At 60.1% G+C, this 57,671-nt stretch carries 47 protein-coding genes and 2 pseudogenes (1 of these 49 running past the window's edge); 10 read left to right on the forward strand and 39 right to left on the reverse strand.

Annotated elements, in window-relative coordinates:
- Nucleotides 1-224: 224 nt before the first annotated feature.
- Nucleotides 225-593, reverse strand: a complete 369-nt coding sequence (locus tag ACIPIN_RS17815) for a DUF6124 family protein (protein ID WP_401120586.1) — start codon at nt 591-593, stop codon at nt 225-227.
- Between the two features lie 163 nt (nt 594-756).
- Nucleotides 757-1,896 (reverse strand): sensor histidine kinase, encoded by a 1,140-nt coding sequence (locus ACIPIN_RS17820; protein WP_401120588.1) that lies wholly within the window; start codon nt 1,894-1,896, stop codon nt 757-759.
- 249 nt (nt 1,897-2,145) lie between these two features.
- On the opposite strand from ACIPIN_RS17820, the gene ACIPIN_RS17825 reads away from it, so the two are divergent.
- Complete coding sequence (locus ACIPIN_RS17825; protein ID WP_401120589.1) at nt 2,146-7,428, forward strand: NEL-type E3 ubiquitin ligase domain-containing protein; 5,283 nt, start codon at nt 2,146-2,148, stop codon at nt 7,426-7,428.
- A 543-nt stretch (nt 7,429-7,971) separates the two neighbouring features.
- Here ACIPIN_RS17825 and ureC read toward each other — a convergent pair.
- From ureC to cbiE, 23 genes and pseudogenes are all read right to left on the reverse strand, one after another.
- The gene (ureC, locus tag ACIPIN_RS17830; RefSeq protein ID WP_401120590.1) at nt 7,972-9,672 is read right to left on the reverse strand and encodes an urease subunit alpha; all 1,701 of its coding nucleotides are present in this window, start codon (nt 9,670-9,672) and stop codon (nt 7,972-7,974) included.
- Nucleotides 9,673-9,828: 156 nt separating this feature from the next.
- Entirely contained in the window at nt 9,829-10,137 is a 309-nt protein-coding gene (locus ACIPIN_RS17835; RefSeq protein WP_401120591.1) for an urease subunit beta, read from the reverse strand.
- Nucleotides 10,134-10,667, reverse strand: a complete 534-nt coding sequence (locus ACIPIN_RS17840) for a GNAT family N-acetyltransferase (protein WP_401120593.1) — start codon at nt 10,665-10,667, stop codon at nt 10,134-10,136. The genes ACIPIN_RS17835 and ACIPIN_RS17840 overlap by 4 nt, the downstream gene beginning before the upstream one ends.
- 6 nt (nt 10,668-10,673) lie before the next feature.
- Nucleotides 10,674-11,207: a GNAT family N-acetyltransferase gene (locus ACIPIN_RS17845; RefSeq protein ID WP_401120595.1), complete on the reverse strand. Its 534-nt coding sequence runs from the start codon at nt 11,205-11,207 to the stop codon at nt 10,674-10,676.
- Between the two features lie 9 nt (nt 11,208-11,216).
- On the reverse strand, nt 11,217-11,519 hold the full coding sequence (ureA, locus tag ACIPIN_RS17850) for an urease subunit gamma (protein ID WP_401120596.1): 303 nt from the start codon (nt 11,517-11,519) through the stop codon (nt 11,217-11,219).
- Between the two features lie 204 nt (nt 11,520-11,723).
- Nucleotides 11,724-12,563 carry an urease accessory protein UreD gene (locus tag ACIPIN_RS17855; RefSeq protein WP_401120598.1) on the reverse strand — a complete coding sequence of 280 codons (840 nt, stop codon included), beginning with the start codon at nt 12,561-12,563 and terminating at the stop codon, nt 11,724-11,726.
- Nucleotides 12,564-12,593: 30 nt separating this feature from the next.
- Nucleotides 12,594-13,292 carry an urea ABC transporter ATP-binding subunit UrtE gene (urtE, locus tag ACIPIN_RS17860; RefSeq protein WP_401120599.1) on the reverse strand — a complete coding sequence of 233 codons (699 nt, stop codon included), beginning with the start codon at nt 13,290-13,292 and terminating at the stop codon, nt 12,594-12,596.
- Between the two features lie 133 nt (nt 13,293-13,425).
- Entirely contained in the window at nt 13,426-14,298 is an 873-nt protein-coding gene (gene urtD, locus ACIPIN_RS17865; RefSeq protein WP_401120600.1) for an urea ABC transporter ATP-binding protein UrtD, read from the reverse strand.
- The gene (gene urtC / locus ACIPIN_RS17870) at nt 14,295-15,374 is read right to left on the reverse strand and encodes an urea ABC transporter permease subunit UrtC (RefSeq protein ID WP_401120602.1); all 1,080 of its coding nucleotides are present in this window, start codon (nt 15,372-15,374) and stop codon (nt 14,295-14,297) included. Before urtC ends, urtD begins: the two co-directional genes overlap by 4 nt.
- Entirely contained in the window at nt 15,374-16,876 is a 1,503-nt protein-coding gene (gene urtB, locus ACIPIN_RS17875) for an urea ABC transporter permease subunit UrtB (protein WP_401120603.1), read from the reverse strand. The genes urtC and urtB overlap by 1 nt, the downstream gene beginning before the upstream one ends.
- Nucleotides 16,877-17,038: 162 nt before the next feature.
- Nucleotides 17,039-18,304, reverse strand: a complete 1,266-nt coding sequence (gene urtA / locus ACIPIN_RS17880; RefSeq protein ID WP_401120605.1) for an urea ABC transporter substrate-binding protein — start codon at nt 18,302-18,304, stop codon at nt 17,039-17,041.
- Nucleotides 18,305-18,632: 328 nt separating this feature from the next.
- Nucleotides 18,633-19,643, reverse strand: coding sequence for a FecCD family ABC transporter permease (locus ACIPIN_RS17885; RefSeq protein WP_401120606.1), 1,011 nt, complete (start codon nt 19,641-19,643; stop codon nt 18,633-18,635).
- A complete protein-coding gene (locus tag ACIPIN_RS17890) occupies nt 19,640-20,599 on the reverse strand; it encodes an ABC transporter substrate-binding protein (RefSeq protein ID WP_401120608.1) in 960 nt (319 codons plus the stop codon). The genes ACIPIN_RS17885 and ACIPIN_RS17890 overlap by 4 nt, the downstream gene beginning before the upstream one ends.
- 1 nt (nt 20,600) lies before the next feature.
- Nucleotides 20,601-21,383, reverse strand: a pseudogene (locus tag ACIPIN_RS17895) (ABC transporter ATP-binding protein); the annotation flags it as partial.
- Between the two features lie 78 nt (nt 21,384-21,461).
- Nucleotides 21,462-22,844: a PepSY-associated TM helix domain-containing protein gene (locus ACIPIN_RS17900; protein WP_401120609.1), complete on the reverse strand. Its 1,383-nt coding sequence runs from the start codon at nt 22,842-22,844 to the stop codon at nt 21,462-21,464.
- Nucleotides 22,845-23,055: 211 nt separating this feature from the next.
- A complete protein-coding gene (locus ACIPIN_RS17905) occupies nt 23,056-25,185 on the reverse strand; it encodes a TonB-dependent copper receptor (RefSeq protein WP_401120611.1) in 2,130 nt (709 codons plus the stop codon).
- 91 nt (nt 25,186-25,276) lie between these two features.
- Complete coding sequence (locus tag ACIPIN_RS17910) at nt 25,277-25,696, reverse strand: DUF2946 domain-containing protein (RefSeq protein ID WP_401120613.1); 420 nt, start codon at nt 25,694-25,696, stop codon at nt 25,277-25,279.
- A 54-nt stretch (nt 25,697-25,750) separates the two neighbouring features.
- A complete protein-coding gene (locus tag ACIPIN_RS17915; RefSeq protein ID WP_401120614.1) occupies nt 25,751-26,230 on the reverse strand; it encodes a copper chaperone PCu(A)C in 480 nt (159 codons plus the stop codon).
- Between the two features lie 47 nt (nt 26,231-26,277).
- Nucleotides 26,278-26,679 carry a DUF2946 domain-containing protein gene (locus ACIPIN_RS17920; RefSeq protein ID WP_401120616.1) on the reverse strand — a complete coding sequence of 134 codons (402 nt, stop codon included), beginning with the start codon at nt 26,677-26,679 and terminating at the stop codon, nt 26,278-26,280.
- Nucleotides 26,680-26,717: 38 nt separating this feature from the next.
- The gene (locus tag ACIPIN_RS17925) at nt 26,718-27,131 is read right to left on the reverse strand and encodes a DNA-binding protein (protein WP_401120618.1); all 414 of its coding nucleotides are present in this window, start codon (nt 27,129-27,131) and stop codon (nt 26,718-26,720) included.
- Between the two features lie 94 nt (nt 27,132-27,225).
- Nucleotides 27,226-27,948, reverse strand: a complete 723-nt coding sequence (locus tag ACIPIN_RS17930; protein WP_401120619.1) for a cobalt-precorrin-6A reductase — start codon at nt 27,946-27,948, stop codon at nt 27,226-27,228.
- On the reverse strand, nt 27,945-29,042 hold the full coding sequence (locus tag ACIPIN_RS17935) for a cobalt-precorrin-5B (C(1))-methyltransferase (RefSeq protein ID WP_401120620.1): 1,098 nt from the start codon (nt 29,040-29,042) through the stop codon (nt 27,945-27,947). Before ACIPIN_RS17935 ends, ACIPIN_RS17930 begins: the two co-directional genes overlap by 4 nt.
- Complete coding sequence (gene cbiE / locus ACIPIN_RS17940; RefSeq protein ID WP_401120621.1) at nt 29,035-30,246, reverse strand: precorrin-6y C5,15-methyltransferase (decarboxylating) subunit CbiE; 1,212 nt, start codon at nt 30,244-30,246, stop codon at nt 29,035-29,037. The genes ACIPIN_RS17935 and cbiE overlap by 8 nt, the downstream gene beginning before the upstream one ends.
- Nucleotides 30,247-30,377: 131 nt before the next feature.
- Here cbiE and cobG point away from each other — a divergent pair, with 131 nt between their 5' ends.
- The 6 genes from cobG to ACIPIN_RS17970 all read left to right on the forward strand — a co-directional run bounded on the left by cobG (nt 30,378) and on the right by ACIPIN_RS17970 (nt 36,489).
- Entirely contained in the window at nt 30,378-31,679 is a 1,302-nt protein-coding gene (cobG, locus tag ACIPIN_RS17945) for a precorrin-3B synthase (protein ID WP_401120622.1), read from the forward strand.
- Nucleotides 31,679-32,305: a precorrin-8X methylmutase gene (locus tag ACIPIN_RS17950; protein ID WP_401120624.1), complete on the forward strand. Its 627-nt coding sequence runs from the start codon at nt 31,679-31,681 to the stop codon at nt 32,303-32,305. Before cobG ends, ACIPIN_RS17950 begins: the two co-directional genes overlap by 1 nt.
- On the forward strand, nt 32,305-33,036 hold the full coding sequence (locus tag ACIPIN_RS17955; protein WP_054598226.1) for a precorrin-2 C(20)-methyltransferase: 732 nt from the start codon (nt 32,305-32,307) through the stop codon (nt 33,034-33,036). Before ACIPIN_RS17950 ends, ACIPIN_RS17955 begins: the two co-directional genes overlap by 1 nt.
- Nucleotides 33,036-34,736, forward strand: a complete 1,701-nt coding sequence (cobJ, locus tag ACIPIN_RS17960) for a precorrin-3B C(17)-methyltransferase (protein WP_401120626.1) — start codon at nt 33,036-33,038, stop codon at nt 34,734-34,736. Before ACIPIN_RS17955 ends, cobJ begins: the two co-directional genes overlap by 1 nt.
- A gap of 234 nt (nt 34,737-34,970) precedes the next feature.
- On the forward strand, nt 34,971-35,783 hold the full coding sequence (locus tag ACIPIN_RS17965) for a hypothetical protein (RefSeq protein WP_401120627.1): 813 nt from the start codon (nt 34,971-34,973) through the stop codon (nt 35,781-35,783).
- A gap of 61 nt (nt 35,784-35,844) precedes the next feature.
- The gene (locus ACIPIN_RS17970; protein ID WP_401120629.1) at nt 35,845-36,489 is read left to right on the forward strand and encodes a hypothetical protein; all 645 of its coding nucleotides are present in this window, start codon (nt 35,845-35,847) and stop codon (nt 36,487-36,489) included.
- Nucleotides 36,490-36,589: 100 nt separating this feature from the next.
- Here ACIPIN_RS17970 and ACIPIN_RS17975 read toward each other — a convergent pair whose 3' ends face one another.
- The 14 genes from ACIPIN_RS17975 to gcbA all read right to left on the reverse strand — a co-directional run bounded on the left by ACIPIN_RS17975 (nt 36,590) and on the right by gcbA (nt 55,310).
- Entirely contained in the window at nt 36,590-37,186 is a 597-nt protein-coding gene (locus ACIPIN_RS17975; protein ID WP_123423697.1) for a MarC family protein, read from the reverse strand.
- 64 nt (nt 37,187-37,250) lie between these two features.
- A complete protein-coding gene (locus ACIPIN_RS17980; RefSeq protein WP_401120631.1) occupies nt 37,251-40,028 on the reverse strand; it encodes a response regulator in 2,778 nt (925 codons plus the stop codon).
- Between the two features lie 99 nt (nt 40,029-40,127).
- Nucleotides 40,128-41,423 (reverse strand): phosphoribosylamine--glycine ligase, encoded by a 1,296-nt coding sequence (gene purD, locus ACIPIN_RS17985; RefSeq protein WP_401120633.1) that lies wholly within the window; start codon nt 41,421-41,423, stop codon nt 40,128-40,130.
- 171 nt (nt 41,424-41,594) lie between these two features.
- Nucleotides 41,595-43,202: a bifunctional phosphoribosylaminoimidazolecarboxamide formyltransferase/IMP cyclohydrolase gene (gene purH / locus ACIPIN_RS17990; protein ID WP_401120635.1), complete on the reverse strand. Its 1,608-nt coding sequence runs from the start codon at nt 43,200-43,202 to the stop codon at nt 41,595-41,597.
- Nucleotides 43,203-43,283: 81 nt separating this feature from the next.
- The gene (gene fis, locus ACIPIN_RS17995; RefSeq protein WP_401120680.1) at nt 43,284-43,598 is read right to left on the reverse strand and encodes a DNA-binding transcriptional regulator Fis; all 315 of its coding nucleotides are present in this window, start codon (nt 43,596-43,598) and stop codon (nt 43,284-43,286) included.
- 2 nt (nt 43,599-43,600) lie between these two features.
- A complete protein-coding gene (gene dusB, locus ACIPIN_RS18000) occupies nt 43,601-44,611 on the reverse strand; it encodes a tRNA dihydrouridine synthase DusB (protein ID WP_401120637.1) in 1,011 nt (336 codons plus the stop codon).
- 197 nt (nt 44,612-44,808) lie between these two features.
- Nucleotides 44,809-46,068, reverse strand: coding sequence for a DUF3426 domain-containing protein (locus ACIPIN_RS18005; RefSeq protein ID WP_401120639.1), 1,260 nt, complete (start codon nt 46,066-46,068; stop codon nt 44,809-44,811).
- A 30-nt stretch (nt 46,069-46,098) separates the two neighbouring features.
- Nucleotides 46,099-46,977, reverse strand: a complete 879-nt coding sequence (gene prmA / locus ACIPIN_RS18010) for a 50S ribosomal protein L11 methyltransferase (protein WP_401120641.1) — start codon at nt 46,975-46,977, stop codon at nt 46,099-46,101.
- 245 nt (nt 46,978-47,222) lie between these two features.
- The gene (accC, locus tag ACIPIN_RS18015; protein ID WP_401120643.1) at nt 47,223-48,584 is read right to left on the reverse strand and encodes an acetyl-CoA carboxylase biotin carboxylase subunit; all 1,362 of its coding nucleotides are present in this window, start codon (nt 48,582-48,584) and stop codon (nt 47,223-47,225) included.
- Nucleotides 48,585-48,601: 17 nt separating this feature from the next.
- Nucleotides 48,602-49,066: an acetyl-CoA carboxylase biotin carboxyl carrier protein gene (gene accB / locus ACIPIN_RS18020; RefSeq protein WP_401120645.1), complete on the reverse strand. Its 465-nt coding sequence runs from the start codon at nt 49,064-49,066 to the stop codon at nt 48,602-48,604.
- Between the two features lie 24 nt (nt 49,067-49,090).
- A complete protein-coding gene (gene aroQ, locus ACIPIN_RS18025) occupies nt 49,091-49,546 on the reverse strand; it encodes a type II 3-dehydroquinate dehydratase (RefSeq protein WP_401120647.1) in 456 nt (151 codons plus the stop codon).
- Between the two features lie 131 nt (nt 49,547-49,677).
- Nucleotides 49,678-51,441 carry a protein-disulfide reductase DsbD gene (locus ACIPIN_RS18030; protein ID WP_401120649.1) on the reverse strand — a complete coding sequence of 588 codons (1,764 nt, stop codon included), beginning with the start codon at nt 51,439-51,441 and terminating at the stop codon, nt 49,678-49,680.
- Between the two features lie 184 nt (nt 51,442-51,625).
- Nucleotides 51,626-53,587 carry a methyl-accepting chemotaxis protein gene (locus ACIPIN_RS18035; protein WP_401120651.1) on the reverse strand — a complete coding sequence of 654 codons (1,962 nt, stop codon included), beginning with the start codon at nt 53,585-53,587 and terminating at the stop codon, nt 51,626-51,628.
- 52 nt (nt 53,588-53,639) lie between these two features.
- Nucleotides 53,640-55,310: a diguanylate cyclase GcbA gene (gene gcbA / locus ACIPIN_RS18040; RefSeq protein ID WP_401120653.1), complete on the reverse strand. Its 1,671-nt coding sequence runs from the start codon at nt 55,308-55,310 to the stop codon at nt 53,640-53,642.
- Between the two features lie 325 nt (nt 55,311-55,635).
- On the opposite strand from gcbA, the pseudogene ACIPIN_RS18045 reads away from it, so the two are divergent.
- The 3 genes and pseudogenes from ACIPIN_RS18045 to ACIPIN_RS18055 all read left to right on the forward strand — a co-directional run.
- A pseudogene (locus ACIPIN_RS18045) lies at nt 55,636-56,788 on the forward strand (DUF2515 family protein).
- Nucleotides 56,785-57,411 (forward strand): hypothetical protein, encoded by a 627-nt coding sequence (locus ACIPIN_RS18050; protein ID WP_401120655.1) that lies wholly within the window; start codon nt 56,785-56,787, stop codon nt 57,409-57,411. The pseudogene ACIPIN_RS18045 and the gene ACIPIN_RS18050 overlap by 4 nt, the downstream one beginning before the upstream one ends.
- Before the next feature lie 7 nt (nt 57,412-57,418).
- A protein-coding gene (locus tag ACIPIN_RS18055; RefSeq protein ID WP_401120682.1) for a hypothetical protein crosses the window boundary here: on the forward strand, nt 57,419-57,671 show its 5' end (the start). 431 nt of this gene lie beyond the right edge of the window; the window shows 253 of its 684 coding nt (coding positions 1-253); it begins with the start codon at nt 57,419-57,421; its stop codon lies beyond the right edge, outside the window.

Genomic DNA, 57,671 nt, shown 5'->3' on the forward strand with positions numbered 1-57,671 from the left:
GGGTGGATCAAGATCAACAGCGGCAGGCGAGCTAACGCTCGGCCTGTTGAGTGGTGAAGGAGCGCCGCTGGTGATGATCTTCGTAGGAGCTGCCGAAGGCTGCGATCTTTTGATCCTGGCGGCCTGACAGCCGGCCTGAGTGCTGGGGCGTGTGCGGCTTTGGAGGCTGATGTACATCAATTAAAACTGTGGGCCGGGCCGGGCGGCCCTCCCACAGTCCAGTGTTACGGCGCCTCTGGCTGATCGAAACTATCCAGCGCTCGATTCACCAGCAGTTCCCCCAACGAGATCATCTGCTGAATCGCCAGCGCCACATGCCGGCGTGTGCCTTCGAGTTCGAACGCCAGGTCGCTGGCCATCACATTGACTGCCGCCAGGGTTTCCGAGGCGTGAGCCAACAGGGTTTCGTTGTCCAGGTCGGGGAGCACCGTAAAAATGTTGGACGGACGTTTGTCGGGCAGGTTGGCTTGGGGGAAGGCGGGTCGCAGGTAATGATCCAGCGCCCGTTCGGCGGCGTCGTGGAGTTTTTTTGAGTCAGTGGTGGCGTAGGGAGAGGTGCTTGGGGTTTCAGGGGGATTGGTGACTTTGTGCATAGTGACGCTCCATTTGCGCCGTTTACTCATCGGGTTTCCAAGCCCGGCCGCTGCATGGGCAGCGACCCTTGGAGGTTAGTGATCGGCCTTCCCACCCGCAACCGTCAAAACGCGTCGGACAATTCCCGGCTGGCGCTCAACCTTTAAACATCGCCGACCGTCGCTATGAAACCACCCGCGACACCCTCGGCAACACCACGCTGAACGTCGTGCCCTCGGCCTCGCTGGAGCTGACTTCGATCGTGCCCTGATGCGCATCCACCACTTGTTTGACGATGAACAAGCCCAACCCAAGGCTGGTGGAATGACCGGCAAGTTCTTCGCTGGCGCTGCGCACCAGCGGGTCGAAAATCGTCGGCAGTGCGTCGGCGGGAATCGGGTCGCCATGGTTGTGCATGGTCAGCGTCACCTGATCGATTTCTCCCATGATGCTCAGGGTCACCGGACGGTGATTGGCACCGTGCTGCAGGGCGTTGCCGATAAGGTTTTGCAGCAGTTGGTCGAGGCGCGTGCGGTCCCAGACGCCGTGGGTGTCGCCCTCGACAATCAACTGTGAATGACAGTCCGGCTGCCCGGCGCCGGCCTCGTTCAACGCGGCTTTTGCGGCGCTGGCCAGGTCCATCGGTGCGGGCTCGATCGGCAGGCTATTGCCCAATCGGCTGCGCACCAGTTCCAGCAAGTCGTTCACCATCGCCGCCATGTGCCGGGCGCTGCTTTTGATGCTCGTCACGTAGCGTTCGGCTTCGGCGTCCAGCTTGGCCTTGCGCATCAGCATCTCGGTGGACATGTTCACCGCTTGCAAAGGTGCGCGCAGGTCATGACCCAGAATGGCCAGGAAGATGTCTCGTGAGCGATTGACTTGCTCGGCGTAGGCCGCGGTGGATTCAGCCAGGGCTTCGTCGATGGCTTCGTTGAAGCGGATCATGTCCTGCAGGTACGCCATGTTCGGCGACTCCAGGCTGTTGACCCACAGGCGAATCACGCTGGCGCGCAAATGGCGGAACTCAGAGGTCATCTGTACCAGATCAAACCCCACGTTGTGGCGAAGCTCGCCATGGCTGGCCGCGGCCTTGTCCAGGCTTGGGGTTTTTTCCGGGCCTTCGCCCCTGGCCTTGGCCGCTTGTTCACGGGCGGTCTGGATGGTCTGCATGTCACGGGAAGCGGCCAGCAGGATCGACTTGGCGTGGTCACGCAAGAGTGCCCGGTCCATGGATTCAGGCTCAGGGGCGATGGATTGGGCGAACTGTTCCCATTCATCGACGATGCGATCGACGTGTTGCACGATGAATTCAGCTAAACGCATGGTCGAGGATCTCGGGCAGTGAGCACTGGAAGTGCTTGCATCATAACGCCATGGTGCAGGGCTAAAACAGCGTGTAACGAGCACATAAGACCAACGGAAAACAGTGGTGTTATATATATAGTTTCGGCCCTTTAATGTTCGAACTATCAGCCTGTTTTTATGGGCTGTGCCGAGCAGGTTTTTAGTCTTTTATTTTATCAGGCGCGGCTTAAGCTGAAGATTCTTATGGCTCTCTTTGGTTGTTACATAATGTCTGAATTAAATCGGTTGGAAGTTGTGGCGGGGAGAACTATTACTCTGCCGGAAGATAAAGGTGTTCATTATGAGCGTGTTGTTCAAGCGCTGCCGACAGCCATAAAAGAAGTACTGTCGGCCCGGCTGTCATTACTGGTCGGGTCCAGCGTGACCACACTGCCGGATTGGTATCTGAAGGCTTCCGAGAGTCAGCAGCGGTACCTCAAGGAACTCATTGAGGATCGCTGGCGATTACAGGGGCACGTGGACGGCCCACTGGAAAACCTGCAGCAGGACATCAAGGCGTTCGCCAAGCGTTTGTTCTCATCGTTGATCAAGTCGAATTTCAATACCGATGAGGACGTCAGCACACTGACACTGAAACTGTATGTCCGGGACACCATCATCTTCGGCATCGACCGCGGCGCCAGCCGCCTGCGCGAGTCGACGCTATTGGACGCGGCGCTGCATAACTTTGAAGAACCCGAAACCGCCGCCGATTATTTTGCCAGCGGCTCAGGCGTGTACCGCACTGACGTCAGAGGGGAACTGGGCCTTATACCGGCAATGACCGTCAGTAAAATAGCCACGTTGTGCCGTCAGCTGGACGTTGGCGCGCAGTATCAGACCCATATCAAAAGCATACTGTTGCCAGCAGACCCGAGCGCAAGGCTCGCACTGGAACAGGCGGCAGTCGCCAGCGAAAAAGCGGCTTTCAAGCTGGACGCACTGATTGCTTACTTGAAAGAAGACATCAGTTCATATACGTACGGAAAACTCCGGGACGTACGCGATAACAAACGGGATATCGTGTTTCATGATCGGCCGTTGCACTGGCACCGGTTGTCGCTGATGGGGTTCAGGCTGCACGGCATCGTGTTGTTCAGCGCGTTGAGCGAGCCTTCAAAAATCGAGGAGGCGGTTAACGAGTTGACACCGGACACGCTCAAATTCTGGCTCGATTGGTCGCAACGCGTACCGGCGTTGTCGGGTGATCTGTACGAGCGCTTCAAACTGCTGCAATCGTTTTTTGCCAATGGCCCGAGCGGTGTCAGTGAAGAGATGCTGCGCCGGGATGATATCTATCAGCAAAGTCATTTGAGTGGCCCGGTGATTGCCTACGTCCCGGAGGATCCGTTGCACCCGCTCAAAGAGTACGACTCCCTGGCGGACTTCATGAAGGAACTGATCAGCCAGTTGCGACAGTCGGACTATCAGGAATTCTTCAGCCGTTTTGTGGCGCAAAAAGACAAGGGCAGATTCTTCGCCCGGGTCAACGAGCGTCTGACGCAGATCACCTGGCAGCAGCGCGAGCCGCTGGATATGGGGCCGTGGTGGCGGGAAAGCGCGGTCGAGAATCCCAATGCAGAGCCCATCACCAACCTGATGGAGGGGGATCTGTGGCAAAGCCTTTACCGCGACAAGCGCGACAAGGCCATTAGCGACGCGCGAGCCATTGCGGTGCCGACCGGTGATGAAAATGCCACGACGCGCTGGAAGCGCCTGACCAGTTATCTGGATATTGGCTGGAACATTTTCAACTTTGGCGCGATGTTGGTGCCGGGTCTGGGCGAAGCGATGCTGGGCCTGATGGTGGCGCAGATGGCCGCCGAGCTGCTGGAGGGCATCGAGGACTGGAGCAAGGGCGACAAGGAGGAGGCTTCGGCGCACTTGACCGGCGTCATGATCAATTTTGCCCAGCTGGCCTTGATGGGCGCCGGGCATGTATTGCCGGGCGGTGCAGCGCTCGCCGTCAAGCCGAGTCCGCTGATCGACAGCCTCAAACCGGTGGAGCTTGCCAACGGCAAAACCCGGCTCTGGAAGTCGGACCTTGGGCCGTATGAACATCCGGTCACCCTGCCTGCCGACACCAAGGCCAACCGCCTGGGCCTCTATCAGCACAACAACCAGCAGTGGCTGCGGCTGGAGGACAAGCACTATCAAGTGCGCCAGGACCCGGTCACCGGGCAGCATCGTCTCCAGCACCCGCAACGGCCCACGGCCTACCAACCGCGCGTGGAACACAACGGTGCCGGAGCCTGGAAGACAGAAATCGAGCAGCCCATGACGTGGGATGCAAACCGGGTCACGCGGCGCCTGGGCCACTCGCTGGACAAGGCTTCCGATGCAACCCTGGCCAAGTTCCGCCGAGTGAGCGGGGTTGACGAAAACCTGCTCCGTCGACTGCACGTCGAACACGAAACCCCGCCCGCGCTGGTGATGGATGCCGTGACGCGTTTCGATGCCTATGCCGATGCGGAAAGACTCCCTGAGCACATCCTGGATAACCGGGTTCCAGAAGAGATGATCGGCTATCTGCCGGCAACCATGGTCGAAGTGCCTCGTTGGCCAGAATCCAGAGCCCTGGAAGTGTTCGACGGCGACGATTATGCGGGAGCTTCTTTCAAGCACGGCAACGTCATGGCCGCTGAGCCGATGACCCTCAAGATCACTCGCGCCGAGCTCGTGGCCGGGAAACTGCCTGAGCGGGTGATTGAATCCCTGAGCCCGAGCGAAATTCGCGAGATGCTCGGCGAACAGGTTGGCAGTGACACACCCTCGCGCGTCGATGCGTTGCGCAGTCGATTGGCCATGCAGGCGCGAAAGCAAAAAAAGCGCTTGTTCGAATCCCTGTATAAAACCCGCGATGTTTCCACCAACCCTAACGTGCACTTGCTGAAGACTGACTACTCAGAATTGCCGAGCAACGTTGCGCAGGAGCTGCTGGACAACGCCGAGCCAGGCGACTTGCAACACTTGGCCGAAAAAAAACGCATTCCCCTGCGTTTGCGCCAACAGGCGCGCCGGCTGCAAGCACGGGTGCAACTGAACCGCGCTTACGAAGGCCTGTATTTTGAGGAGCTTGCTACCGCTGACACCCGCAGGCTTGAGCTGGGTACATTGGCCGCGTTGCCAGGATGGTCCGCGGACGTGCGGATGGAAATTCGCCTGTTTGGTTTTGAAGGGGATTTGCAAGCCAGCGTGGGACCCGTGAATGCCCCCATCCGCAAAGTGCTGGTGCTGGATGAGGAGGGCCGTTTCAATGCGCGGGACGCCGATAATCAGGATCTGCACGGGGCCGACGATTTATACGCTTCGGTACTTCATGCCTTGCCGGACACCGAACGCAACGCCTTGGGTTACAACATTTACGAAGGCGCGCGCCTCAAAGACGCCGTGCTGCGTTCCCCCTTGAGCCATGACCAGCTTGAACCGATCCTGCTGGAGAACCCGGTTCGCAAACCGTTCCACGACCCGACGACAGCTAAATTGCTCGGGGGCATGGACGGCTATCGCTACGCGCCCGGAGAGCCAAACGCGCGATATCGTGCCCGCAGTCTGTATCCCAACTTCACCGAGACCGAACTGGATGAGCTGGTGCAGCGTTTCTCCCAGAGCGGGCTATCGTTCGGGGTGCAGATCGATGCGCTTGAACTCGAGTTCGATCAGTTGTGCAGGAGTTTGACCCGCTGGGTGAATTCGCCGACCCAAGACTTCCGTTTCGGCCTCAGCGGTGTCGGAGAGTGGAATGCCAGAAATCAATTGGCTAAAAAAATCAGGCAATGCTGGCAGCGCTCGGGTCCGAGGCACCTGGACGGCTACGGTAAGGTGATCGGGCAGGCACTGGACCTGACTGACTTCCCGCTCAACCTGCACTTCGCAGGGATGCCAACGCTTGAGGCGAACTTTGACCATGTCACGCACCTGAGGTTACGCAACACCGGTTTGTCCAATGCCGAACAAGCGTTTCTTCAGCCGTTTCGCAAAGCGCGAGCCCTGGATCTTGCACATAACCGGATGACGAGGTTGCCGCCGATCATCGCCGAGATGCCGAACCTCAATTACCTTGACCTAGAGAGAAACGGGTTGGTGTTGAGGCCCGCGGACGTCGAACTGCTGAAGAATCGCACGTTGATGCAATCCCTGAACCTGAGCCGTAACCCGCTGGGATTGCTGCCGGACATCAGTCGTATGCGGGGCCTGCTGACGCTTATTCTCAATGAGACAGGCGTCAGCACTTGGCCACCGGGATTATTTGCTGTGCTGCGACCCCGGCATATTTACCTGGACCTGCAACGCAATGTGCTGACCCAGATACCGCTAGTCCAGCCGGGGCTCTCAAGTGCCGAGTTGTTGGCGCGTACGTTACTGAGTCGCGAGCCTCAATGGATGTCGGCTGAAAACCTGGAACTGCTCAAGGAATACATTCGGTCGGTGGGCATGGACCCTGATCGCCCGTACCCGCCACGGGGCCCGCGTGACAGCATTGAATGGGAAGAAGGGCTGACTCGTGATCAGTGGGCGGCGAAGCAAAACACCTGGTACGCCGTTGAAGATGAGCTGAACTCATTCGCGTTTTTCAATGAACTAAGAGTGCTCACCCAGTCGGCTGATTTCAAGGCGACCACGGCCTATCGCGCCGATTTGACGGCCAAGGTGTGGCGCATGCTCGACGCCATGGCCGAGAACGCTGAGCTGCGTACTCGATTCTTTGCCGAAGCCGTCGCGCGGACCCGATGTGTCGATGGCGCGACTCAGCTGTTCAACCTGTTGGGGGTCGAGGTACTCGTTCACGAGGCGTACGAGTTGGGTAATGTCGGTCTTATCGAAGCCGAACTGGTGGAACTGGCCAAGGGCAAAACGCGGCTGGATGAGCTGGAGCGAATCGCTCGCGGTCACATCAGTGCCCGTGAGGCGACCGGAGAGGAATTTCTGCATGTTGACGCGGCGGGCGATCTCACAGGCAGCATTGATGAAGTCGAAGTTCACCTGGCGTTCATGACAGACCTGGCGCAACGACTCGACCTGCCTTGGCAGGCACGGGGCATGCAATTTCGCCAGATAGCGGGTGTCACCAGCGAAATGATCGAGGAGGCCTACCAGAGAATTCTGAAGCTGGAGGAGGGCGACCTGCTGCGCGATGCGATCGCCGAGCAGCCTTTCTGGCAATTCTATGTCGAGCGTTACAACCGGGTGCGGCTCAGGGCGCTGGATCGCGAGGTCGAGGCGATCACCGAGTTCAAGGACGTGCTGGAAGATCGCACTGATGTCGCGCAGTTGACGCTGGCGCAAAGAGAGCGTTTGAAGGAGCAGGTCAAGGTATTGGCCGCCGAACTCGGCAAGTCGGAAAGCGACTTTGTGCCGGGCCAGGTCATGACCGATGAGGCATACGCGGTGGAACTGGCTCGGATAAAAATCGAGCGAGACACCTTGCTCAAGCAATTGACCCAGGAAGCGATGGACCGGGCAAAACTGCAGAGGGTTGAAATCCCGTTTACGGTCGAAGCCAATCGCTGACCGATTGAACAATCGCCCCTCGATGCTGGCTTGATCCTTGGCATCGAGGGGCACTGAATTTTTTCTGCATCATCAAGGAACTACCCCATGACCGCGTTGCAAGGAAGCAACGATACCGATCGCTTGAGTCAAACAACGGCTGAAGAACACGATCAAAACGGAAATCATCAAAGACGCCATTGCGCAGTGGCTGATCGATGCGTGGCCGGCCAGACGTACAGCCTTTCGCGGCGCGTCTACGTCCCTACCGGACTGGTACAAAAACGCCTTCACCGAGCAGCGTAAACACCGGTGTGGTTCTGGGAGCCGGTTGTCCTGGGCAGTGTATTAACTGGGTACATGGCGTTCGTCACCATCGAAGCCCATAGAGCCGACGTAAAAGAAGTCATCCTTTTCAGATTGAAGAGGCCACATTGGTCGAATCGCTGACCCGTGCGGAGTTGGCCGAATTTCCGCTCTGAGCGGTACGCCGATGAACAAAGCCCCGTTGCTGCGAGTGGTTGCTCGCGCCCACGGGGCTTTTTTGTTTTGCAGGCCCTGGCTTCAGAACAGGAAATAACGCTGTGCCATCGGCAGCACGTCAGCCGGCTCACACCACAGCAACACACCGTCGGCCTTGACCTGATAGGTCTGCGGATCGACATCGATATTCGGCAGGTAATCGTTGTGGATCAGGTCGGTTTTCTGCACCTCGCGGCAACCTTTGACCACGGCGATTTTCTTTTTCAGCCCCAGTGCTTCGGGTAGGCCCGCCTTCTGCGCCGCCTGGCTGATGAAGGTCAGGCTGGTGGCGTGCAGCGAGCCACCGTAACTGGCGAACATCGGACGGTAATGCACCGGTTGCGGTGTCGGGATCGACGCGTTGGCGTCACCCATCAGGCTGGCGGCAATCGCGCCGCCCTTGAGGATCAGCGTCGGTTTCACGCCGAAAAATGCCGGGCGCCAGAGCACCAGATCGGCCCATTTACCCACTTCGATCGAGCCCACTTCATGGCTGATGCCATGGGTGATCGCCGGATTGATGGTGTATTTGGCGATGTAGCGTTTGGCGCGGAAGTTGTCGTTGCCCTCGCCATCACCTGCCAGTGGGCCGCGCTGTTTTTTCATCTTGTCGGCGGTCTGCCAGGTGCGCGTAATGACTTCACCGACGCGGCCCATGGCCTGGCTGTCGGAGCTGATCATCGAGAATGCGCCGAGGTCGTGAAGGATGTCTTCGGCGGCAATGGTTTCGCGGCGGATGCGGCTTTCGGCGAAGGCGACGTCTTCGGCGATGCTCGGGTCCAGGTGGTGGCAGACCATCAGCATGTCGAGGTGTTCGTCGATGGTGTTGCGGGTGAATGGTCGGGTCGGGTTGGTCGAGCTCGGCAGCACGTTGGCGAAACCGCAGGCCTTGATGATGTCCGGCGCGTGACCGCCACCGGCACCTTCGGTGTGGTAGGTGTGGATGGTCCGCCCCTTGAAGGCGGCGAGGGTGGTTTCGACGAAGCCCGATTCGTTGAGGGTGTCGGTGTGAATCGCCACTTGCACGTCGAACTGGTCGGCCACGTTCAGGCAGTTGTCGATGCTCGCGGGCGTGGTGCCCCAGTCTTCGTGCAACTTGAGGCCGATGGCGCCGGCCTTGACCTGTTCGATCAACGGCTCCGGCAGGCTGGCGTTGCCCTTGCCGGTGAGGCCGATGTTCATCGGGAAGGCGTCTGCCGCCTGAAGCATCCGCGCCAGGTGCCAAGGGCCGGAGGTGCAGGTGGTGGCGTTGGTGCCTGTCGCCGGTCCTGTGCCGCCGCCGATCATGGTGGTGACGCCGCTCATCAGCGCTTCTTCGATCTGCTGCGGGCAGATGAAGTGGATATGTGTGTCGATGCCGCCTGCGGTGAGGATCATGCCTTCGCCGGCGATCACTTCAGTGCTGGCGCCGACCGCGATGGTCACGTTCGGCTGGATGTCCGGGTTGCCGGCTTTGCCGATAGCCGCAATACGCCCATCCTTGAGGCCGACGTCGGCTTTGACGATGCCCCAATGATCGATGATCAGCGCGTTGGTGATTAGCGTGTCGACAACTTCGGCAGCCAGCAATTGGCTTTGGCCCTGGCCGTCGCGGATGACTTTGCCGCCGCCGAATTTCACTTCTTCGCCGTAGGTGGTGAAATCCTTTTCGACTTCGATCCACAGCTCGGTGTCGGCCAGGCGGACCTTGTCACCGACGGTGGGGCCGAACATGTCGACGTAGGCTTGTCTTGAGATTTTCATGGGCATGCCTTGAGATTCAATTGTATGTGGGACCGCTCGCGTAGCTCGCTATCGCAGCCTGCGGCAGCTCCTATGGGGTGTTCACACGAGATTACGGTTGCCCGCGGCTGTTGTAGGAGCTGCCGCAGGCTGCGATCTTTTGGGGCACCACCGGTTTCAATCGAGGTCGCCCATGATCCTGCCGGCAAACCCGAACACCCGGCGATGTCCGGCCAGGTCCACCAGCTCGACTTCGCGGCGCTGTCCCGGTTCGAAGCGCACGGCGGTGCCGGCCGGGATGTTCAGGCGCATGCCACGGCTGGCGGCACGGTCGAAGGTCAGGGCGTCGTTGGTTTCGAAAAAGTGGTAATGCGAGCCCACCTGAATCGGCCGGTCGCCGCTGTTGGCCACGGTCAGGCTCAGGGTGCGACGGCCGGTGTTGAGCTCGATATCGCCGGGCTGGATATGATATTCGCCAGGAATCATTCGGGTTGTCCCAGAGTCTTGAAGTAAATGGCGGTCGGGGTGTAACGGCCGTCCGGGCTTTGGCAGTAGTTGGGCAGCTCACCGACGCGGGTGTAGCCCAAGGACTGATAGAACACTTCGGCCGCTGAGCCGGCTTCGGTGTCGAGGTACAGCAGGCCGCGTTGTTTCTGGCGTGCGGTCTGCTCCAGAGCCTCCATCAGCTGTTGGCCGAGGCCCCTTCGCCGCGCCTCATGGAGCACCTGCAGCTTTTGCACTTCGGCACGATTGCGACCGTTGGCTTTCTGGCACAGGCCCAGTTGCACGCTGGCCAGTACCTTTTCATCTTGAACCACCACCCACAGCAACAGGCTGCCGTCCTCAAGGCCGGCCTGCACACTGTTGATGTAGGCGCGGGCCTGGTCCTCATCAATGTCGGCCATGAAGCCGATTGATGCGCCATGCTTCACGGCGTCGAACAGCAGATCGATCAACCCCAGACGGTAGTGCGCAAAGCTCTCGGCGTTCACGCGTCGCAGTTGGGCAGTGTTCATGGTGTATCACTCCTTGTTGGCGACAGGCGGCTCCGCGCCCGGGTTTAGGGTCAGCTGCATGAAGGTCAGGTCGAGCCAGCGACCGAACTTGGTGCCCACTTGCGGCATTTGCCCGGTGGTGATGAAACCGACCCGTTCGTGCAAGCGAATCGAGGCGGAGTTACCGCTTTCGATGGCGGCGACCATCACGTGTTTATTGCAGCCCTTGGCGCGCTCGATCAGCGCGTCCATCAGCTGTGGGCCAAGGCCATTGCCGCGTTGATCGCTGCGCACGTACACCGAATGTTCGACGGTGTGGCGGAAACCGTCGAACGGCCGCCAGTCGCCAAACGAAGCGTAGCCGAGCACATTGTTGTCGGCGTCGACGATCACCAGAACAGGATAGCCCTGGGATTGCCGCGCGCTGAACCAGGCCTGGCGGTTACCGAGGTCCACGGCCTGTTCGTTCCAGATCGCCGTCGTGTTGAGGACGGCGTCGTTGTAGATGTCGCGGATCGCCGGCAGGTCGGCATGCACGGCATCACGGATGTGATAAGTCATGGCGCGGCCTCAGACGATGGGTTGATGGACGGTGACCAGTTTGGTGCCGTCGGGAAAGGTCGCTTCAACCTGGATCTCCGGGATCATTTCCGGGATGCCTTCCATCACTTGTTCGCGTCTCAGCAGGGTGGTGCCGTAGTGCATCAGTTCGGCCACGGTCTGGCCGTCACGCGCACCTTCGAGCAGTGCAGCGGAAATGTAGGCCATGGCTTCCGGGTAGTTGAGTTTCACGCCGCGCGCCAAACGCCGCTCGGCCACGAGGCCGGCGGTGAAGATCAGCAGCTTGTCTTTTTCGCGTGGGGTCAGGTCCATCGTTTGAAATCCGTGTTGGGCAGTTTAAAAAAGAATGAGCGACTCGGTTCCTGTAGCAGCTGGCGCAGCCTGCGTTCGGCTGCGCAGCAGTCGTGATCTGCCTGACGCGGTATGCCTGACAAAACGCATTGGCAGGTTTTACGACTGCTTCGCAGCCGAACGCAGGCTGCGCCAGCTGCTACGGTGATCGTGTGCGCAGTCATGTCAGGTGCTCCAGATTCGGGGCGGGACAGCTTCGCGCCCCAGCAGTGCCGGGCGCAGCAGTTTCCACAAATCGATCAACCAACCGCGGGCCAGCAACGCCTCGCTGGCCAGGCAGCGGGCCACCAGCAGACCCGGTAACTGAGTCAGGTCACCACGCACCGGGTTGGGTAACGAACGGCAGATTTCCAGCAATTCGCTGTCGATTTCTCCGGTCACCAGTAACGTCGCAAACACCGGCTGCCCATCCAACCCGATCGGCGAATCAAGCAAACCGTCATCCCCGACAATGCGCTGGCGTTCGTGCCAGAGCAACTGGCCGTCACGGCGGATTTCCAGTTGTGATTGAAAATACCCGCGCTCGAAACGTTCGCCACTGGCCGGACGACCCAGCGCTACGACGTCCCAATAGAACAGTCGAGCATCGCCTTCAAGGTCGATCAAGGTAAGGAGTTCAGCCTGGGCGGCGCTGAAGACGATGGTTTCTTGCGGCAGCCACTCCAGCGTGGCGCCGGCCGCGACGTTCAAATCGAGCTGCTGGTAGGCTGGCCCGGCGGCGCGATACCACTTGGCAGCGCCGGGGCTGGTCAGCTGTGCCCAGGCGCCAGCACCGACACTGGTGCTGATGTCCAGCCGATCACCACCGGCAATTCCGCCGGGCGGGTGGACGATGATGTGCTGGCACACCTCGGGGCCTTCGGCGTAAAGGTGTTTTTGCACCCGCAGCGGGCCCTTGTGGCGGCGCTGGACCGGGCGCGTGCTGTCGCCGAATCGGGCGTAGCCGAGTTCCAGCTCGGCGTGCCAGCTGGGGGTAAACAGGGCAGTGAAGACAGGTAAATTCATAGTTTCTAATTATCGTCAGGACGCTTCAGACTAGATCGTAACCAGCCCGCGCACACCCTCGGCTTCCATATTTTCTCCGCAGCCTTGCTGAACGATCTCGCCCCGGGACATCACCAGGTACTGATCGGCCAGTTCGGCGGCGAAATCGTAGAACTGCTCGACCAACAGGATCGCCATGTCGCCACGGGCCGCGAGCTTTTTGATCACCGCGCCAATCTCCTTGATCACCGACGGCTGAATGCCTTCGGTAGGCTCATCGAGAATCAACAAACGTGGTCGACTGGCCAGCGCTCGGCCGATGGCCAACTGTTGTTGCTGGCCGCCCGACAAGTCGCCACCGCGACGCTGCTTCATTTGCAGCAGCACCGGGAACAGCTCGTAGATGAACGCCGGGACTTCCCTGGCCTCTTTGGCGCCAAAACGAGAAAGCCCCATCAGCAGGTTTTCTTCCACCGTCAGCCGACCGAAAATCTCCCGGCCTTGCGGCACGTAAGCAATGCCGGCGTGAACCCGTTGATGCGGTTTGAGCGAGGTGATTGGTTTGCCTTCCCAGTTCACCACGCCTTCTTTAGCGGGCAGCAGGCCCATCAGGCATTTGAGCAGGGTGGTCTTGCCGACGCCGTTTCGCCCGAGCAGGCAGGTGACTTCACCGACCTTCACCTCAAAGCTCAGGCCCCGCAGAATGTGGCTACCGCCGTAGTATTGGTGCAGTTTGTCGACTTGCAGCATCTTCAAATTCCTTCTCAGTCCCCTGTGGGAGCGGGCTTGCTCGCGAAAGCGGACTCGCATTCAACATCTGAGTCGCCTGACACACCGTATTCGCGAGCAAGCCCGCTCCCACATAAAGCAGATCCCACGGAACTCAGCGGCCGAGATACACCTCGATAACCCGCTCGTTATCCTGCACCTGTGCAAGCGACCCTTCGGCCAGCACGCTGCCCTGGTGCAACACCGTGACATGGTCGGCAATCGAGCCGACGAAGCCCATGTCGTGTTCCACCACCATCAGCGAATGCTTGCCGGCCAGGCTCTTGAACAGCTCGGCGGTGAATTCGGTTTCGGCGTCGGTCATGCCCGCCACCGGTTCATCGAGCAGCAGCAGTTGCGGGTCTTGCATCAGTAACATGCCGATTTCCAGAAACTGCTTCTGCCCGTGCGACAGAAGGCCAGCCGGGCGATTGACCGAGCTGGTCAGGCGAATGGTCTCCAGCACCTCGCTGATGCGGTCTCTTTGTTCGCCATTGAGTTTCGCCCGCAGGCTGGCCCACACCGACTTGTCGGTTTTCTGCGCCAGCTCAAGGTTTTCGAACACGCTCAAGGCTTCGAATACCGTCGGCTTCTGGAACTTGCGGCCGATCCCGGCCTGGGCGATCTGCACTTCACTCATCTGCGTCAAGTCCAGGGTTTCACCGAACCAGGCCTTGCCGTGGCTGGGCCGGGTCTTGCCGGTAATCACGTCCATCAGCGTGGTTTTGCCCGCGCCGTTGGGGCCGATGATGCAGCGCAGTTCGCCGACACCGATGTACAGATTCAGCGCGTTGAGTGCCTTGAAACCATCGAAACTGACGCTGATGTCCTCAAGCGTAAGGATGGTGCCGTGGCGGGTGTTCAGGCCTGGACCGGCCCTCTGCCCAAGGCCGATGGCATCGCGGCTGCTGCCGGCATCCTTGTTGGGCTCCAATGGCGGAAAAAAGACCGGTTCGAGCATGAATTCGGCCGTCGCAGTGGTTCTCATTGCTCACCTCTTTTCTTCAGCAAACCGATCACGCCTTTGGGCAGGTACAGGGTCACGACGATGAACAGCGCGCCGAGGAAGAACAGCCAGTATTCGGGAAAGGCCACGGTGAACCAGCTCTTCATGCCATTCACTACGCCCGCGCCGAGCAGCGGCCCGATCAATGTGCCGCGCCCGCCGAGTGCGACCCACACGGCGGCTTCGATGGAGTTGGTCGGCGACATTTCGCTGGGGTTGATGATTCCGACTTGAGGCACGTAAAGCGCACCGGCCAGACCGCACAACACCGCGCTCAAGACCCAGACAAACAGCTTGAAACCGCGTGGGTCGTAGCCGCAGAACATCAGCCGGTTTTCCGCGTCACGCAGGGCGGTCAATACCCGGCCGAACTTGCTTTGCGCCAGGCGCCAGCCGATGAACAGGCTGGTCACCAGCAACAGCACGGTGGCGACGAACAACACCGCGCGAGTGCCCGGCTCGGTGATGCCGAACCCCAGAATCGTGCGGAAATTGGTGAAGCCGTTGTTGCCGCCAAACCCGGTTTCGTTGCGGAAAAACAGCAGCATCCCGGCGAAGGTCAGGGCCTGGGTCATGATCGAGAAGTACACGCCCTTGATCCGCGAACGGAAGGCGAAGAAGCCGAACACCAACGCCAGCAAACCCGGTGCCAGCACCACCAGGCACATCGCCCAGATAAAGCTGCTGGTGCCGGTCCAGTACCACGGCAGTTCGGTCCACGAGAGGAAGGTCATGAACGCCGGCAGGTCATCGCCCGAAGCCTGGCGCATCAGGTACATGCCCATGGCATAGCCGCCGAGGGCGAAGAACAGGCCATGACCGAGAGACAGAAGACCGGCGTAACCCCAGACCAGATCCAGGGCCAGGGCAACGATGGCGTAGCAGAGAATTTTGCCCACCAGCGTCAGGGTGTAGGCGGATACATGCAGCGGGTTGTCTGGCGACAACAGCGAAAGCAGCGGCAGCGCAAGCAGCAGCGCGAGAATCACCGCGCCCACCGCTATCGTGACTTTGGGGCCGGCCTTTTGCGTGGCCGTGAGCATCAGGGGCTGGTTCATCAGTCGATCACCCGTCCTTTGAGTGCGAAGAGTCCTTGCGGGCGTTTCTGAATGAACAGAATGATCAGCGCGAGGATCAGGATCTTGCCGAGTACGGCACCGATTTGTGGTTCAAGGATCTTGTTGGCGATGCCCAGCCCGAACGCGGCGAGCACGCTGCCGGCCAGTTGGCCAACGCCGCCGAGCACCACCACCAGGAACGAGTCGATGATGTAGCTCTGGCCGAGATCCGGGCCGACGTTGCCGACCTGACTCAGGGCCACGCCGCCAAGCCCGGCGATGCCCGAGCCGAGCCCAAAGGCGAGCATGTCGACGCGCCCGGTGGGCACGCCACAGCAGGCGGCCATGTTGCGGTTCTGGGTGACCGCGCGCACGTTCAAGCCGAGTCGGGTCTTGTTCAGCAGCAGCCAGGTCAGTACCACCACACACAGCGCGAACGCGATGATCACGATACGGTTGTACGGCAGCACCAGATTGGGCAATACCTGAATTCCGCCCGAGAGCCAGGCTGGGTTCGCCACTTCGACGTTTTGCGCGCCGAACAGCAATCGGACCAGTTGAATCAGCATCAGGCTGATGCCCCAGGTGGCCAGCAGGGTTTCCAGTGGTCGGCCGTAGAGGTGGCGAATCACCGTGCGCTCCAGCGCCATGCCGATGCCGGCGGTGACAAAAAACGCCACCGGCAACGCCACTAACGGGTAGAACTCGATGGCCTGTGGCAGGAAGCGCTGGAACAGCAACTGCACCACGTAAGTGGAGTAGGCGCCGAGCATCAGCATCTCGCCGTGGGCCATGTTGATCACCCCAAGCAGGCCGAAGGTGATCGCCAAACCGAGGGCCGCCAACAGCAGGATCGACCCCAGGGACATGCCGCTGAAGGCCTGACCGAGCAATTCACCGATCAGCAGTTTGCGTTTGACCTGCACCAGGCTGGTTTCGGCAGCCGTGCGCACCGTGGCATCGGCTTCGACGCCGGGTTCGAGCAAACCTTCGAGGCGGGTGCGGGCCAGTGGGTCGCCGGTTTCACCGAGCAATCGCACAGCCGCCAGGCGTACGGTCGGGTCACTGTCCACCAGTTGCAGGTTAGCCAGCGCCAGGCTCAGGGCAGCGTGAACGCTTTGGTCTTTTTCGCCCGCCAGTTGCTGGTCGAGGAATTTCAACTGCGCCGGTTTGGCGCTTTTTTGCAGTTGTTGTGCGGCGCTCAAGCGCACTTTGGCGTCAGCGGCGAGCAGTTGATGACTGGCCAGCGCAGTGTCGATCAAACCCCGCAGGCGGTTGTTCAGGCGCAGGGCTTTGGTTTCGCCGTCGACGGTCAGCGTTCCCTGTTGCAGGGCGTTGATCAGTTCGATGCGTGCAGGCACGGGCTGCGCGGCCCAGGTTTCCAACAGCCTGGCTTGCTGCACGGGATTGGCCGCGACGAAGTCTTCGGCGTCTCCGGCATGGGCGGCCATCGGCAATAGCAGCGCGATGACGAGGATGAAGCGGTAAAGGGCAGTGGGCATGTCATTGGCCTTGCGCGGACTAGTGTGGGAGCGGGCTTGCTCGCGAAGAGGCCAGCACATTCAACATCAACGTTGGCTGACAGACCGCTTTCGCGAGCAAGCTCGCTCCCACAGGAGTTGTGTCGGCCCCGAACGTGGTGTTCAAGACCGGCATCCAGTGGCTTAGTTGCTCTTCACCGCATACTCCGGCTTCTTGTCGTTACCCGGTATGAACGGGCTCCACGGCTGGGCGCGGATCGGGCCTTCGGTCTGCCATACCACGTTGAACTGACCGTCGGCCTGGATCTCGCCGATCATCACCGGCTTGTGCAGGTGGTGGTTGGTCTTGTCCATGGTCAGGGTGTAGCCCGACGGCGCAGCGAAGGTCTGGCCAGCCAAGGCTTCGCGGACCTTGTCGACATCGGTGGATTTGGCTTTTTCTGCGGCCTGCGCCCACATATGAATGCCGACGTAAGTAGCTTCCATCGGATCGTTGGTCACGGCTTTATCCGCGCCCGGCAGGTTGTGTTTCTTGGCGTAGGCTTTCCAGTCGGCGACGAACTTCTGGTTCACCGGGTTCTCCACCGATTCGAAGTAGTTCCACGCGGCGAGGTTGCCCACCAGCGGTTTGGTGTCGATGCCACGCAGTTCCTCTTCGCCCACCGAGAACGCCACGACCGGAACGTCGGTGGCTTTCAGGCCCTGGTTGGCCAGTTCTTTATAGAACGGCACGTTGGAGTCGCCGTTGACCGTGGAAATGACCGCAGTCTTGCCGCCGGCCGAGAATTTTTTGATGTTGGCGACGATGGTTTGATAGTCGCTGTGACCGAAGGGGGTGTAGACCTCTTCGATGTCCTTGTCGGCCACGCCTTTGGAGTGCAGGAACGAACGCAGGATTTTGTTGGTGGTGCGCGGGTAGACGTAGTCGGTGCCGAGCAGGAAGTAGCGCTTGGCGCTGCCGCCTTCTTCGCTCATCAGGTACTCCACTGCTGGGATCGCCTGCTGGTTCGGCGCGGCGCCGGTGTAGAAGACGTTCGGCGACATTTCTTCGCCTTCATACTGCACCGGGTAGAACAGCAGACCGTTGAGCTCTTCGAACACTGGCAATACCGATTTACGCGACACCGAGGTCCAGCAACCGAACACCACCGCGACCTTGTCCTGAGTCAGCAACTGCCGGCCCTTTTCCGCGAACAGCGGCCAGTTCGACGCCGGGTCGACCACCACCGGTTCGAGCATCTTGCCGTTGACCCCGCCCTTGGCGTTGATCTCGTCGATGGTCATCAGCGCCATGTCTTTAAGCGAGGTTTCGGAGATCGCCATGGTCCCTGACAACGAATGCAGGATCCCGACCTTGATGGTCTCGGCGGCCTGGATACTCCAGGTCATGCCCATCGCGGCAATGCCTGCCGATAGTGTGAAAGCCTTGATCAAGCTACGACGCTTCATTGTGCGATCTCCATGAACGTATGAATTTTCTTGGTGGGCAGATGCGGACTACTGAAGGGTCTTTAGCAAGGGCTGTGCCCGGTCGGAGAAAGGTAAGGAAATGTCGTGTTAGAGCGGTTGCGCCGGCAGGTGGCGCACCATGAAGGGACGTGTCTGGCGTGTTGGTGCGCGAAGGTGCGCCACATTAGGGCGCTGAGTAGTTCGGGGTTACCCCAATCAACTGTGGGAGCGAGCTTGCTCGCGATAGCGGCGGCACATTCAACATCGATGTTGCCTGACTCACCGTCATCGCGAGCAAGCCCGCTCCCACATTTGATAGTGGTGGGGTTTAGCGGCGGCGCATCAGGCCAATGAAAAACAGGCCGCCGATGGCGGCGGTGGCCACACCAATCGGTAAGTCCTCTGGGGCAATCAAGGTCCGGGCGGCAACATCGACCCACACCAGAAACACACTCCCCAGCAGCACGCACACCGGCAGCAAGCGCCGGTGTTCCGCACCCACCAGACGCCGGGCAATATGCGGCACCATCAGTCCGACAAAACCGATCGAACCGCTGATGGACACCAATACTCCGGTCATCAGCGAGGCAATCAGAAACACCCGCAAGCGCACGCTGCGGGCATTCAGGCCCAGGGTCACAGCGGTTTGTTCGCCGGCCATCAAGGCGTTCAGTGGCCGAGCCATGCCGAGCAGCAACACCAGCCCGAGCAGCACACTGGCGGCCGGCACTGCCAGCAGTTCCCAGCGCGCCAGCCCGAGGCCGCCGAGCATCCAGAACATCACCGCAGAACTGGCCCGGTGATCGCCGAGAAACAGCAGCAGATTAGCGATCGCCATCATCACGAAGGACACTGCCACGCCGCACAGCAGCAGCCGATCACTGTCCAGTCGACCGTTGCGGTTGGCGATCACCAGGACGATCAGCATGCTCAACAACGCACCGATAAACGCGGCAATCGGCAACGTCAGCAAACCGACGATCTCGCCCACATGCAGCACCACAATTACCGCGCCTAACGTCGCGCCGGAAGTGACCCCGAGCAAATGCGGGTCAGCCAGTGGATTGCGCGTCACCGCTTGCAGCACCGCGCCGATCAGCGCCAACCCGGCGCCCACCAAGGCACCGAGCAACATGCGCGGCACGCGGATCAGCCAGACGATATGTTCCTGCCCAGCACTCCAGTTCACCTCGCCAGCACCGAATATCTTGTGCAGCAGAATCTGCCAGACCACGTCCACTGGCACCCTTGCTGCGCCAAAGCCCAGCGACACCACACACGACACCAGCAACAGTGCACCAAGACCGCTGAGCAGCCAGGCATAGCGACGATTGATCATTCGCCGTGGAAACCCTTGGCCAGGGTTTCAACCGCCAGCACGTTGTCGATCCCCGGCGTAGCCTGCACATACGGGATGACAATGAAGCGCTGGTTCTTGATCGCGTCTACCGATTGCAGGGCCTTGTTGTTCAGTAGAAATTGCTCCTTCTGCTCGGCGCTGACTTCGCCGTAGTCGACGATCACGATCACCTGCGGGTTGCGCTCGACCACGTTTTCCCAGTTGACCCGGGTCCAGCTCGCGTCGACGTCATCGAGAATATTGCGCCCACCCGCGGCGTCGATCAGCGCTTGTGGCATGCCCAGACGACCCGAGGTCATGGCCCGGTCTTCACCGCTGTCGTAGAGGAACACGCGTGGTTTTTCCGTTGGCAGGTCTTTGCGAACCTCGGCCACTTGCGCCTGCATGTCGCTGATCAACCGGTTGGCGCGATCCTGTACGTCGAAGATCTTTCCGAGGTTGCGCAGGTCGTTGTAGGTGTCATCGAGGCTGGCTGCCGGGCGCTTCATCACGAAGGCGCAGGACTCGCTCAGTTCATAGACGTTGATCCCCAGCGGGCCAAGGGTTTGCGGGGTCAGGTCACCGCCGATGCGCATGCCGTAATCCCAACCGGCGAAGAAGAAATCGACGTTGGCGTTGAGCAGGGTTTCCACCGATGGGTACTTCGCCGCGAGTTCCGGCAGACCATCGAGAATGCTCTGCATCTCGGGCGTCACGGCTTTCCAGCCACTGATGCCGCTGTAGCCGACCATCCGTGGTTTGAGGCCGAGGGCGAGCATCATCTGAGTCATGTTGATGTCGTGACTGAGGGCGTGTTTCGGCGCTTGCTTGAAGGTCACTTCACGGTTGCAGCTCTGAATCGTCAACGGGTAATGGGTCGCTTCGGCGAACGCCTGGGCGCTGCCCAGCAGCAGGGCGATGGACAGGCTGGAGCGGAGCAGGGTGCGCAAGGTCATGTTGGGTTATCCAGGTAATTCGGGGGTAGCCGGACAGCGGATGTTCATCAATCAGCGCTTCGACGCCGAACACCTCACGCAGCAGCGTGGTGGTCAGCACTTCTTTTGGCGTGCCGCTGGCGACAATGCGTCCGTGGTTGATCACGTACAGCCGATCGCAGAACGCAGCGGCCAGGTTGAGGTCGTGGATGCTCGCCAGGGTGCCGATCTGCAAGCGTTTGACCAGTTGCAGCAGTTCAAGCTGATAGCGTGGGTCGAGGTGGTTGGTCGGCTCATCGAGGATCAGCAATTGCGGTTGTTGAGTCAGGGCGCGGGCAAGAATGACGCGTTGTTTTTCGCCACCCGAGAGCGTCGCAAAGGCGTGATCTTCAAAACCTTTGAGGCCCACCGATTCCAGCGCCTGCTCGGCGATCCGACGGTCTTCCAGGGTGTCGCCATCGAACAGGCCTTTGTGCGGCGTGCGGCCCATGGCGACCACTTCGTCGACCGTCAGGCCGAAGGCATCGGGAAACTCCTGCAACACCACCGCAATACGTTGAGCGCACCAGCGCGACGACTGCTTCCAGACGTTGTGATGGGCAAGATGCACCTCGCCGGATTCCGGTTTGCTGAACCGGTAGGCACAGCGCAGCAGGCTGGTCTTGCCGCTGCCGTTGGGCCCGATCAAACCGACGAACTCACCGGCGGCCACGTGCAGGCTGGCCTCACGCAGCTGGAACTGGTGATGACAATGGCCATGGCCCAGCGGTGTCCAGGCGAGATGGGTGAGGTTCAGCGAGGTCATTGCGCACTCGTTCGGCGGGTGTTTGCAGCGGGCCGACATTGTAAGGTCAACCGCGCTGCTATAGGCATCTCGCTGTATTCAGGATGAAGATGAGGCCGATTCAGGCTGGCGGTTCAAGCGCGACAGCAGCACCCGATCCAGAACCCATACCACAATCAACGAAGCGCCCACCAACGGGAATATCACCGCCAATGCGAGGATGATGACCACCCCGGTTTTCCAGGTCGGCAGGTCATGGCGCAACGGCGGAACACCGAGCTTGCCCTGGGGGCGGCGCTTCCACCAGATCACCACACCGCTGATGGCGCTGAGCAGGATCATCAGGCAGATCAGCAACACGACGATCTGGTTGAACGGCCCGAACAGCTTGCCTTCGTGCAGCATCACGCCCATCTCCGTGGCGCGAGCGACGTTGCCGTATTGCTGCCAGCGCACGTCGGCGAGGACTTCGCCGCTGTACTGGTCGACATGCAGGGTGGCGTCGTTACGCGGATCATCGGCGAACACGGCGATGGTGAACACGCCGCTGGCGGTGGTCGGGAAGGTGATGCTGTAACCGGGCTCGACCTGGCGTTGAACGGCAATGTCCTGCACGTCTTGCAGGCTGATAGTCGGCGCGGCCGGGGCAGTGCTGCCGCCGTTGTGAGCCATGTGTTCGGCGTGGTCACCGGACATCGGCATCGGGGTGTTTTCCATGGCCCAGGGCACGGTCTGGCGGGTCGCCGTGTTGAGGCTGCGGGCCTCTTGGTCGGACTTGGGCACGTTATCCCACATGGCCGCCGGGAAGCGGTTCCAGACTTCGGCGTATTGCTTGCCCCAGAAACCGGTCCAGGTCATGCCACTGAGCAGCATCACCAGCAGAAACGCCGCGCCCCAGAACCCGGTCACGGCGTGCAGGTCACGCCAGAGCACACGTCCGCGGCTGCTGAATCGCGGCCACAAGATCCCCGCACCGGTTCTTCCGCGTGGCCACCACAGGAATACCCCGGAAACCACCAGCACAACGCCCCAGCCAGCAGCGAGCTCGACCAGCCGATCACCGACGGTGCCGATCATCAATTCGCCGTGAATGGCTCGGGCGATGGCTTGCAGGTTTTTCTTCGCATCCTGCTCGCCAAGGACATCAGCGTGATACGGGTCGATGAAGACGTTGAGCTCGCTGCCCGCGTTTTGAACGACAAACTGCGCACTGCGCTCGGCATTGACCGGTGGCAGGTACTGCTTGATCCGGCCCTGTGGATAAGCCTCTTTGACACGCCGCAGCAGTTCGTCGGCACTGAGCGTGTGATGGCCGGCCGGCACATTGAGCAGGCTGCCATACATCAGTGGGTCGAGTTGCGGTTTGAACAGGTAAACGATGCCGGTCAGGGCCAGCATCACCATGAATGGCGCAACGAACAGCCCGGCATAAAAATGCCAGCGCCAGGCCAGGTTGTAGAAGGACACTTTAGGTTGGCTCATTGGGAGCGCTCCGCTTGGCAATGATTCTGTAATTGTTCGAGTGGTGCCTCGTTCCCGTAGCAGCTGGCGCAGCCTGCGTTCGGCCGCGTAGCGGTCGTAATCCACACGATGCGATCCATCTGGATAACCGCATTTTGAGGTTTTACGACTGCTGCGCAGCCGAACGCAGGCTGCGCCAGCTGCTACGGGTATGGCGTCCTTGCCAGGTGTTTTAGAAGCTCATATCGACCTTGGTCCAGAACGTGCGCCCTGGTTCGTTGATCGCTTGCGGGTCATTGGCCGGGTAGCCGAACCCGGCGTTGCCGGCCAGGTTCAAGTGCTCGGCGTAAGCCTTGCCAAACAGGTTGTCGACGCCCGTACTGACCTTCCAGTGCTTGTCGATCCGGTAGGCACCGTTGAGCGAGAACACGCCGAAGCCCGAGCTTTTGTCGTAGTCCTTGCCGACCACGTTGCCCTTGTTCTGGTCGATGCGGTTCTGGGCGGCGACCACTCGCCACAAGGCGCCGGCGCTCCAGTTGTCTTCGCTGTAGGTCAGGCCGAAACGCGCATCCAGCGGCGGCATTTGTGGCAACGCAGTGCCGTTGCTGGTGTCTTTGCCCCAGGCGTAGGCCAGGGTCGCATCGGCTTTCCAGTTGGAGGTGAGGTTGTAGGCTGCGCCGAGTTCGCCACCCATGATTCGTGCGTTGATGTTTTCGGCCCGTGAGGTCATGCCCCTCATGCCGGGGGTGTAATCGAACAGGATGTAGTCGTGTACTTCGCCGACATAACCCGAGACCCAGGCTTCGAGGTCCTGGATTTTGTATTGCAGGCCGACATCGAGCTGAGTGGTTTTCTCAGGCTTGATCGAATCGAAGGCGTTGAGCGAACCGGCAGGGCCGGATTTTGGCGAGAACAGCTCCCAGTAATCCGGGAAACGTTCGGTGTGGCCGAGACCTGCGTAGAGCGTGGTCGGGCTGTCCGCCAGGTCATGCTCATAGCGCATGAAACCGCTCGGCAGAGTGTCGGCGCGGGTCGTGTCGGCGGTCGGATTTGGTCGGCTCATCATCCCGGAGCCAATGGTCTGGCGAAAATCCCTGGCCGAGGCACGGTCCAGTCGCGCACCGCTGATCAGGCGATCACGGTCGGCGGCGTACCAGGTCAGCTCGCCGAAGACCCCGTAGTTATGGAAGTCCGCATCCTTGTTGCGCGGTACGTCTTTATAGGTGTCGATGCCCATGGCGGCACGCTGACGGTGTTCGTTGGTCTGCGCATCGATGCCGCTGATCAACTGCACATCGGCCCAGCGCCAGGTGGCCTTGATCCGCGCGCCCAGGGTGCGGCGGTCGACGTTGGAGGCCATCGGGCCGGACATCATTCCGGTGCCGGACGGCGTGCGCAGGGTGTAGTTGTCCATCACGTGGTCGGCGTAGTTGTAGTAGACCTGCGCCTCGAGTTTTTCCAGCACTTCGCCGAGGTTCGACTTCTCGAAACGCAGGCCCAGGCTTTCGCGTTTGAACTGCGAGCCGTCCATGCCGCGCCCGGCAGAACGTGCCTCACCGTCGCCCTTGCCGGCGGTCAGTTCCAGCAGCGTATCGGCGTCCGGCGTCCAGCCCAGAGCGACATCGCCGTTCCATTTGTCATAGCGCGACGGCACGGTGTCGTTGTTGCCGTCATGGTAATCGTCAGAGTGGGCGGTGTTGCCGATCACTCGCACGTAACCCAACGGGCCACCGGCAGCGGCATCGACAAGTTTGTCAAAACGCCCGTTGGAGCCGCCCAGCACGCTGGCGTTCACTCGGGTACCAAGCTCGCCGAAGCTTTCCGGCTCACGGTCGAAGAGGATCGTGCCAGCCGAAGCACCGGGACCCCAGAGTACGGTTTGCGGGCCTTTGATTACGGTCAGCTTGTCGTAGGTTTCCGGTGAGATGTAGGAGGTCGGGGCGTCCATGCGGCCGGGGCAGGCACCGAGGATCATGCCGCCGTTGGTGAGGATGTTCAGTCGTGAGCCGAACATGCCGCGCAGCACCGGATCGCCGTTGGTGCCGCCATTGCGGACCAGCGCGAAGCCGGGAATGGTCTTCAGATAGTCGCCACCGTCGCTGGCCGGCACCGGTTGGCGCGGGTCCTTGGGGTTGGTAACGATGGTCAGCGGTGAGCTTGGGGCGATGGCAGTGATCACCGTCGGGCTCAGCTCTTCGGTGTGCTGGCTGTGATCAACCGGTTGCTCGGCGGCGATGGCCAGCGGGGCGAGCAGTGCGCCGCATAGTACGGTGGTAGCCTGTTTGAAACGGGCACGTGGTGCGTTCAGGGCGAAGAATGCCTGAGCAGCGCTCAAGCGTGTGTCAGCAGAAAACCTGGACATAAAGGTTCCATCAATCAGTCGTCAACAACACGGCCAGCAGCCTGCGGCTGTCGTTCTTTACAGTCGGCCGTATGAGTAGGGGTGTGGGTGTTTACGCGACGATGGGCGGGGCGCGGGTGCGGGCGCCGGGGAAGACCGTTTGCCGGGCATGGCCCAGGCGAGGGGAGGGACTGATGAAGCTGTGGGCGGATGGTGTGTCGAAGGTGGCGAACGACAGGCTGCCGGGCAGTGCGGGGCAGTTGAAGAGCAGGCTGCAATAGCCGCACTTTTCCCAGAGCGCGTGATGGTCGGGTTTGGGGGCGCAGTGTTCGGCAGCAGGTTGCGCGCCATGCTCGGCATGGGCGTTCGCCGACATGTCCATGCTCATGTCCATCGACATGTTCATGGGCATTGGCATGCGTTGATCCATCGGCATCGACTGAGAAATCAGTGGGCCGATAAAGATCATCAACATGGCGAACAGGCTGATCCAGCTGCCGCGCGTAACCTTCAACGAGGTGTTACGCGGCACTGATCGCCTGACGCTGAGCGAGCGCCGTGCGTTCACAGGTGGTTCAGGCTGTGATTACTGGGCGTGCTTGTGCTCTTCGGTGCCGGCGGGCGGTTGTTTTTGCACCGCGACCTCAACGGTCACGTCGCCGGATTTTTCGAAATGCAGGGTCAGCGGGAAGTGCTTGCCGTCGTTCAGCAGACTGCGATCTTTGAGCTCCAGCAGCATCACGTGATAAGCCATCGGCGCGAACGTGATGTTGCCACCGGCCGGAATCTCGACGCTCGGCACTTGCTGCATTTTCATCAGGTCATTTTGCTTCACATGCTCGTGCAACTCGGCAATACCTGCGATCGGCGAAGCAACGCTGAGCAAGCGATCGGCGGTTTTACCGTTGTTGTGAATCATGAAATAGGCGGCAACCGTTGGCGCGTTGGGCGGTAGCTCTTGCGACCAAGGGTGTGCGATTTCCAGTTCGCCGGCTTTGTATTCGTGGGCATTGGCAAAGCACGCGGGCAGCAGCAAGGCAGCCAGAACGATGAGTTTCTTCAACATGGCAGTTCTCCAGAACGATTAAACACGCAGATCAATTGCGACGGTAATCAGACTAGAGGAGAGGCCCGGGGATTGAGGCTGGGCCATTGCTGCCGTGGCGTGGGGATGTCGAGGGTCGGTGCAGGTCGGTTTCGATTGGCCTCGAAACGCGCGAAATACAACTGCGGGACATGGCCCGGCAATGCCACCAGAGGCGCCGAGCCTGAGCAGCACCAGCAATGCTGCATGTTCGAGTGATCGTCGCTCGAAGGGGCTTTTTGCTCAAACTTGCCGAGCGAAATCGCCACCAGCTTCGTCCCGCTGGACGAGCAGAAACTACCCCACAACAACTGCTCGGCTGGCGACTGATTGGCCGCCTTGGCCATCGCGCCGGACATCGGCATGGCGAGCATGTTGAACAGCACTGCGAAGCAGGCGATCCAGGCAAATGCTAGCCGTTGTCGGGACATGGGTCATATCCGGTTGGGTGGGTGATCAAGCCGGGTATTTAGCCTGATCGGGAACCATAAGTAAAAAACCGCCGTGCGGTGTGGTGTCGCAGCGCCTTGATCAACAGGTGCAAAATGCGGTGAGCGAGTTCCGGTTCACCGTTTCGAAAGAGTGTAGCGGCTTCGTTTTGTAATGCCCGGGCGAATTCCGGGTCTCGGCTGATTCGAGCAATGATTGTATGAAAGACGTTTCGGCTGTAAGCCATTATCGACACTTGATCGGTTGCGTGTCTGTCTGCGGAAGTCGCGGGTGGAAGGACTTGAACTCGGCTTATATCTGATAGGGCTTTGCGGAAAAGCTCGCCATCGCCGCTATCTTCTTCAATGCAGGCTTGAAGATAGGCGGCAATTTCTCCAGGGCTTTGAATAAAGTCTGCGGGATCGAAACGGGTAAATGTAATTGCCATTTTCATTCTCAGCGCGGTTTATGCCGAGAACCATAAGCTTGAGCAGGAAAATGAAACAGTCGGCTTGTTCCTGAGATGTTGTCCGTAAAGTCGTACAGTTTTATCCGAGTGTATTCAGCGCCTCCAACACCTCAACCACACTCCCAAACTCCCGCTCAACCCCCGGCAACACCGGCCGCTTGAGGATCAACACCGGTACCCCGCGTTCGCGGGCCACTTCAAGCTTGGGCTCGGTGGCGCTGCTGCCGCTGTTTTTGCTGATCAGTACATCGATCTGCCGACGTTCAAACAGTGCGCGTTCGTCTTCGATGAAAAACGGTCCGCGTGCACCGATCACTTCGCAGCGTTCGTTGCCGGGATAAACCTCCAGCGCGCGTAAGGTCCAGAACTGCTCGGGCGGGATTTCATCCAGGTGCTGCAACGGCTCGCGGCCCAAGGTGAACAGTGGGCGCTTGAACGGTTTCAGCGCGTCGATCAGCTCGGCCCAGTCGCTGACTTCGCGCCAGTCATCCCCAGCCTGTGCTTGCCACGCCGGGCGGCGTAGTGCCCAGCACGGGATGCCGCTTTGTTGCGCGGCGATGGCGGCGTTCTGGCTGATTTGCGCGGCGTAGGGGTGGGTGGCGTCGAGCAACAGATCAATGCCTTGATCCTTGATGAATTGCGTCAGGCCTTCAGCGCCGCCATAGCCACCGACTCGCACCTGGCAGTTCAGGTCGGTCGGCACGCGACCCACGCCCGCAAGGCTGTAGATATGTTGCGGGCCGAGGGTGCGGGCAATCGCCAAGGCTTCGGTGACGCCACCGAGCAGCAACAGACGTTTCATTGAAAAGCTCCGGCATGACCGACGATGCCACCTTGGCGATCGATGGCAAACACCTCGACCTGAACCTGCTTGGGCACCACGCTGCGGGCAAAATCCAGCGCGTGCTGACACACCGCTTCGCCGAGGGCGATACCGGCGGCGCTGGCCATGGCCAAGGCTTGCTGGCTGGTGTTGGCCTCGCGAATGCCTTGCTGCAATACCTCGTCTGCGCCAACGGCCGCTGCCCATTCGGCCAGTTGCGGCAGGTCGATGCTGGAGTGGCGACTGTGCAAGTCCATATGTCCGGCGGCGAGTTTGCTGATTTTGCCAAATCCGCCGCACAGGCTGAGTTTATCCACAGGCACTTTGCGCAGGTGTTTGAGCACCGCGCCGACGAAGTCGCCCATTTCGATCAGGGCGATTTCCGGCAAGTCGTAAACCCGGCGCATGGTGTCTTCGCTGGCGTTGCCGGTGCAGGCGGCGATGTGCAGGTAACCGTTGGTTTTGGCGACGTCGATGCCCTGGTGGATTGAGGCGATGTAGGCCGCGCAAGAGAACGGCCGAACGATGCCGCTGGTGCCGAGGATCGACAGCCCGCCAAGAATGCCCAATCGCGGGTTCATGGTTTTTAGCGCCAGGGCCTCGCCGTCCTCGACGTTGACCGTCACCTCAAAACCGCCGCTGTAATGGAACTCCTGCGCAAGCAATAGCAGATGGTCGGTGATCATCTTGCGTGGCACCGGGTTGATCGCCGGTTCGCCGACACTCAGTACCAGCCCCGGACGCGTGACGGTACCAACTCCTTTGCCGGCGCTGAAATGAATACCGGGTTCGCTCATCAAGCGCACCTGACAGTAGAGCAATGCACCGTGGGTCACGTCCGGGTCGTCGCCGGCATCTTTAATCGTTCCGGCTTCGGCGCCATCGGCAGTGAGTCGGCAAAACTCCAGACGCATCTGCACCTGTTTACCTTTGGGCAGGACGATGTGCACTGCGTCGCTGCTCACACCGCCGAGCAGCAGGCGCGCGGCGGCGAGGCTGGTCGCGGTGGCGCAGCTGCCGGTGGTCAGGCCGCTGCGCAGCGGGGCGGGTTGTTCGGCGGTTTCGTCACGCATCGAAGGGTTTAACCACGTCCAGCAAAGTAATGGGCAGTGCCTGGCGCCAGGTGTCGAACTCTCCCAGCGGCTGCGCCTGAGCGATATGAATCCGCGTCAGCTCGCCACCGTGTTGTTCGCGCCAGGCCATCAAGGTCATTTCGCTTTGCAGAGTGACTGCGTTGGCGATCAGTCGGCCACCGGGTTTGAGCTGCGCCCAACATGTGTCGAGCACACCGTCACGCGTCACGCCGCCACCGATGAAGATCGCATCGGGCCGCTCAAGGCCGGCCAAGGCGTGCGGCGCACTGCCTCGAATCAATTGCAGGCCGGGAACACCGAGGGTGTCGCGGTTATGTTCGATCAGTTGCTGACGACCAGCATCGGCTTCGATGGCCAGCGTGCGGCAACTCGGATGCGTACGCATCCACTCGATGCCGATCGAACCTGAGCCTGCGCCAACATCCCACAAAAGCTCACCGGGCACCGGCGCGAGACGGGCAAGAGTGATGGCGCGCACATCACGCTTGGTCAGTTGGCCGTCGTGCTTGAAGGCTGCGTCTGGCAAGCCCGCCAGACGCGACAGGCGCGGAGTATCGGGTTCGGCGAGGCACTCGATGGCGACCAGATTGAGATCGGCAATGGCCGGGTCGGTCCAGTAGCTGGCGAGGCCTTCGACACGTCGTTCGCTCTCGCCGCCCAAGTGTTCCAGCACGGTCATCCGGCTCCGCCCGAAACCGCGTTCACGCAGTAGCGCGGCAATCGCGGCAGGGCTGTGTCCGTCGTTGCTCAAGACCAGCAAGCGAGCTCCGCTGAACAGCTGAGCGTTCAGCGCTGCGACTGGCCGGGCGACTACCGACAGCGTGACGACTTCTTGCAATGGCCAGCCCATCCGCGCTGCCGCCAGTGAGCAGGAGGAAGGTGCCGGGATAATCAGCATCTCGTGGCTCGGCACCTGCCGAGCCAGGCTGGCGCCCACGCCGAACAGCATAGGATCGCCGCTGGCCAGCACACAGATCGGCTCACCGCGTTGCGCCAGTACCGGCTCAAGGGAAAATGGACTCGGCCAAAGCTGCCGTTCGCCACGGATGCATACGGGCAGCAGATCCAGTTGCCGTTGGCTACCGAAAATCCGTGAAGCACCCAGCAGCGCGCGTCGAGCGTTCTTGCCCAGCCCCTTGAAGCCGTCTTCACCGATGCCTACCACTGTCAGCCAGGGGGCCATTTATATTCCTCAAACTGGGTGTTCCGACGGGCAGGCTTTTCATGCCGTCAGACAAAGCAGGCATAATACCGCGCCTTCGCCCGCGAAGTGCTTCTACCTCTTAGCCGGTCGCCCCCTTGAACGAACGTCAGATGCACACCGCCTTACGCCCCTCGGCCTGTCCGGGGTTGCTGCGTATTGTCCAGGCATCGGACGGCGGCATCTGCCGGATCAAGTTGAATGGCGGGTCGATCAGCACTGCCCAGGCGGTGGCCGTGGCCGAGGCCGCAGAGTGTTATGCCGGTGGGGTGATCGAAGCGACCAACCGCGCCAATCTGCAGATTCGCGGGATCGGCAGCGAGCACCGGCCATTGATCGACAGTCTGCTGGCAGCCGGGTTGGGTCCAAAGACTGCGGCTGGCGATGATGTGCGCAACCTGATGCTCAGCCCTGGCGCCGGCATCGATCGGCACATGCTGTTCGACACTCGCCCGCTGGCCGGGCAGATCCTCGCCTCCTTGCAAAGCCACGAACGTTTTCACGAGCTGTCGGCCAAGTTTGCCGTGCAACTGGATGGCGGCGAGGCGCTGGCGATGCTCGAACATCCTCACGACCTCTGGTTGAGTGCCGTTGAGCGCAACGGTGAGCCATTGCTGGCCTTCGGTCTGGCGGGTTGCCCCACGGACACGCCGGCAGGGGCGGTATTGCGCAATGACGGTCACGCCTTGGTTGTCGCGGTGCTGGAACTGTTTCTCGATCTGGCACGGCCGGATCAGACCCGCATGCGGCATGTGCTGGCCGAGCGTTCGCTGGAGTCGGTGTTGCAGGCTCTGGCCGAGCGCGTGTCGCTGATCCCGATCAACGACTGGCAACGTGCCGAGTCGCGGCCAGGGTTGCACATAGGCACTTATCCACAGCGTCAGGAAGGCCGGGTTTATGTCGGCGCTGTCCCGCCTCTGGGACGCCTGGATTCTTCGATGCTTAAAGGCGCGGCGCGTCTGGCCGAGGAGTTCGGTGACGCCAGCCTGCGTTTCACTCCTTGGCAAAGCCTGCTGCTGCCGAACATTCGCCATCAGGATGCCCCGGCGCTCAGTGAGCGATTGCAGGCCCTGGGGTTTCTGCTGTGCGCCGATCAAGCCTTGACCCATCTGGTGGCCTGCACCGGTTCCGCCGGGTGCGCAAAAGGTTTGGCGGATACCAAGGGCGATGCCCTGCACCTGGCGACATTGCTTCAAGGCCAGGCTGGCCGACCGCAGGTTCACCTGTCTGGCTGCCCGCGTTCCTGCGCCGCCGCGCACATCGCGCCGGTCACCCTGCTGGCGGTCAGCCCCGGTCATTACGACCTCCATTTTCGCGATGCAGGGCAGCCGGGTTTTGGCGCCCTGCAAGCACGCAACCTCACTATTGAAGCGGCCGGCGCATTGCTCGATGCCTGCCCACGGAGCCCCCCTTGATGCTTGATTACATCCGCGACGGTCAGGAGATCTATCGCAACTCCTTCGCGATCATTCGCGCCGAGGCCAACCTCGACCGGATCCCGGCCGATCTGGAAAAACTCGCAGTACGGGTGATCCACGCCTGCGGCATGGTCGATGCCATCGATGGCCTGCAATTTTCCGACGGTGCGGGCAAGGCCGGGCGCGATGCGCTGGCTGCCGGTGCGCCGATTCTGTGTGATGCGCGAATGGTCTCCGAAGGCGTGACCCGTGCACGCTTGCCGGCCAACAATCCGGTGATTTGCACCTTGCGCGATGAGAGCGTTCCGGACCTGGCCCGCGAATTGGGCAACACCCGTTCGGCGGCTGCGTTGGAGCTTTGGCGCCCACACCTGGAAGGCAGCGTGGTGGTGATCGGCAACGCCCCGACCGCACTGTTCTACTTGCTGGAAATGCTCGATGCCGGCGCGCCAAAACCGGCGTTGATTCTCGGCTTCCCGGTGGGCTTCGTCGGCGCCGCCGAATCCAAGGCGATGCTCGCGGCTGACAGCCGTGGCGTGCCGTTTGTGATCATGCAAGGCCGGCTGGGCGGCAGCGCCATGGCAGCCGCAGCGGTCAATGCCCTCGCCACGGAGATTGAATGATGCAGCAACCTGGACGTTTGATCGGCCTTGGCGTCGGCCCCGGTGATCCGGAACTGATTACCGTCAAAGCCTTGCGCCTGCTGCGCGAGTCTCCAGTGGTGGCGTACTTCGTCGCCAAGGGCAAAAAAGGCAATGCGTTCGGTATCATCGAAGCGCACTTGCAGGACGCGCAGACTCTGCTGCCGCTGGTCTACCCGGTGACCACCGAGACCTTGGCACCGCCGCTGTCCTACGAGCAAGTGATCAGCGACTTCTATGACGCGGCCGGCGAACAGCTCGCTGCGCATCTGGATGCCGGGCGTGACGTGGCGGTGATCTGCGAAGGTGATCCGTTCTTCTACGGCTCTTATATGTACTTGCACGATCGTCTGGCCGAACGTTACGAAGCTGAAGTTGTGCCGGGTGTCTGCTCGATGCTTGGCGGTGCCTCGGTGCTCGGTGCGCCACTGGTGTATCGCAATCAGAGCCTGTCGGTGCTGTCCGGCGTGTTGCCCCACGAAGAACTCAAACGTCGTTTGGCCGATGCCGACGCGGCAGTCGTCATGAAGCTGGGGCGTAACTTTCCCAAGGTTCGTCAGGTGCTGGAAGAACTCGGTCTGGCAGAGCGTGCGTTGTACGTTGAGCGCGCAACCATGGCCAATCAGAAAATCGTGCCGCTGGATCAGGTCGAGCCGATGTCCTCGCCGTACTTTTCGTTGATCATCGTTCCCGGTGAAAGGTGGCAAGGCTGATGACCCGTCCAGTTCCGGCGATTGTCATTCTTGGCAATGGCAGCCTCGCTACCGCGCGCAAAATCCAACAGTTGTATCCGGACGCTTTGATCCACGGTCTGGCCGAACGGGTCGAAGGCGCGGACCGCGTTTATCACGAGTTTGGCGCGACGCTGCGCCAGCTCTATCAACACGACACGCCGATCATTGCCTTGTGCGCAGCCGGTATTGTCATTCGGACCCTGGCGCCATTGCTTTTGGAAAAAGGCGCAGAGCCGCCGGTGCTGGCCGTTGCCGAAGATGGCAGCGCCGTCGTGCCGTTGCTCGGTGGTCTGGGCGGGGTGAACGTGCTGGCTCGCGAGATCGCGGATGGCCTGGGCGTGGCTGCGGCCATCACCACCAGCGGTGAGTTGCGCTTCGGCACATGCTTGCTTAACCCTCCGAGTGGTTATGCGTTGGGCGATCTGGAACTGGGCAAGCGCTTTGTTTCGGACTTGCTGGCCGGTCAAAGCGTGCGTATCGAAGGTGCCGCCCCGTGGCTTGCCCAAGCGCAGTTGCCGCAGGATCCGCAGGCGCATTTGGCCATTCATGTAGGCAGCAACGAACGCGAGCCTGCGGCCAATGAGTTGTTGATCTACCCGCAAAATGTGCTGGTCGCGGTGAGCGCCGACGTTGCAGATTTGCCGAACGCTCTACGCGATGCATTGCACCAAGCGAAAATTGCTGTGCAATCGGTGGCGTGCTTGTTGGCCAGCGATCAGCAAATGGCCAGCCCGGTGTTGCGTGAAGCAGCACTCGAGCTCGGTGTGCCACTGCGTTTTGCGGCGGCTGGCTGTGTAGCTGAACTGGCAGAAAACGCTGTCGGGCAATCCGTGTGCATCCATGCAAGCAACGGGATCGCCATCGCGGTCGCCGAGCAGCCGCTGGACCCATTGCAGATCGGTCGTCCTCGTGGCCGTTTGGCCGTCATTGGCCTAGGCCCTGGCGCTGCGGAACTGATGGTGCCGGCGGTCAAGGCGGAGCTGGCTCGTGCCAACGACGTGCTCGGCTACGAAACCTACGTGCGCATGGCCGGGCCGTTCCGCGCCGATCAGGTGCTGCACTGCACCGACAACCGCGAAGAAATGCAGCGCGCGCGTCACGCGTTCGAACTGGCGGCGCAAGGGCGTTCGGTCGTGGTGGTGTCATCCGGAGATCCGGGCGTGTTCGCCATGGCGGCAGCGGTGCTGGAAGCGTTGCATGAATCCAGCGATTCGAGCTGGCACAGCGTCGATCTGGAAATCCTGCCGGGGGTCTCCGCTTCATTGGCGACCGCCGCCCAAGCGGGCGCACCGTTGGGGCATGACTTCTGCGTGATGTCGCTGTCGGACAACCTGAAACCCTGGGCGATCATCGAGAAGCGTTTGGACCTCGCGGCACAAGCCGACCTGGCCTTGGCCTTTTACAACCCGATCTCGCGTTCGCGGCCGTGGCAATTGGGCCGTGCGCTGGAAATCGTCGCCCAGCACCGTACGCCGGAAACACCGGTGGTGCTGGGGCGGGATATTGGTCGTCCGGGGCAGACGTTGCGCGTGACCACGCTGGGGCAACTGACACCGGAACAGGTCGATATGCGCACCATGGTGCTGATCGGTTCGTCCACCACTTGTGTGTTCCCTCGTGCCGAGGGTGGTGAGTGGGTTTATACACCGCGTTGGTATCCAACCAAGCCGGCCTCCTGAATAGCGGCGACCTCACACCGAGGTCGCTTGCGTTTTAATAATGATTTTCGCAACTAACGCCGCCAATAAGCGGCGCGCTTTTGTGTGCGCGGGTTATGGTTTGCTGTTGGAGTTGTTTTGGGTTGGTAACTATTGGAATAAGTTATTTATGCGAATGGGTTTGACGGTTTAAGTTGAGTGTCTTAGTTTTGTTTTTACCGCATGGAGCGGTGATTATTTGCTAAGGAAATTTATATGAAAAACGAAATAATTAGTATTGTCGCGGATCTCCCTTTCGATGAGGCTGTACAGGATAAATACTTTGAGCGAATCGAGGCTCAGCTAACTGAGGTTTCCGCGCGTCCCCGACTCAAGGCGTTTGCCAAGAGCGGCGGTATTTTGGCTAATCGTGCTGCGCAGGAAATTGATGCGTCGGTCGTCGGTCCGTCCCTTATGGTATTTGAGGCGCGGCTTAGCGAAGATGATAAGCAGGATGCGCTGGATAGCCAGTCTTTTGCCGAAGCCGTCGTCAGAAAGTTGCCTGCCGAAACCTCGCAGGAACAGCAATACATGGCCTATAACGAAGCCTTGTCGGCGATTGGCTGGGTCACCGAAAGCTACACGTATAAAAAGTATGACTCCAAAAAGCTGACGCTGACGATGAACGATGCATTGTTGCAAGTGCTTGAGACCGTCATCAGCGCGGGCTCTGGAAATGTGTTGAGCCTGGTTGTGGCGGGCTTCGACAAGCTCAAGGGCGATAAAGAAGCGCTGAAGATCGTAGACGCCGGAAGCAAGGAAAGTTCGGTTGTCAGCTTCAAGGCAGTTCCTTGTATCGTTGCTCCTGGTGGTGGCATGGCAATGGTCATGGGCGGCCTGGATGTGTTCAGCAAGGACTACGATGGCGACTTTCTGTTTTTTACTTTCAAGACGGAGGGAGTTCATCTTTTTCAGGCGGCAGGTATTCGAAAGTTTAATAAGCGTGTGTTTGATCGAAAACGCCAGCAGGTTTATAACTACATTGATCAGTTTGGCGATGATCTGTTTAAGAAACTTACAGGGCAGTAAGGTCGTAAGAGGCTTTCAAAAGAATGTTGGTTTATTTAGCGTAGATGAACAAGGTGTCAATATGTCAGAGCTTGCTGATGCTGTAGTAGTGGGTGGCTGCTTATTGTCCTTTGCATCCGAAGTTTGCCCGCAGGACCAACAGGATGTACAGGACTGCTTGCTGTATGCAGAACTGGCGGCGAATGATAAGTACCCAGGGCAAGTATCAAAGAAAGTCTGGTTCGATTATTACCAGGGCCGGTTGTTAAAGGCAGGTTTCACACTGAAGGCTATCGTCCCCTCTGAACCGCTGAGGGTGTCGAATGTTAATCAACTGTTGAGCATCAGCCATACGATTATTGGTCGTTTGGGGTCTGAACGTTTAGGTCAGCTTATTGAGGAAACCTACGGGGCCTTGAAACTGGACGAGTTTGCCTGGAACTTCTTTCGTGGCAACATCGCGCACGGTGGTTCGGGCATTCTCAAGTTTGCGCCTTGCGAGCGCCTTGCGAGCGCCTTGACTCCGGCGACGTGGTCGTCTGCCTGTATGGTTTGCGCTATAGCACCACAGTGTTTGAGGAAGACTTCTTTTTTTGGAGTGAATTTGACAAAGAAGTGCTCGTCGTCCCGGATGGCGGCGTTTTTGCTTTCAATCGGGAGGTGTTTGAAAGCTACCGAGAGCGGGTCCACGAAAAAATTGACGCTTACTCAGACAAGATCCTGGTAAGGAAACTGAAGCTCTGAGCCGTTTGGTTTGATCAACATTGGCAAGGCCTTGTGCTTTAACGACAAGGCCTTGTTTTTCGATAGGGCGATCTTGCGACGAACTAAGGCACCAGATACCCCTTCACTCCGGTAAAGATAATCTGCGCCGCCAACGCACACACAAACAACCCCATCAACCGGCTGACAATCTGCAGACCCTGATCGCCGAGGATCCGTTCGATGCGGTTGGACAGGTACAGCACCACGCCGACGGTCAGGCTGGCCATGGCAATACTGAGGATGGCGGTGAGTTTGTCGTCCCAGTGCGGTTGGCTGACGCCCATCACCAGCAAGGCCCCGATGGTGCCGGGGCCGACGGTGAGCGGAATGGTCAGCGGGACGATGGTCACGTCCTGCTGCACGTTGTCGGTCTGGATCGCCGACTTGCCCTGCGCCATGCCTAATGCCGAGATGAACAGCACGCTGCCGGCGCCAATGCGGAACGCGTCTACGGTGATACCGAACACGCTGAAAATTACTCGCCCGAACAAATACAACAGGACGCTGGAGACCAGGGTCGCGAGGGCGACATTCCAGGCCAGGCGCCGCCGTTCCTTGTTGGAGTAGCCACGGGTCAGGCTGATGAAGCAGGACAACACGAAGAATGGGCTGTAGAGCACCAGCATCTTCAGGTAAACGCTGAACAACACGTGGAGCATGGGGCAAGCTCACTGGCGAGGGAAGTCGAGGTGGAGTCTATCAGGCGCTGCGGGGTCTGTCGGCTCAGGACGTCTGAGCCGTTGCCCGGTTCTGCTGATCGCGCTGTGCGACCCAATGCTCGATCAGTTCACGCAGTTGTGACAGTTCGACGGGCTTGGCCATATGCCCATCCATGCCGGCCTGCCGCGCACGCTCTTTGTGTTCGGCCAGGATGTGCGCGGTAAGCGCCACCACGGGTGTGCGAACTCGCTGATTACCGACTTCCCAGGCACGCAATTGCTGAGTGGCGGAGAAACCATCGAGGATTGGCATTTCGCAGTCCATCAACACCAGGTCGTAGCGCTGGGCCTTCATCGCTTTCAAGGCTTCTTCGCCGTTGCTGGCGGTGTCCGGTTCCAGGTTGAGCTTGCCGAGCATGCCGCGAATCACTTTGGTCGAAATGCTGTTGTCTTCGGCCACCAGAATGCGGAAATCGCTCGGCACCTTGACCACAGCAGGCGCGCCGGTTGGCAGCTGCTGCGAGACAGCCAGGCCTTTGTTGCGTTGGCTCAGTTCGTCCGCCAGCGTGGTCTTGAGGGTGTAGCCGGCCACGGGTTTGGCCAGGATGCGTTTTATCCCCGCGTTGCGTGCGATGACCTTGCTCGGTGCGTTGCTGATCCCGGTGAGCATGATCAGCAGAATGTCGTGATTCAGGCTCGGGTCTTCCTTGATCTTCGCCGCCAGCTGCATGCCGGTCATGCCGGGCATGTTCTGGTCGAGCAGGACCACGTCGAAGTAGTCACGCAGGTGCGCCTTGGTGCGCAGCAGGGCGAGGGCTTCCTTGCCGGAAGGTACGGCGCTGACGTTCAGACCCCAGGCGCTGCATTGCTGCACGAGGACTTTGCGGCAGGTGTCGTTGTCGTCGACCACCAACACCCGGGCGCCTTGCAGCGGACCATCGAGATCGCAGGTCGGGTGTTCGAGACGTTCAGGGTCCAGCGGCAAGGTCAGCCACAGTGTGCTGCCCTGATTGCTGCCGCTCTTGATGCCGAACTCGCCATGCATCAGCAGAATCAATTGGCGGGCGATCACCAGACCCAGGTTACCGCCCAGTCGCGTTGCGGAAAGGAAGTTCTTGCTGTGCAGCTCGGCGTGCAGCAGGGCTTCTCGTTCTTCGGCATCCATGGGTTGCCCGCTGTCTTGCACAGCAATGCGCAGACGCGGTTTGTTGCTGCGCTCGTCGAGTGCGACGACGATCAGGATCTCGCCTTCGTCGGTTTTCTTCAGAGCGTTTTCGAGCAGGCTCAGCAGCGTCTGGCGCAGACGCGTCGGGTCACCACTGATGACCCGGGGCACTTGTGGCTGGATGAAGCTGATCAGCTCGACATTCTGTTGTTCGGCCTTGGCGCGGAAGATGCTCAGGCAGTCTTCGATCAGTGCGTTGAGGTCGAACTGCACGTCGTCGAGTTCTATTTGCCCGGACTCGAGCTTGGAGATGTCGAGGATCTCATTGATCAACGTCAGCAGTTCATTACCGGCGCTGTGGATGGTTTGCACGTAGTCGCGCTGTTTGACCGACAGCGGGGTGCCCAGTAACAGCTCGGTCATGCCCAGCACGCCATTCATCGGAGTGCGGATTTCGTGGCTGATTTTTGCCAGGAACTCGGCCTTGGCATTGATCTCGGCGTTGCTCGCCGCCAGATCGCGGCTGACGCTGAAGCGGTCTTCGGTGATGCTGCGCTGGCGCTCACCCAGGGCGATGCTCATCAGCAGGCCGCTGATGCAGAAGAACGACAGCAAGGTCATGATCAGGACTTGCGGCGCGACCAGGGTCAGCCCCAGTAGCGCGGGCAGGATGATCAGCGTGCCGACGTTGAACACCACCATCGCCACCACGAACAGGCGTGCTGGCCGGTAGCCTTTTTGCCAGTGGTAGGCGCTGACGAAGAGCATGCTCAGGCCCGCCAGGGCCACCAGCGCGTAGGTGATGATGTTCAGCGGCAAGGTGTCGACGAACAGCAACAGCAGGCTGCACAGGACAATGAACAGGATGTCCCCCAGCAGCAGCCTGTTCAGTGGATGCGGGCCAAGCGGGGCGAAGAAGCGGTAGGCGAACATCAGGCCGCAGGGTGCCGTCAGCAGCAGCGACAGGTACGCGCCGGGTGTTTGCGCGCCATGCCAGTCGGGTAGCCATGGCCCTGCCAGGTTCAGCAGCAGCACCAGGCTGAGCAGCAACAATCCCTCACTTGCCGCCAGCCAGAGACTGCTTCGCGAGCGGGTATAGGCGTAACGCGTGAGGTTGTGCAGGATCAGCATCGCAATACAGCCAAACAGCAGGCCGTAGATCAGCGTCTGGTTCTGGTTCGCTGCCGTCATCGCGGCTGATTGCAAGGTGATATAGGGCCGTAACTCGTGTTCGGAAACCAGTCGTAGATAGACGTCGAGGGGCTTGTCGTTTTGTGGCAGCGGCAACATGAAGTCGCTGCTGGGGAGGGGGCGTTGGCTCTGGGGCTGTTCATTGCCGCTGGTCAGTTGCTCGATCAGCGTGTCGCCGTCCAGAACGTAGAGGTTCAGGTGCAACAAATCAGGGGCGAAGATGCGCAGCAGTTGTTCGTGTTTGCCGGGACTGAGTTTGAAACGCAGCCACAACGCGCCACTGGGTTCGGCGGCGGTGATCTGGTCGAGCTCAATCGGACTGAATTGATTGGTGAAGCGAGCCGAGCGAATGTCGCTCAGTTGCAGGATGCCCTGTTCGTCGAGCAATACCGCCCAGCCACTGCCTTGCGCGGCCTGGGCCGGGAGCATGCAGAGCAGGGTCAGCAGAGTGACAGTGAAACCTATGGCAATCCTGAGCCAGCGCACGGCGAAATCCCTTCGTAGGTTGATGCCAGATTATAACTATGCGCGGCGCCGGAATAGTACGGCAAGGGCCATAGGCCCCTGCCTAGCCGAATGGATAGCTTATTCCTGATTTTCGCCACGCTCACGGGCAATGGCGCGGTAGCCAATGTCCTTGCGGTAGAAGCAGCCTTCCCAGTTGATTTTGGCGGCCAGTTTGTAAGCCTGCTGCTGGGCGGCATCGACGCTTGCGCCCATGGCGGTGGCGCAGAGCACCCGACCGCCGGCGGTCACAACCTTGCCGTCCTTGAGTGCGGTACCGGCGTGGAAGACTTTGCCTTCCAGCGCAGCGGCTGCATCCAGACCTTCGATGGCCGCGCCCTTGGCGTAATCACCCGGGTAGCCGCCAGCAGCCAGTACGATACCGACGCTTGGACGCGGGTCCCATTGTGCTTCAACCTTGTCCAGCGCCTGTGCCAGCGCCGCTTCGACCAGCAATACCAGGCTCGACTGCAGGCGCAGCATCACCGGTTGGGTCTCAGGGTCGCCGAAACGGCAGTTGAACTCGATGACTTTCGGGTTACCGGCTTTGTCGATCATCAGGCCCGCGTAGAGGAAGCCGGTGTAGACGTTGCCTTCTTCGGCCATGCCACGCACGGTTGGCCAGATCACCAGGTCCATGACGCGCTGGTGAACTTCGCTGGTGACCACCGGGGCAGGGGAGTAGGCACCCATGCCGCCGGTGTTCGGGCCGGTGTCGGCGTCGCCAACACGTTTGTGGTCCTGGCTGGTGGCCATCGGCAGAACGTTCTTGCCGTCGACCATGACGATGAAGCTGGCTTCTTCGCCATCGAGGAACTCTTCGATGACCACCCGCGAACCGGCGTCGCCGAATGCGTTGCCGGCGAGCATGTCGCGTACGGCGTCTTCGGCTTCGGTCAGGGTCATGGCAACGATCACGCCTTTCCCGGCAGCCAGGCCGTCGGCCTTGATCACGATCGGTGCACCTTTTTCACGCAGATAAGCCAGGGCTGGCTCGATCTCGGTGAAATTCTGGTAGTCGGCAGTCGGGATCTTGTGGCGAGCCAGGAAATCCTTGGTGAATGCCTTGGAACCTTCCAACTGAGCGGCGCCAGCGGTTGGGCCGAAGCAGTCCAGACCACGTTTGCGGAACAGATCAACCACGCCAGCCACGAGCGGAACTTCCGGACCGACGATGGTCAGGGAGACGTTTTTCTCGGCAAAATCGGCCAACTGCTCAAGGGCCAGTACGTCGATAGCGACGTTCTCGCACTTGGCTTCAATGGCAGTGCCGGCGTTGCCCGGAGCAACGAAGACTTTCTGTACGCGCGGATCCTGAGCGACTTTCCAGGCCAGGGCGTGTTCACGGCCACCGCTGCCAATGATCAAAATATTCAAAGAAAGACTCCTTCGGAGAAGCTGCAAGCTACAAGCTGCAAGTAAGGGCGGATTTGCGCGGCTCTCAATTGCAACTTGTCGCTCTAAATTAGTTGGGCTGCAGCGGCAAGCAAGAGAGACACAGGCCTGCTCTTAACTTGTCGCTTGCAGCTTGAAGCTTGTTGCTGCTTCTCAGTGACGGAAGTGGCGCATGCCGGTGAACACCATCGCGATGCCGGCTTCATCAGCCGCGGCAATCACTTCGTTGTCACGCATCGAGCCACCCGGTTGAATCACCGCAGTGATGCCGACCTTGGCGGCGTTGTCGATGCCGTCGCGGAACGGGAAGAACGCGTCCGAGGCCATGACCGCGCCCTGCACTTGCAGGCCAGCGTGTTCAGCTTTGATGGCGGCGATGCGTGCGGAGTTCACACGGCTCATCTGGCCAGCGCCGACACCGATGGTCTGGCGGTTCTTGGCGTAGACGATGGCGTTGGATTTGACGTACTTGGTGACTTTCCAGGCGAAGATCAAATCGTTGATCTCTTGCTCGGTCGGTGCACGCTTGGTCACTACTTTCAGGTCTTCGCTGCCGATCATGCCGATGTCGCGGCTCTGTACCAGCAAACCGCCGTTGACGCGTTTGTAGTCCCAGGCAGCAGCACGATCCGCCGACCACTCGCCGCAGGCCAGCAGGCGTACGTTGGCTTTGGCAGCCACAATAGCGCGGGCTTCGTCGCTGACCGATGGGGCAATGATCACTTCGACGAACTGACGCTCGACGATAGCTTTGGCGGTTTCAGCGTCCAGCTCGCGGTTGAACGCGATGATGCCGCCGAAGGCCGACTCGGTGTCGGTGGCGTAAGCCAGCTCGTACGCCTGGCGGATACCGCCTTCAGCGTCCGGGCTCACGGCAACGCCACACGGGTTGGCGTGCTTGACGATGACGCAGGCCGGTTTGACGAAACTCTTCACGCATTCCAGCGCGGCGTCGGTATCGGCCACGTTGTTGTACGACAGTTCTTTGCCTTGCAGTTGGGTCGCGGTGGCGATGCCGACGTCGCTTGGCTTGGCTTCAACGTAGAACGCCGCGCTCTGGTGCGGGTTCTCGCCGTAGCGCATTTCCTGGGCCTTGATGAACTGGCTGTTGAAGGTGCGCGGGAATTCGCTGCGACCTTCGGTGCTGAGGGTTTCAGCCGCCTGGTTCACGGTGCCCATGTAGTTGGCGATCATGCCGTCGTAGGCCGCGGTGTGTTCGAAGGCCTTGAGCATCAGGTCGAAACGCTGAGCGTAGGTCAGGCCACCGGCCTTGAGGCTTTCCAGCACGCTGGCGTAATCGCTGGCGTTGACCACGATGGCCACGTCTTTGTGGTTCTTGGCTGCCGAGCGAACCATGGTCGGGCCGCCGATATCGATGTTCTCGATGGCGGTCGGCAGGTCGCAGCCTGGCTTGTTGATGGTCGCTTCGAACGGGTAGAGGTTAACGGCGACCAGATCGATCGGCTTGATGCCGTGCTCGTTCATGATTGCGTCGTCGATACCGCGACGACCGAGAATTCCGCCGTGGATTTTCGGGTGCAGGGTTTTCACCCGACCGTCCATCATTTCTGCGAAACCGGTGTAATCCGCGACTTCCACAGCGGCTACGCCATTGTCCTGCAGCAGCTTGAACGTCCCGCCGGTGGAGAGGATCTCGACGCCGAGAGCTTCGAGCTCCTTGGCGAATTCGAGGATCCCGGTCTTGTCGGAAACGCTGATCAAGGCGCGGCGGATCGGCAGGCGGGTAGTCTGGTCGGTCATCTCAATTTCCATCAAAAGCAAAGGAGTCAGCAAAAAAGGCGACCGGTTTTACGCGGGCGCCTTTCTGGTTTGATTGAATGCTTACAACAAATCGTACTGCTTGAGTTTCTTGCGCAAGGTGCCGCGGTTCAGTCCCAGCAGCTCACTGGCCTTGGTCTGATTGCCCTTGACGTAGTTCATCACGCATTCGAGCAGTGGAGCCTCGACTTCGGAGAGCACCAGGTTGTACACATCCGTGACGGCAGCGCCTTCAAGGTGGGCGAAATAATTGTGCAGCGCCTTCTCGACACTCCCGCGAAGGGTCTGGCCTTCTTCGCTCGGCGTAGTGGGGGGCGGTTTCAACGGTACGTTGGCGCACACGGGGGCCGCGCCACTCACTACAGTCTCGGTCACCATCGTCACGCGGCCACCCCTTCTCCGTCCCCTGTCAGGCTCTTGTAGCGCTCGGCGAAGAACTCCCGAACGTTGGCGCATTGTGTTTCCGTACCATCCAAACGATTGAAGTGGGCGCGAAACTCCCTGGCGCCCGGCAGGGTTGCGAGATACCAGCCGACATGCTTGCGAGCGATGCGTACGCCCATGACATCTCCATAGAAGGCATGGAGCGCGGCCAGATGCTCAAGCAGAATACGTTCCACCTCGATCAACTCTGGTACCGGGAGTTTTTCGCCGGTACGCAGAAAATGGTCGATCTCACGAAAAATCCATGGCCGCCCCTGGGCGGCCCGGCCTATCAGCAGGCCATCGGCACCGGTCGCGTCAAGCACGTACCGGGCCTTCTCGGGCGAGTCGATATCGCCATTGGCGAAGACCGGAATCGACACTGCCTGCTTGATCGCGGCAATGGTGTCGTACTCGGCTTCGCCGGTGTACAGATCGGCACGGGTCCGGCCATGCACCGCCAGCGCCGTAATGCCAGCCTGTTCGGCGATTTTCGCCACCGTCAGGCCGTTCTTGTTCGCCCGGTCCCAGCCCGTGCGGATCTTCAGGGTAACCGGCACATCAACCGCAGCCACGACGGCGTGCAGGATCTCGGTCACCAGGTCTTCATCTTTCAGTAACGCGGAGCCGGCGGCCTTGTTGCAGACCTTCTTTGCCGGACAACCCATGTTGATATCAATAATCTGCGCGCCCAGCTCGACGTTGGCCCGGGCCGCCTCCGCGAGCATCTGTGCATCACCACCGGCGATCTGTACCGAGCGTGGCTCGGGATCACCTTCGTGGACCATGCGCAGACGCGATTTGCGGGTGTTCCACAAACTCATGTCGCTGGTGACCATTTCCGAGACTACAAGCCCTGCGCCCAATTGCTTGCACAGCTGACGAAAGGGCTGGTCGGTGACCCCCGCCATCGGGGCGAGAATCAAGCCGTTGTGCAATGTATATGGGCCGATGCGTACCGCCGACATAGGACTTCCCTGTTGTGGGGTCGGATCATGAGAGTTCGAAAAAGGGTTGGCATGATACCCGCTCTCGATGACTGGATAAAGGCTGAATTGGATAAAATCTGAACAGTTATTCTGTTATTGCCAGCAGTTTGGTTCGCGGCGCCGGGAGTCAGAAAATCGCCGTCAATTGCGCGTGGCTGAGCGCCAAGTGAAGTGATTCACTCGGGCGAGTGGAAACTCAGGCTGTAATTCACGGCTTTTGGGCCAGGATCGAGGATATCCAGGGCAATATGAATGGGCGTTTGTGGCGGCATTTCTGCGAGGTCCGCAAGGTCGCCATTGAGGTATTCGCCCGGTTTGAAGCGGCGGCTGGCGATCAGGTGGCCGTTGAGGTCCGCAAAACGCAGTTCCAGCAGCGGGAACGGCTGTGAGAACGACGCGCGGTTGTAGATGATCGCGTCGACCACCAGTGCGCCGCTGAAGTCCGGATGACTACGCACGATCAGGTTGCTACTTTTGATTTTCGCGATGTCGACCTTGGACGGCACGGTGCAGCCAATGTGCGGGCACAGTTGCTGGAACCACGGGCGGTACTGGTCCTGACGGGCCAGTTCGTCGAAGTGATAGGCGATGTATTGACCGGCAAGGGTCGCGGCGCCCAGCAGGACCATCAGGCCCCAGAAGAACCGGCGACCCCAGGGCGAGCGGCGTTTTTGCCAGTCGAGCTGTAGCGGGTCGTCGACCAGGTCCTGCAGCACCTCGTCATGCATGGCCGGCTCGTTGCGCGTGCGCTTTTTGCGTGCGTGCTCGACCTCATGGGCTTCGTCGTCGATATTGTCATCGGTTGCGGACAGGCGTTCGTGTTGCGCTGGATGCTCCGATGTTTCGAATGGCTGGTCCAGGCGCAATTGCGGTGCCTGCGGCTCATCGTCCAGGTCGAGCGGTTCGAGCGACAGCGAGGGTTCGGTGCGCGAAGGTTTTTCCGGCTCGTCGGTAATGCCTGCCGACAGGTTGCTCTCGGCCGACGCTTTCGCGTTTTCGCTGGCCTGCGCGCGTTCAGCGGCTGAATCGCTGAACAGACTGTCGGACCATGGCTCTTCGCTTTCGGTCGTATCGCGGCGGGCGCTCAGCGAGTCTTCCTTGTGCTTGCGCTCCTGGCCGAACTCTTTGGTGGGCTGGATTTCCCGTTGTTCGAGCTTGGCGAGTTCTTCGTCGAGGTCGAGGTTGTCCAGATCGAGTTCGGCGGCGGTCCATTGCTTCTGGCTGATCGCCCGTTGTGCAGGAGGCTCGACCGGAGGTGGCGTCGTGAGGGCGACAGCTTCCTTGCCCATGCGTTGCTCGAGCAACTGCCGTGCTGCATTGAACACTTGCAGGCAAGAGCCGCAGCGAACCACCCCACGGGCCACGCTCAATTGGGCGTGGCTGACGCGGAAACTGGTCTGGCAATGCGGGCACTGGGTGACGAAGCTATCGGTCATGCGGCCATCCGGAGTATGCAGGCGCTCATTTTAGCGCCGACGGCCGCTAATGCGTACCCAGCCATCGCGATTGGCAATCGGGTCCAGATCGAAGTCCTTGGCATAAGCCGCTGCGACTTCTTCGCCTTGCTCGGCGAGGATGCCTGACAGTGCCAGGCGACCGCCGGCCTTGACCAGGCTGGACAGTTGCGGGGCCAGGGAAACCAGCGGGCCGGCGAGAATGTTGGCCACCAGTACGTCGGCTTGAACCTGCGGCAGATCTTGGGGCAGGTACAACGGGAACAGCGCTTCGGCGATGTTATTGCGTCCGGCATTGTCGCGGGAGGCTTCCAGTGCCTGCACGTCGATGTCGGTGCCGACCGCTTCCTTGGCGCCCAGCAGCAGTGCAGCGATCGCGAGGATCCCCGAGCCGCAGCCGAAATCCAGTACGTTGCAGTCTTTCAGGTCCTGGCCGTCGAGCCATTCCAGGCACAGTGCGGTGGTCGGATGGGTGCCGGTGCCGAACGCCAGGCCCGGATCGAGCAACAGGTTGACCGCATCAGGCTCGGGCGCGGCGTGCCAGCTCGGGACGATCCACAGGCGCTGACCGAAGCGCATTGGCTGGAAGTTGTCCATCCAGCTACGTTCCCAGTCCTGGTCCTCGATAACTTCGCTGTGATGCTCGGGCAGCGGGCTGCCGGTCAGCAACTCAAGGTGAGCCAGTACGCTGGCGGCTTCGGTGCCACCTTCGAACAGGGCCAGCAGGTGAGTGTGCGACCACAGTGGAGTGGTATTCAGTTCCGGCTCGAAGATCGGCTGATCTTCGGCGTCCATGAAGGTCACCGATACGGCGCCCACTTCAAGGAAAGCGTCTTCGTAGGTTTCGGCTTGTTCTGGGCTGATGGCGAGACGGACTTGCAGCCAAGGCATGGCGGGCACCTTTGAAAAATGTAATGTGCAGCCTAGCGGGCTGCGAGAAGCGCGCAAGTTTACGCGAGAGCGGAGCAGAAGACGACCGGCAGGGAGCGGCGTTGTATGGTTTGAAAAGATCGCAGCCTTCGGCAGCTCCTACAGGGTACGCGTTCGGCGTAGGAGCTGCCGCAGGCTGCGATCTTTTGATTCCTCCAGAAACAACAAAGCCGCTCGAAAGCGGCCTTGTTGGTCTGGATCACATCTTAATGCTGGCCAGCCAGCTTGTGTTCCAGGTAGTGGATGTTGACTCCACCTTTGCAGAAGCCTTCGTCGCGGGTCAGATCGCGGTGCAGCGGGATGTTGGTCTTGATCCCGTCGACAACGATTTCGTCCAGCGCATTGCGCATGCGCGCCATGGCTTCTTCACGGGTTGCCCCGTAAGTGATCAGTTTGCCGATCAACGAATCGTAGTTCGGCGGAACTGCATAGCCGCTGTACAGGTGCGAGTCGACCCGCACACCGTTGCCGCCCGGGGCATGGAAGTGCTTGACCGTGCCTGGGCTTGGCATGAAGGTTTTCGGGTCTTCGGCGTTGATCCGGCATTCCAGCGCGTGACCGCGGATGACCACGTCATCCTGGGTGAACGACAGCGGGTTGCCGGCGGCGATGCTGAGCATCTCCTTGACGATGTCGATGCCGGTGACCATTTCCGATACCGGGTGTTCTACCTGGACACGAGTGTTCATCTCGATGAAGTAGAAGTTGCCGTTCTCGTACAGGAACTCGAAAGTGCCTGCGCCACGGTAACCGATGTCGATGCACGCCTTGACGCAGCGAGCGAAGACTTCCTGGCGAGCCTTTTCGTCGATGCCCGGTGCCGGCGCTTCTTCGAGAACCTTCTGGTGGCGACGTTGCAGCGAGCAATCGCGGTCACCCAGATGGATGGCATGGCCCTGGCCATCGGAAAGTACCTGAACTTCCACGTGACGTGGGTTGGTCAGGAATTTTTCCAGATAGACCATCGGGTTGCCGAACGCCGCGCCTGCTTCGGAGCGGGTCAGTTTCGCCGAGGAGATCAGGTCTTCTTCTTTATGCACAACGCGCATGCCGCGACCACCGCCGCCGCCAGCGGCTTTGATGATCACCGGATAACCGACTTCACGACCAATGCGCAGAGCGGTTTCTTCGTCTTCCGGCAGCGGGCCGTCGGAACCCGGAACGGTTGGAACGCCGGCAGCGATCATGGCGTGCTTGGCCGATACCTTGTCGCCCATCAGGCGAATGGTGTCGGCTTTCGGGCCAATGAAGGCGAAGCCGGAGTTTTCCACCTGTTCGGCGAAGTCGGCGTTTTCCGCGAGGAAGCCGTAGCCTGGGTGAATGGCGGTAGCGCCGGTCACTTCGGCAGCGGCGATGATCGCCGGAATGTGCAGGTAAGAGTGCGCGGCCGATGCCGGACCGATGCAAACGGATTCGTCTGCCAGGCCCAGGTGCATCAGATCCTTGTCAGCCTTGGAGTAAACGGCGACGGTCTTGATGCCCATCTCTTTGCAGGCACGCAGGATCCGCAGGGCGATTTCACCGCGGTTGGCGATCAGAACTTTTTCCAACTTCGCAGGTTTCAACATCGTTGGCTCTCCGCGGTTCAAACGATGGTGAACATCGGTTGGTCGTACTCAACCGGCTGGCCGTCTTCGACGAGGATGGATTCAATCACACCGCTGCTTTCAGCTTCGATGTGGTTCATCATCTTCATGGCTTCGACGATGCACAGGGTGTCGCCTTTCTTCACGCTCTGGCCAACTTCAACGAAGGACGGCGAGGACGGCGAAGATTTGCGATAGAAGGTGCCAACCATTGGCGAACGGGCAACGTTGCCGTTCAGCACTGGCGCTGCGGGAGCGGCAGGTGCAGCGGCGACAGCAGGCGCGGCAGCAGCGACAGGTGCCGGAGCCGGAGCGTGCATTGGCGCAGGAGCGTAGTACTGCTGAGCCGGGGTTTTGCTGTGGCGGCTGATGCGTACGGACTCTTCGCCTTCCTTGATCTCGAGCTCGTCGATGCCGGACTCTTCCAGCAGTTCGATCAGTTTCTTAACTTTACGGATATCCATGAATCATCAACTCCCAAGGGTCGGTCAGGGGCGTTTAGCTTGTTGTTCAAGCTGTTCCAGGGCGGCCTCCAGGGCCAGTCGATAACCGCTGGCGCCAAGGCCGCAGATCACTCCCACCGCAACATCGGAGAAGTAAGAGTGATGGCGGAAAGGTTCGCGTTTGTGCACGTTAGACAAATGCACTTCGATGAATGGGATGCTCACCGCCAGCAGCGCGTCACGTAATGCGACACTTGTATGCGTAAAAGCTGCTGGATTGATCAAAATGAAGTCCACACCCTCGCCGCGAGCGGCGTGAATGCGATCGATCAATTCGTACTCGGCGTTGCTTTGCAGGTAGAGCAAATGGTGGCCGGCATTGCGTGCGCGCTGTTCCAGATCCTGATTGATCTCGGCCAGGGTCACTGCCCCGTAGACGCCCGGTTCGCGGGTGCCGAGCAGGTTCAGGTTGGGTCCGTGCAGAACCAGTAGGGTCGCCATCTGCTGCTCCTTGTTATCTGTGTGCAGTTATCAGAACCCGGCGACTATGCCGCAAAGCCTTTGTGACTGTCCAGTTCTCTGCAATAGCCAGCACAATGACCGATGATTGCGCGAAATATGTGACCAACTGATTAAATCTGGTCATTCGCTTTGGCGACACGTTCGGCGAAGTCCTTTGCGTTGATCTCGCCGATCACCCGCACATCGCCACGTTCATTGCCGTCCTTGCCGAAAAACATCAGCGCGGGTGGCCCAAACAGCTTGTAACGGTCGAGCAGGGCGCGTTGTTCGGCGTTGCTGGCGGTGATGTCGAAGCGAATCAACCGATAGCCTTTGAGGCGTTTGACGACGTTGGCATCGTTGAGCACCTCATGTTCGATGACTTTGCAGCTGATGCACCAGTCGGCGTACCAGTCGAGCAGCAACGGGGTGTTGGCGGATTTTGCTTCGGCGAGGACACGATCGAGTTCCGCCGGGGTGCTGATGGTCTGCCATTCACTCGGGTTTTGCGCTTGAGAGCTGCCAAGGGCGTTGATGACCTTTGGCTGGCCAATCGGGCTGAACGGATCGGCCTGGCCGCTGAAGGCGCCGTACCAGCAAGCCAGCCCGTAAAACACCAGGAACATCCCGAGCAGTTGGCCCAGGCGTTTTCGTGGCGCCTTGTAGACGAACTCCAGTGCACCGAGGAATAAGCCGACCCCGGCCGTGAGCAAGCCGATCAGCAGCAGGGTGATTTGTCCCGGTAATACCCGGCTTAGCAAGCCGACTGCCAACCCCAGCAGCAACACGCCAATCGCATTTTTCACGTAGATCAACCACGGGCCGCTTTTCGGCAGCCAGGCCGCGCCGCCGGTGGCGACCAGCAACAATGGCGCACCCATCCCCAGACCCAGCACGAACAGCTTCAACGCGCCGCCCAACGCATCGCCGCTGGCGCTTATATACAGCAGTGCACCGGCCAAAGGCGCGGATACACACGGCGAGACCAGCAGGCTCGACACCACTCCGAGCACCGCCGCGCCCCACAGCGAGCCGCCTTCGGTACGGCCGGCAATGCGATCGAGACGGCTGCTGATGGCGTGGGGCAGTTTCAGTTCGAAAACCCCGAACATCGCTAACGCAAACACCGCGAAGAACAAGGCAAACGGCACCAGTACCCACGCCGATTGCAGGCGTGCTTGCAGGTTCAGTTGGGCACCGAACATCCCCATCAACGCCCCGAGCACGGCGAAACAGGCGGCCATCGGCAAGACGTAGGCCAGCGACAGATTAAAGCCGCGCAGCCCGCCGACCTGACCGCGCAGCACCACGCCGGAGAGGATCGGCAGCATCGGCAGTACGCAAGGCGTAAAGGTCAGGCCAAGGCCTGCGAGGAAGAACAGCGCCAGTTCGCGCCAGCTCCAGCCAGCGACACTGGTCGCGGAGGTAATGGCTGCACCGTCGATCTTCAGGCGTTCGGTTTCCGGTGGATAACACAGGCCTTTATCGGCGCAGCCCTGATAGGTGACGGCGAGCGTGAAAGCCCGTTGATCGGCGCTGTTGCGTGGCAGGTCTACGTCGAGAATGCCGTGGTAGACCTCGACATCGCCGAAGTACTCGTCGTGCTTTTTTTCACCTGAAGGCAGTTGCGCGGCGCCCAGGCTGATGTCGGCGGGCTCGCTGTGAAACTGGAAGCGATGACGGTAGAGGTAGTAACCCTCGGTAGCGACGAAGCGCAGCTTGATCGACTGCGGCGTGCTTTCTACCAGACTCAGCTGAAAGGCTTCGCGCACGGGCAGGAAGTCGGCGCTGTTGTTGATCGAGCCCAGAGTCGAACTGGGGCGACTGTCCAAAAGGCCAGCGGCATTCACCGGCAGGACCAGCACTAACAGCATCAGGCAGAGCAGACGGCGCATGACAATCTCGCGTATCGGAAGTGAGCGCATGATAGCTGAGTGTGCGATGCATGCGTCTACGCCGCCCCTCGTAGGAGCTGCCGAAGGCTGCGATCTTTTGATCTTGATTCTCAGCGCCCTGACATCCGTCACAATCAAAGTCAAAAGATCGCAGCCTGCGGCAGCTCCTACAAGGACGGGGCTGTCAGACGCGGAAGGCTTGAACTGCAGTATGAAGCTGCCCACCCAACACCAGCAGATTCTCGCCCTGGCTACGACCTTGGCCAATACGCAGCAGATTATCCCCGCCCAGCTGATGAATCCGCTCACTGTGATCGCGGATTTCACTGACAGCGCCACTTTGCTGCGCTGTAACATCGGCGATGCGCACGGCGGTGTCGGCAATGGTCTGGATTGCCCCAACGATTTTGTCCAGCGCGCCGTCAGCTGCTTGTGCCTGGTTGGCGGTGGCTTCGGCGTGTTCAACCTGGGCGCGCATGCCTTCCACCGATTGCCGTGCGGCCAGTTGCAGGCCGGCAATCAAGGTCTGGATTTCAGCGGTGGCGCCGGCAGTGCGTTGCGCCAGCGAGCGAACTTCCTCGGCGACCACCGCAAAACCGCGGCCCATTTCCCCAGCTCGGGCGGCTTCGATCGCGGCGTTCAGGGCGAGGAGGTTGGTCTGATCGGCAATCGATCGAATCACCGTCAATACGCCGCCGATGGTTGCCGACTCCTCGGCCAGATGCTCGATCATTTGTGCATTGCCCTGGACTTCGCCGACCAGCGCGTGCAGTCCGGTCAGGCTCAAGCCAATGACCTTTTGCCCGTGCTCGACCGCAAGTCCGGCGTGACGGCTGGCATCGGCGGCTTGGCTCGCATCGTCGGCGACTTGCTGAATGGTGGCTTCCAACTCTCCAAGGGAATCGCGGATCAGCGCGGTGTCGCCGGCTTGATGCTCGGCGCCGCTGTGCAGGTCGCTGCTTAACTCGGCCAACACACGGCTGCTGCCAGCAACCTGTTCGGCGTTCAGGCGGATCGTACCGACCAGATCCACCAGATAGGCGCGCAAGCGATTCAGCGATTCCTGGATGTCCTGCAACTCACGATTGGTTGCGCCGAGCTGGATGTCCCGACTGAAGTCGCCTTCCGCCCAGGTCGACAGCGCTGGTGCGAGGTTGGTCAGCACTCGGGCGAGGCGACGTTGCAAGGTATCGATAAGCAGCGCAATCAGCAGGATCAAGCCGATCATCACGCCCTGCATGAGCCGCACTTCACCCTGGATTTGCCCATGTTGAGCGCGAACAGTCGGCTCCAGCCCGGCGATGGCTTGCTGCACGGCGGCAATTTTCAGGTGGGTGGCGGCGCTGAGGTCGGCGCGTTTTTGAATCTGTTCACGGGTGCGACCGAGTTCGGCGGGGTAGCGGGTGAGCAGGCTGGCAAGTTCACGTTTGAAACCAGTGCCAGCATCTTCGGCGACGGTTTTTTCAGTGTTTTCCAGGCCCATCATCGCCGAGAAATCGTCGGTGTTCGATTCTTTGCTGGCAGTAACGCCGAGCAACGGCAGGGCTTCGATCAGCTCGGCCTGGGTGCGGATGCTGCTGACTTCGCGCTCGACATCGGCCGCCAGTTCGCTGCGGCCACTGCTGACCAGTTTGTCCCGTGCCAGCGAAAGCTTGCCCAAGTGCTGCGAGGCGATGAGCAAGGGAGGAAGATAGGCGGCAGCGGCAGGCGTATTGGCGCCGGTGGCGTATTGGCTGAGTTGCTCCAGGCTGGCGCCCAGTTCGCGTTCGGCCTGGAGTAGCAAGGCTTGGGGATCACCGGCCAGTTTGCCGGCGGCCAACAGGTCGGTCTTGCTGAACTCATCGAGGCTGGCGAGGCTCGGACGCACGCTTTCAGCCAGGTCGGGCGGCAGTTCGCCGAGTTCTTTTTGCAGGGTCTCGATGGCTTGGCTGGCGCTGCTAAGGCGCAGGGCATCGCCGCTGGCCAGGTAGTCTTCGACGTTGCGCGCCACTTGATTTTGAAATTGCTGCGACAGGCCCAGGTAGCGTTCCATCAACAGATAAGGGCGCTCCAGGGCTTTTTGCGACCACCAGAGCGTCGCGCCGAGTGCGAGGCACACCGCGACTAAAAGCAGGGTATTGAGATTGGTCAGCAACTTCAGGCGCATCGCGGTTCTACCAACGACAGAATGGTAAGTACCTGAAGTTATTGCGTTTATGTTACAGGGTTATGACCGAGTCAGTGAATTCAGGTGAAAAAGTGGCACTTTGATTCGACAGCCGCGCCGCTTGAACACGATTGCGTCCGGCGTCCTTGGCGCGGTACAGCGCCTCGTCCGCCTGGCTGGCCATCATCAGGCTGTCGGAGTCTTCGTGCAGGTCCACCACTCCGGCGCTGAAGGTGCACCAAAGGTCCTGCGGCTGGGCCGGGTAGTGGATCTCGGCAAAGCGCTGGCGGATTTCATCGAGCACTTTGTAGGCGGACTCTATATCGGTGTCCGGCATGACGATGGCGAACTCTTCGCCGCCGTAACGACCAATGAAGTCGGTCTTGCGCAGGCGTTGTTTGAGAAACAGCGCCAGGCTCTTGATGACCCGGTCGCCCATCGGGTGGCCGTGGCTGTCATTGACCCGTTTGAAGTGGTCGATGTCGAGCATCGCAAAGCTCAGCGGCTTGTTCTCGCGGCGGGCGCGGAAGCTGCAGTCTTCGAGCAATTGCAGAATGTGGGTATGGTTATAAAGGCCGGTCAGGCTGTCTCGGACCATTCGCGCCTTGAGGTTGCGCGCCCGGGCTGCGCGGTTGCGCACGGTAGTGATCAGGTGTCGTGGCTTGATCGGCTTGGTCAGGAAGTCGTCACCGCCCTCGCTCATGGCGTCGAGTTGCTTGTCCAGGTCGTCTTCGGCCGACAGGTAAATGATCGGCACACTGACGTAACGGTCGTTGTGGCGGATCACCTTGGCCAGCTCGGTGCCGGTGCAGGCGGGCATGTACATGTCGAGGATGATCAGGTCCGGCTGGAAGTCCGCCAGTTCGGCCATCGCCTGGATCGGTTCGATCAAGGTGCGGGTGACGATCCCGGCGCTGTTGAGCAGGCGCTCGGTGTGCAGGGCCTGGGCGCGAGAGTCGTCGATGATCAGTACTTTATACGGTTCGTACTGCGCGACGCAGGTCAGCACTTCGATCTTTTCCAGCAGGCTCGACGCTTCGAGGGTGCCGGTCAGAAACTCCTGGCCACCGGCGCGTACGGCCGCGAGGCGGGTCGGGGTGTCGGTTTCCAGCAGGCTGAAAAACAGCAACGGCAGTTTGTGCTCCAGACCTGTCTGCGCTTCGGCCGCCAGCTGCAGGCCCATGCCCGGACCGCTGAAGTCAACGTCCATGACAATCGCCGCCGGCAGCCGCTCGACCATTGCGGAGCGAAACGCCGCCACGCTGTCCAGCGATTGCGCGCTGAGACCGAAAAATTCGAGTTGTTTGGCCAGTCGTTCAGCGCGGTCGTGGTCTTGCAGCATCACGTAGATCGGCTTGCGCAGTGGCGGTAGAAAGGTTTGTTCAAGCTGGTCGCCGTGCCGCAGGCCGGTGCGCGACAGACGCTGCATCAGGCGATTGAGATCGGTGATCAGCCCGCTGCTCAGACGCCCGCGGTTGGCGTCCACAGCCGCAAGCGACTGGCTGATGCTGTGCGCCAGGTGGGTGTGTTCGGGTTGTTCGAAACGTTCGGCGAAACGCAGCAGGCGCAGATTCGCTTCGCTCAGCTCCGCCAAGTCGGTACCAGACCATTCAGTGCGTTGCAGGCGCTGCCAAATCTCAAGAATTTGACGTGCTTGATGAATTACCCGCTGGGCAAAGTGGTGCTTGAGGCGCTCACGGCTGGGGTCTTCTGGCTCGGTCATATCCTGACTACTAGTTAGGGTGCATGCTGAGATCGACTGGTGGCTCTATGCTAGCACCTCTTTTCAGTTGCATGAGTGTCGTGCGTCAATAATCTGCAAAGCGACGTTATTCAGTTCCTGACCGAAGGGTCTGAGTTGCGTCGTCATTGCACAGTAAAGGCCCGGTCGGTAGGTGTTTCAGGCGCTTTCTGCGTAATTTCAAGGAAACTGCTGATTGAGTTGCGGACCTCATCTGTCAGGGTTTTCTGATTTTTCGTCGGCGTGAACCGGACGGGTTTTTCGGCTGTTAGGGTTCAGGGATTCCCCTATAAGCCGTCCGCAAATCATGACCCAGTGTTTCGAAGAACACCGTAGCGATGATCAGCACCTGAACCACAACAGCGCGCCCGTTGCTGACTGTGAATGTTAAAGAGGTGCGGCTTTACGGCAGCAAGACCTTGGTCACCGACGTACCGATCCTCACGTGCTCATGCCTCTGGCGTACCTACCAGCGCGAAGCAGAAAAAATCGTCGCGCCGGATGGTGTCTTGATTGCCGACCCGGTAGAGCGCAACCGAGCGATCAATGCTGCCTACGCCCGATTGTGGCTGCATGACTCGCGGTTCCAGTGGGCCGGACTGGCGGCGTTTGCCTCAAAGCAGGTCGGCTGCGGATTGCTCCATGCGGCGGACAGTATCGACCTCATCCGCGATGAGCATATGGCGCGGCAGCGTTTGCGGGACAGTCGCCGTGAGTCCGGGCTGTTAACTCCGGACAGGATGTCCGAGCAGGCAGATGCGTTGCGTGACTATAAAGAAGCAGATGCGCGAAATCCTGTTCCCTCTGTGGATATCCATTCAGAGGGAGAGGACTTGTCGTTGGTGCAGCAGCAATTCCAGCATGTGCACGACATGATGGCGTTGGGCAATACCTCGCTGTTTCTGGATGTTTATCCGCTGCATGAGTTTTATGCGAAGCGTGGGTTGGGGGAGTTGAAGAAGTGTTTGAAAGCGCGTGAAGCAATTTATGGACATCCAAAGTTTCCGGTGCTTTGGCCGGTGGGGCAGAAAAAGCTCCAGTTCGGCCTGATATACCCCGAAGTTTTGCCGGCTTTTGAGGCGATAGAGGCAGGGGACATTGCCAAGAGCGTGGAGTATTTGGCGTCGCATGAGCAGAAAAATATTCTCCAGCCGACAATTTACCAGGACCGCCAATTAGTGGCTTTGCTGCGTGGCAACCACGCTTCCTACGTCACAGGGTTTCCTTCAGGCGTTGCACAGGCTATCGAGTTGACCCTAACCAGCCAATGCCAGCGCGTCGAGGATGGCCGCACCATTGGTTTTGATAGCCACCCACTTGCGGATTTGTCGGACATCAATCAACGAATGCCTTTTGTGCTGAGGGCTGCCGCTCGCTTCGACGAGATGTTGCAGGACACCAACCGGTCGGCGTTGGAGCAATCAATTCAAGAGATCGTCGCGGGGGGGAGGAAGTCATGATCGTATGGTGGCGAGCGGTTCGCGGCTGGCGGCTGCCTTTGCTGATTATTTTGAGCGTGCTCGCGGTGCCTTGGGCAATCCAAGCGCTCTCGGATGATCCGGAAATCGCTCTTGAAATGGGCGGCACTTATGAAGACCTGCACAAGCGCTCTTCCGTTTCTTTTAGCCCGTTGATACGCGGACATGCCTGGATGGGTATTCCCAAGACCGATGCGAGTTTACGGTTCATTGATCCGCAGTACGGGTTCGTCACGCCGCCAGCGCGTTTTTTTACTGTTGGCTTCAATGACAATGTGATTACCAGCATCCGCATGTCCCCGCAAATAGAGCCACTGCTACTTGATGATGCCTTGAAGGTGGCTCTGGATTTGCAGAATCAGTGGCGTCAGGGCAGGTGGCGGGTTGCTGGACCGAGAAGCTATCCACCCTTTGCTGACACGCCTGCATGGCGGGCGCGGTTCAGAGAAGTGAGCCAAGGAGGAACGACCTACTGGCAGGCGGGTGAAAAATATCAAGTCGCAATGTTCATGAATCGTTTCAAGTACAGCAAGCGCCCAAACGAAGAGCGCTATCTGATCACTCTCTCGATAGGCAAACCCTGGACACCATTCGATGACGAGTGAGTTGGGTGTGAGCTTGCGATCCCGAATCGGTGGCTGGCGCAGCGGGCTGATCGTCGTGATGCTCGTGCTTTTGATCCTGGCCGCCATACGTCAGCTGACACAGCCTCTATGGGGCGAACCAGAAATTGCTTTGGAAATGGGTGGGACGTATGAAGACATGCGTAAGCACTCTTCAGCTTCCTTTAGCCCGTTGATACGGGGGCACGTCTGGTTCGGCATTCCCAAGGTCGATGCAAAATTGCGATTCGTCGACCCGCAGT

The organism is Pseudomonas sp. NPDC087697, assembly GCF_044743155.1.
Classification (GTDB): domain Bacteria; phylum Pseudomonadota; class Gammaproteobacteria; order Pseudomonadales; family Pseudomonadaceae; genus Aquipseudomonas.

What these genes read in the sequence shown, in the direction of transcription:
- ACIPIN_RS17970 (WP_401120629.1), top strand. Translation starts at nt 35,845, where the DNA reads ATGTCAGAGCTTGCTGATGCTGTAGTAGTGGGTGGCTGCTTATTGTCC.
- ACIPIN_RS17930 (WP_401120619.1), bottom strand. Translation starts at nt 27,948, where the DNA reads ATGAAACGTCTGTTGCTGCTCGGTGGCGTCACCGAAGCCTTGGCGATT.
- ACIPIN_RS17955 (WP_054598226.1), top strand. Translation starts at nt 32,305, where the DNA reads ATGCAGCAACCTGGACGTTTGATCGGCCTTGGCGTCGGCCCCGGTGAT.
- fis (WP_401120680.1), bottom strand. Translation starts at nt 43,598, where the DNA reads ATGGTGACCGAGACTGTAGTGAGTGGCGCGGCCCCCGTGTGCGCCAAC.
- accB (WP_401120645.1), bottom strand. Translation starts at nt 49,066, where the DNA reads ATGGATATCCGTAAAGTTAAGAAACTGATCGAACTGCTGGAAGAGTCC.
- ACIPIN_RS17905 (WP_401120611.1), bottom strand. Translation starts at nt 25,185, where the DNA reads ATGTCCAGGTTTTCTGCTGACACACGCTTGAGCGCTGCTCAGGCATTC.
- cobJ (WP_401120626.1), top strand. Translation starts at nt 33,036, where the DNA reads ATGACCCGTCCAGTTCCGGCGATTGTCATTCTTGGCAATGGCAGCCTC.
- ACIPIN_RS17920 (WP_401120616.1), bottom strand. Translation starts at nt 26,679, where the DNA reads ATGTCCCGACAACGGCTAGCATTTGCCTGGATCGCCTGCTTCGCAGTG.
- ACIPIN_RS18030 (WP_401120649.1), bottom strand. Translation starts at nt 51,441, where the DNA reads ATGCGCCGTCTGCTCTGCCTGATGCTGTTAGTGCTGGTCCTGCCGGTG.
- ACIPIN_RS17825 (WP_401120589.1), top strand. Translation starts at nt 2,146, where the DNA reads ATGTCTGAATTAAATCGGTTGGAAGTTGTGGCGGGGAGAACTATTACT.
- ureC (WP_401120590.1), bottom strand. Translation starts at nt 9,672, where the DNA reads ATGAAAATCTCAAGACAAGCCTACGTCGACATGTTCGGCCCCACCGTC.
- ACIPIN_RS18050 (WP_401120655.1), top strand. Translation starts at nt 56,785, where the DNA reads ATGATCGTATGGTGGCGAGCGGTTCGCGGCTGGCGGCTGCCTTTGCTG.
- urtD (WP_401120600.1), bottom strand. Translation starts at nt 14,298, where the DNA reads ATGAGAACCACTGCGACGGCCGAATTCATGCTCGAACCGGTCTTTTTT.
- urtE (WP_401120599.1), bottom strand. Translation starts at nt 13,292, where the DNA reads ATGCTGCAAGTCGACAAACTGCACCAATACTACGGCGGTAGCCACATT.
- ACIPIN_RS17925 (WP_401120618.1), bottom strand. Translation starts at nt 27,131, where the DNA reads ATGAAAATGGCAATTACATTTACCCGTTTCGATCCCGCAGACTTTATT.
- ACIPIN_RS17900 (WP_401120609.1), bottom strand. Translation starts at nt 22,844, where the DNA reads ATGAGCCAACCTAAAGTGTCCTTCTACAACCTGGCCTGGCGCTGGCAT.
- urtC (WP_401120602.1), bottom strand. Translation starts at nt 15,374, where the DNA reads ATGAACCAGCCCCTGATGCTCACGGCCACGCAAAAGGCCGGCCCCAAA.
- ACIPIN_RS17820 (WP_401120588.1), bottom strand. Translation starts at nt 1,896, where the DNA reads ATGCGTTTAGCTGAATTCATCGTGCAACACGTCGATCGCATCGTCGAT.
- gcbA (WP_401120653.1), bottom strand. Translation starts at nt 55,310, where the DNA reads ATGACCGAGCCAGAAGACCCCAGCCGTGAGCGCCTCAAGCACCACTTT.
- urtB (WP_401120603.1), bottom strand. Translation starts at nt 16,876, where the DNA reads ATGCCCACTGCCCTTTACCGCTTCATCCTCGTCATCGCGCTGCTATTG.
- ACIPIN_RS17835 (WP_401120591.1), bottom strand. Translation starts at nt 10,137, where the DNA reads ATGATTCCTGGCGAATATCATATCCAGCCCGGCGATATCGAGCTCAAC.
- cbiE (WP_401120621.1), bottom strand. Translation starts at nt 30,246, where the DNA reads ATGGCCCCCTGGCTGACAGTGGTAGGCATCGGTGAAGACGGCTTCAAG.
- ureA (WP_401120596.1), bottom strand. Translation starts at nt 11,519, where the DNA reads ATGGACCTGACCCCACGCGAAAAAGACAAGCTGCTGATCTTCACCGCC.
- aroQ (WP_401120647.1), bottom strand. Translation starts at nt 49,546, where the DNA reads ATGGCGACCCTACTGGTTCTGCACGGACCCAACCTGAACCTGCTCGGC.
- ACIPIN_RS17885 (WP_401120606.1), bottom strand. Translation starts at nt 19,643, where the DNA reads ATGATCAATCGTCGCTATGCCTGGCTGCTCAGCGGTCTTGGTGCACTG.
- purH (WP_401120635.1), bottom strand. Translation starts at nt 43,202, where the DNA reads ATGACCGACCAGACTACCCGCCTGCCGATCCGCCGCGCCTTGATCAGC.
- ACIPIN_RS17845 (WP_401120595.1), bottom strand. Translation starts at nt 11,207, where the DNA reads ATGACTTATCACATCCGTGATGCCGTGCATGCCGACCTGCCGGCGATC.
- ACIPIN_RS17935 (WP_401120620.1), bottom strand. Translation starts at nt 29,042, where the DNA reads ATGCGTGACGAAACCGCCGAACAACCCGCCCCGCTGCGCAGCGGCCTG.
- accC (WP_401120643.1), bottom strand. Translation starts at nt 48,584, where the DNA reads ATGTTGAAACCTGCGAAGTTGGAAAAAGTTCTGATCGCCAACCGCGGT.
- ACIPIN_RS17890 (WP_401120608.1), bottom strand. Translation starts at nt 20,599, where the DNA reads ATGACCTTGCGCACCCTGCTCCGCTCCAGCCTGTCCATCGCCCTGCTG.
- ACIPIN_RS17975 (WP_123423697.1), bottom strand. Translation starts at nt 37,186, where the DNA reads ATGCTCCACGTGTTGTTCAGCGTTTACCTGAAGATGCTGGTGCTCTAC.
- ACIPIN_RS17950 (WP_401120624.1), top strand. Translation starts at nt 31,679, where the DNA reads ATGCTTGATTACATCCGCGACGGTCAGGAGATCTATCGCAACTCCTTC.
- ACIPIN_RS17840 (WP_401120593.1), bottom strand. Translation starts at nt 10,667, where the DNA reads ATGAACACTGCCCAACTGCGACGCGTGAACGCCGAGAGCTTTGCGCAC.
- cobG (WP_401120622.1), top strand. Translation starts at nt 30,378, where the DNA reads ATGCACACCGCCTTACGCCCCTCGGCCTGTCCGGGGTTGCTGCGTATT.
- ACIPIN_RS18005 (WP_401120639.1), bottom strand. Translation starts at nt 46,068, where the DNA reads ATGACCGATAGCTTCGTCACCCAGTGCCCGCATTGCCAGACCAGTTTC.
- ACIPIN_RS17965 (WP_401120627.1), top strand. Translation starts at nt 34,971, where the DNA reads ATGAAAAACGAAATAATTAGTATTGTCGCGGATCTCCCTTTCGATGAG.
- ACIPIN_RS18035 (WP_401120651.1), bottom strand. Translation starts at nt 53,587, where the DNA reads ATGCGCCTGAAGTTGCTGACCAATCTCAATACCCTGCTTTTAGTCGCG.
- ACIPIN_RS17855 (WP_401120598.1), bottom strand. Translation starts at nt 12,563, where the DNA reads ATGAATTTACCTGTCTTCACTGCCCTGTTTACCCCCAGCTGGCACGCC.
- dusB (WP_401120637.1), bottom strand. Translation starts at nt 44,611, where the DNA reads ATGTCGGCGGTACGCATCGGCCCATATACATTGCACAACGGCTTGATT.
- urtA (WP_401120605.1), bottom strand. Translation starts at nt 18,304, where the DNA reads ATGAAGCGTCGTAGCTTGATCAAGGCTTTCACACTATCGGCAGGCATT.
- ACIPIN_RS17915 (WP_401120614.1), bottom strand. Translation starts at nt 26,230, where the DNA reads ATGTTGAAGAAACTCATCGTTCTGGCTGCCTTGCTGCTGCCCGCGTGC.
- prmA (WP_401120641.1), bottom strand. Translation starts at nt 46,977, where the DNA reads ATGCCTTGGCTGCAAGTCCGTCTCGCCATCAGCCCAGAACAAGCCGAA.
- ACIPIN_RS17815 (WP_401120586.1), bottom strand. Translation starts at nt 593, where the DNA reads ATGCACAAAGTCACCAATCCCCCTGAAACCCCAAGCACCTCTCCCTAC.